The 55,893-nt window shown below is 72.9% G+C and carries 58 protein-coding genes and 1 pseudogene (1 of these 59 only partly in view); 42 read left to right on the top strand and 17 right to left on the bottom strand.

All coding sequences use genetic code 11. The features are described 5' to 3' along the window. Window positions 1-332, top strand: partial view of a DUF5134 domain-containing protein gene (locus F1721_RS31750; protein ID WP_150070525.1) — the 3' portion only. It extends 337 nt beyond the left edge of the window; the window shows 332 of its 669 coding nt (coding positions 338-669); its start codon lies off the left edge, out of view; the stop codon is at window positions 330-332. Window positions 333-356: 24 nt separating this feature from the next. Here F1721_RS31750 and F1721_RS31745 read toward each other — a convergent pair whose 3' ends face one another. After that, complete coding sequence (locus F1721_RS31745; RefSeq protein WP_150070524.1) at window positions 357-1,241, bottom strand: universal stress protein; 885 nt, start codon at window positions 1,239-1,241, stop codon at window positions 357-359. A gap of 161 nt (window positions 1,242-1,402) precedes the next feature. Between F1721_RS31745 and F1721_RS31740 the strand changes: the two genes are divergently transcribed. The 4 genes from F1721_RS31740 (at window position 1,403) to F1721_RS31725 (ending at window position 7,326) form a co-directional block, all read left to right on the top strand. After that, on the top strand, window positions 1,403-2,413 hold the full coding sequence (locus F1721_RS31740; protein WP_150070523.1) for an Acg family FMN-binding oxidoreductase: 1,011 nt from the start codon (window positions 1,403-1,405) through the stop codon (window positions 2,411-2,413). A 120-nt stretch (window positions 2,414-2,533) separates the two neighbouring features. Beyond that, window positions 2,534-4,345 (top strand): flavin-containing monooxygenase, encoded by a 1,812-nt coding sequence (locus F1721_RS31735; RefSeq protein WP_150070522.1) that lies wholly within the window; start codon window positions 2,534-2,536, stop codon window positions 4,343-4,345. After that, window positions 4,335-5,918 (top strand): SMP-30/gluconolactonase/LRE family protein, encoded by a 1,584-nt coding sequence (locus tag F1721_RS31730; protein ID WP_150070521.1) that lies wholly within the window; start codon window positions 4,335-4,337, stop codon window positions 5,916-5,918. The genes F1721_RS31735 and F1721_RS31730 overlap by 11 nt, the downstream gene beginning before the upstream one ends. Before the next feature lie 190 nt (window positions 5,919-6,108). After that, window positions 6,109-7,326: a phosphodiester glycosidase family protein gene (locus tag F1721_RS31725; protein ID WP_246155428.1), complete on the top strand. Its 1,218-nt coding sequence runs from the start codon at window positions 6,109-6,111 to the stop codon at window positions 7,324-7,326. A 4-nt stretch (window positions 7,327-7,330) separates the two neighbouring features. On the opposite strand, the gene F1721_RS31720 is transcribed toward F1721_RS31725, so the two are convergent. Next, window positions 7,331-8,131 carry a crotonase/enoyl-CoA hydratase family protein gene (locus F1721_RS31720; protein ID WP_150070520.1) on the bottom strand — a complete coding sequence of 267 codons (801 nt, stop codon included), beginning with the start codon at window positions 8,129-8,131 and terminating at the stop codon, window positions 7,331-7,333. 228 nt (window positions 8,132-8,359) lie between these two features. Here F1721_RS31720 and F1721_RS31715 point away from each other — a divergent pair, with 228 nt between their 5' ends. The 5 genes from F1721_RS31715 to ykgO all read left to right on the top strand — a co-directional run bounded on the left by F1721_RS31715 (window position 8,360) and on the right by ykgO (window position 12,687). Next, window positions 8,360-9,007 (top strand): FadR/GntR family transcriptional regulator, encoded by a 648-nt coding sequence (locus F1721_RS31715; protein ID WP_170301675.1) that lies wholly within the window; start codon window positions 8,360-8,362, stop codon window positions 9,005-9,007. Window positions 9,008-9,059: 52 nt separating this feature from the next. Then, complete coding sequence (locus F1721_RS31710) at window positions 9,060-10,025, top strand: asparaginase (RefSeq protein WP_150070518.1); 966 nt, start codon at window positions 9,060-9,062, stop codon at window positions 10,023-10,025. A gap of 117 nt (window positions 10,026-10,142) precedes the next feature. Beyond that, a complete protein-coding gene (locus F1721_RS31705; protein ID WP_150070517.1) occupies window positions 10,143-11,333 on the top strand; it encodes an RtcB family protein in 1,191 nt (396 codons plus the stop codon). A 112-nt stretch (window positions 11,334-11,445) separates the two neighbouring features. Next, window positions 11,446-12,486, top strand: a complete 1,041-nt coding sequence (locus F1721_RS31700) for a flavin-containing monooxygenase (RefSeq protein ID WP_150070516.1) — start codon at window positions 11,446-11,448, stop codon at window positions 12,484-12,486. A 78-nt stretch (window positions 12,487-12,564) separates the two neighbouring features. After that, window positions 12,565-12,687: a type B 50S ribosomal protein L36 gene (ykgO, locus tag F1721_RS31695; protein ID WP_150070515.1), complete on the top strand. Its 123-nt coding sequence runs from the start codon at window positions 12,565-12,567 to the stop codon at window positions 12,685-12,687. A gap of 31 nt (window positions 12,688-12,718) precedes the next feature. Here ykgO and F1721_RS31690 read toward each other — a convergent pair whose 3' ends face one another. From F1721_RS31690 to F1721_RS31675, 4 genes are all read right to left on the bottom strand, one after another. After that, window positions 12,719-13,720 (bottom strand): aldo/keto reductase family protein, encoded by a 1,002-nt coding sequence (locus F1721_RS31690; RefSeq protein ID WP_150070514.1) that lies wholly within the window; start codon window positions 13,718-13,720, stop codon window positions 12,719-12,721. After that, entirely contained in the window at window positions 13,684-14,601 is a 918-nt protein-coding gene (locus F1721_RS31685) for a lipase family protein (RefSeq protein ID WP_246155427.1), read from the bottom strand. Before F1721_RS31685 ends, F1721_RS31690 begins: the two co-directional genes overlap by 37 nt. A gap of 132 nt (window positions 14,602-14,733) precedes the next feature. After that, entirely contained in the window at window positions 14,734-15,687 is a 954-nt protein-coding gene (locus F1721_RS31680; RefSeq protein ID WP_150070513.1) for a nucleoside hydrolase, read from the bottom strand. 59 nt (window positions 15,688-15,746) lie between these two features. Further along, window positions 15,747-16,178, bottom strand: coding sequence for a protein-tyrosine phosphatase family protein (locus F1721_RS31675; RefSeq protein ID WP_150070512.1), 432 nt, complete (start codon window positions 16,176-16,178; stop codon window positions 15,747-15,749). 108 nt (window positions 16,179-16,286) lie between these two features. Between F1721_RS31675 and F1721_RS31670 the strand changes: the two genes are divergently transcribed. Continuing rightward, window positions 16,287-17,066 (top strand): SDR family NAD(P)-dependent oxidoreductase, encoded by a 780-nt coding sequence (locus F1721_RS31670; protein ID WP_150070511.1) that lies wholly within the window; start codon window positions 16,287-16,289, stop codon window positions 17,064-17,066. Between the two features lie 145 nt (window positions 17,067-17,211). After that, the gene (locus F1721_RS31665; protein WP_211840712.1) at window positions 17,212-17,691 is read left to right on the top strand and encodes a cupin domain-containing protein; all 480 of its coding nucleotides are present in this window, start codon (window positions 17,212-17,214) and stop codon (window positions 17,689-17,691) included. Between the two features lie 3 nt (window positions 17,692-17,694). On the opposite strand, the gene F1721_RS31660 is transcribed toward F1721_RS31665, so the two are convergent. Then, on the bottom strand, window positions 17,695-18,537 hold the full coding sequence (locus tag F1721_RS31660) for a PhzF family phenazine biosynthesis protein (protein WP_150070510.1): 843 nt from the start codon (window positions 18,535-18,537) through the stop codon (window positions 17,695-17,697). Between the two features lie 115 nt (window positions 18,538-18,652). On the opposite strand from F1721_RS31660, the gene F1721_RS31655 reads away from it, so the two are divergent. Next, window positions 18,653-19,546, top strand: a complete 894-nt coding sequence (locus F1721_RS31655) for a class I SAM-dependent methyltransferase (RefSeq protein ID WP_150070509.1) — start codon at window positions 18,653-18,655, stop codon at window positions 19,544-19,546. 60 nt (window positions 19,547-19,606) lie between these two features. Then, the gene (locus F1721_RS31650; protein ID WP_246155426.1) at window positions 19,607-20,701 is read left to right on the top strand and encodes an AI-2E family transporter; all 1,095 of its coding nucleotides are present in this window, start codon (window positions 19,607-19,609) and stop codon (window positions 20,699-20,701) included. Between the two features lie 10 nt (window positions 20,702-20,711). On the opposite strand, the gene F1721_RS31645 is transcribed toward F1721_RS31650, so the two are convergent. Beyond that, window positions 20,712-21,116, bottom strand: a complete 405-nt coding sequence (locus F1721_RS31645) for a DUF6292 family protein (protein ID WP_150070507.1) — start codon at window positions 21,114-21,116, stop codon at window positions 20,712-20,714. Window positions 21,117-21,351: 235 nt separating this feature from the next. On the opposite strand from F1721_RS31645, the gene F1721_RS31640 reads away from it, so the two are divergent. Both F1721_RS31640 and F1721_RS31635 read left to right on the top strand, forming a co-directional pair. Next, window positions 21,352-21,612 (top strand): GlsB/YeaQ/YmgE family stress response membrane protein, encoded by a 261-nt coding sequence (locus F1721_RS31640; RefSeq protein WP_150070506.1) that lies wholly within the window; start codon window positions 21,352-21,354, stop codon window positions 21,610-21,612. A gap of 197 nt (window positions 21,613-21,809) precedes the next feature. Beyond that, window positions 21,810-22,871, top strand: a complete 1,062-nt coding sequence (locus tag F1721_RS31635) for a hypothetical protein (RefSeq protein WP_150070505.1) — start codon at window positions 21,810-21,812, stop codon at window positions 22,869-22,871. Here F1721_RS31635 and F1721_RS35460 read toward each other — a convergent pair. The 3 genes and pseudogenes from F1721_RS35460 to F1721_RS31625 all read right to left on the bottom strand — a co-directional run bounded on the left by F1721_RS35460 (window position 22,864) and on the right by F1721_RS31625 (window position 24,883). Further along, the gene (locus tag F1721_RS35460; protein WP_281288833.1) at window positions 22,864-23,211 is read right to left on the bottom strand and encodes an aromatic amino acid lyase; all 348 of its coding nucleotides are present in this window, start codon (window positions 23,209-23,211) and stop codon (window positions 22,864-22,866) included. The genes F1721_RS31635 and F1721_RS35460 overlap by 8 nt on opposite strands. An 82-nt stretch (window positions 23,212-23,293) precedes the next feature. Next, window positions 23,294-24,292: pseudogene (locus tag F1721_RS31630) on the bottom strand (aromatic amino acid ammonia-lyase); the annotation flags it as partial. Window positions 24,293-24,310: 18 nt separating this feature from the next. Continuing rightward, entirely contained in the window at window positions 24,311-24,883 is a 573-nt protein-coding gene (locus tag F1721_RS31625) for a cysteine dioxygenase (protein WP_246155425.1), read from the bottom strand. A gap of 172 nt (window positions 24,884-25,055) precedes the next feature. On the opposite strand from F1721_RS31625, the gene F1721_RS31620 reads away from it, so the two are divergent. Continuing rightward, a complete protein-coding gene (locus tag F1721_RS31620; RefSeq protein WP_150070504.1) occupies window positions 25,056-26,075 on the top strand; it encodes a LacI family DNA-binding transcriptional regulator in 1,020 nt (339 codons plus the stop codon). Window positions 26,076-26,078: 3 nt separating this feature from the next. Here F1721_RS31620 and F1721_RS31615 read toward each other — a convergent pair whose 3' ends face one another. Then, on the bottom strand, window positions 26,079-26,513 hold the full coding sequence (locus F1721_RS31615) for a GNAT family N-acetyltransferase (RefSeq protein WP_150070503.1): 435 nt from the start codon (window positions 26,511-26,513) through the stop codon (window positions 26,079-26,081). 83 nt (window positions 26,514-26,596) lie between these two features. On the opposite strand from F1721_RS31615, the gene F1721_RS31610 reads away from it, so the two are divergent. The 12 genes from F1721_RS31610 (at window position 26,597) to F1721_RS31555 (ending at window position 40,649) form a co-directional block, all read left to right on the top strand. Beyond that, window positions 26,597-27,343 carry an alkaline phosphatase D family protein gene (locus F1721_RS31610; RefSeq protein WP_150070502.1) on the top strand — a complete coding sequence of 249 codons (747 nt, stop codon included), beginning with the start codon at window positions 26,597-26,599 and terminating at the stop codon, window positions 27,341-27,343. Window positions 27,344-27,549: 206 nt separating this feature from the next. Then, a complete protein-coding gene (locus F1721_RS31605; protein WP_246155424.1) occupies window positions 27,550-28,875 on the top strand; it encodes a pyroglutamyl peptidase in 1,326 nt (441 codons plus the stop codon). Between the two features lie 228 nt (window positions 28,876-29,103). Next, entirely contained in the window at window positions 29,104-29,982 is an 879-nt protein-coding gene (locus F1721_RS31600; protein ID WP_150070501.1) for a S1 family peptidase, read from the top strand. A 193-nt stretch (window positions 29,983-30,175) separates the two neighbouring features. Beyond that, the gene (locus tag F1721_RS31595; RefSeq protein WP_150070500.1) at window positions 30,176-32,698 is read left to right on the top strand and encodes a helix-turn-helix transcriptional regulator; all 2,523 of its coding nucleotides are present in this window, start codon (window positions 30,176-30,178) and stop codon (window positions 32,696-32,698) included. Window positions 32,699-33,010: 312 nt separating this feature from the next. Then, on the top strand, window positions 33,011-34,129 hold the full coding sequence (locus tag F1721_RS31590; protein WP_150070499.1) for a hypothetical protein: 1,119 nt from the start codon (window positions 33,011-33,013) through the stop codon (window positions 34,127-34,129). A 14-nt stretch (window positions 34,130-34,143) separates the two neighbouring features. Next, window positions 34,144-34,491, top strand: a complete 348-nt coding sequence (locus F1721_RS31585) for a hypothetical protein (RefSeq protein WP_150070498.1) — start codon at window positions 34,144-34,146, stop codon at window positions 34,489-34,491. After that, complete coding sequence (locus F1721_RS31580; RefSeq protein ID WP_150070497.1) at window positions 34,488-35,306, top strand: ESX secretion-associated protein EspG; 819 nt, start codon at window positions 34,488-34,490, stop codon at window positions 35,304-35,306. The genes F1721_RS31585 and F1721_RS31580 overlap by 4 nt, the downstream gene beginning before the upstream one ends. A 29-nt stretch (window positions 35,307-35,335) precedes the next feature. Then, window positions 35,336-35,752, top strand: coding sequence for a YbaB/EbfC family nucleoid-associated protein (locus F1721_RS31575; RefSeq protein ID WP_150070496.1), 417 nt, complete (start codon window positions 35,336-35,338; stop codon window positions 35,750-35,752). After that, the gene (locus F1721_RS31570) at window positions 35,752-36,054 is read left to right on the top strand and encodes a type VII secretion target (RefSeq protein WP_150070495.1); all 303 of its coding nucleotides are present in this window, start codon (window positions 35,752-35,754) and stop codon (window positions 36,052-36,054) included. The genes F1721_RS31575 and F1721_RS31570 overlap by 1 nt, the downstream gene beginning before the upstream one ends. Next, entirely contained in the window at window positions 36,051-37,085 is a 1,035-nt protein-coding gene (locus F1721_RS31565) for a hypothetical protein (protein ID WP_150070494.1), read from the top strand. Before F1721_RS31570 ends, F1721_RS31565 begins: the two co-directional genes overlap by 4 nt. A 126-nt stretch (window positions 37,086-37,211) precedes the next feature. Continuing rightward, entirely contained in the window at window positions 37,212-39,470 is a 2,259-nt protein-coding gene (locus F1721_RS31560) for a translocation/assembly module TamB domain-containing protein (RefSeq protein WP_150070493.1), read from the top strand. Window positions 39,471-39,596: 126 nt separating this feature from the next. Next, window positions 39,597-40,649 carry a glycerophosphodiester phosphodiesterase family protein gene (locus tag F1721_RS31555; RefSeq protein ID WP_150070492.1) on the top strand — a complete coding sequence of 351 codons (1,053 nt, stop codon included), beginning with the start codon at window positions 39,597-39,599 and terminating at the stop codon, window positions 40,647-40,649. Here the strand turns inward: F1721_RS31555 and F1721_RS31550 are convergent. From F1721_RS31550 to F1721_RS31540, 3 genes are all read right to left on the bottom strand, one after another. Beyond that, window positions 40,646-41,773 (bottom strand): MFS transporter, encoded by a 1,128-nt coding sequence (locus F1721_RS31550; RefSeq protein ID WP_150070491.1) that lies wholly within the window; start codon window positions 41,771-41,773, stop codon window positions 40,646-40,648. The genes F1721_RS31555 and F1721_RS31550 overlap by 4 nt on opposite strands. A 62-nt stretch (window positions 41,774-41,835) precedes the next feature. Beyond that, window positions 41,836-42,516, bottom strand: a complete 681-nt coding sequence (locus F1721_RS31545) for an HAD family hydrolase (RefSeq protein WP_170301669.1) — start codon at window positions 42,514-42,516, stop codon at window positions 41,836-41,838. Between the two features lie 91 nt (window positions 42,517-42,607). After that, window positions 42,608-43,390: an NPP1 family protein gene (locus F1721_RS31540; protein WP_150070489.1), complete on the bottom strand. Its 783-nt coding sequence runs from the start codon at window positions 43,388-43,390 to the stop codon at window positions 42,608-42,610. Between the two features lie 138 nt (window positions 43,391-43,528). Here F1721_RS31540 and F1721_RS31535 point away from each other — a divergent pair, with 138 nt between their 5' ends. The 13 genes from F1721_RS31535 to F1721_RS31475 all read left to right on the top strand — a co-directional run bounded on the left by F1721_RS31535 (window position 43,529) and on the right by F1721_RS31475 (window position 54,055). Next, window positions 43,529-44,110, top strand: a complete 582-nt coding sequence (locus F1721_RS31535) for a hypothetical protein (protein WP_150070488.1) — start codon at window positions 43,529-43,531, stop codon at window positions 44,108-44,110. 209 nt (window positions 44,111-44,319) lie between these two features. After that, on the top strand, window positions 44,320-44,430 hold the full coding sequence (gene pqqA / locus F1721_RS31530) for a pyrroloquinoline quinone precursor peptide PqqA (RefSeq protein WP_150070600.1): 111 nt from the start codon (window positions 44,320-44,322) through the stop codon (window positions 44,428-44,430). A gap of 67 nt (window positions 44,431-44,497) precedes the next feature. Continuing rightward, on the top strand, window positions 44,498-45,397 hold the full coding sequence (gene pqqB / locus F1721_RS31525) for a pyrroloquinoline quinone biosynthesis protein PqqB (RefSeq protein ID WP_150070487.1): 900 nt from the start codon (window positions 44,498-44,500) through the stop codon (window positions 45,395-45,397). After that, the gene (pqqC, locus tag F1721_RS31520) at window positions 45,394-46,083 is read left to right on the top strand and encodes a pyrroloquinoline-quinone synthase PqqC (RefSeq protein ID WP_150070486.1); all 690 of its coding nucleotides are present in this window, start codon (window positions 45,394-45,396) and stop codon (window positions 46,081-46,083) included. Before pqqB ends, pqqC begins: the two co-directional genes overlap by 4 nt. Continuing rightward, entirely contained in the window at window positions 46,083-46,352 is a 270-nt protein-coding gene (pqqD, locus tag F1721_RS31515) for a pyrroloquinoline quinone biosynthesis peptide chaperone PqqD (protein WP_150070485.1), read from the top strand. The genes pqqC and pqqD overlap by 1 nt, the downstream gene beginning before the upstream one ends. Then, window positions 46,345-47,448, top strand: a complete 1,104-nt coding sequence (pqqE, locus tag F1721_RS31510) for a pyrroloquinoline quinone biosynthesis protein PqqE (RefSeq protein ID WP_150070484.1) — start codon at window positions 46,345-46,347, stop codon at window positions 47,446-47,448. The genes pqqD and pqqE overlap by 8 nt, the downstream gene beginning before the upstream one ends. Before the next feature lie 134 nt (window positions 47,449-47,582). Beyond that, window positions 47,583-48,392, top strand: a complete 810-nt coding sequence (locus tag F1721_RS31505) for a serine protease (RefSeq protein ID WP_246155423.1) — start codon at window positions 47,583-47,585, stop codon at window positions 48,390-48,392. 100 nt (window positions 48,393-48,492) lie between these two features. Further along, a complete protein-coding gene (locus F1721_RS31500; protein ID WP_150070483.1) occupies window positions 48,493-49,674 on the top strand; it encodes an MFS transporter in 1,182 nt (393 codons plus the stop codon). A gap of 508 nt (window positions 49,675-50,182) precedes the next feature. Next, the gene (locus F1721_RS34640) at window positions 50,183-50,848 is read left to right on the top strand and encodes a hypothetical protein (protein WP_170301668.1); all 666 of its coding nucleotides are present in this window, start codon (window positions 50,183-50,185) and stop codon (window positions 50,846-50,848) included. A 90-nt stretch (window positions 50,849-50,938) separates the two neighbouring features. Continuing rightward, window positions 50,939-51,523, top strand: a complete 585-nt coding sequence (locus F1721_RS31490) for a class F sortase (protein ID WP_246155422.1) — start codon at window positions 50,939-50,941, stop codon at window positions 51,521-51,523. Between the two features lie 134 nt (window positions 51,524-51,657). Beyond that, the gene (locus F1721_RS31485) at window positions 51,658-52,830 is read left to right on the top strand and encodes a thiolase family protein (protein WP_150070482.1); all 1,173 of its coding nucleotides are present in this window, start codon (window positions 51,658-51,660) and stop codon (window positions 52,828-52,830) included. A 24-nt stretch (window positions 52,831-52,854) separates the two neighbouring features. Further along, the gene (locus tag F1721_RS31480) at window positions 52,855-53,250 is read left to right on the top strand and encodes a Zn-ribbon domain-containing OB-fold protein (RefSeq protein WP_150070481.1); all 396 of its coding nucleotides are present in this window, start codon (window positions 52,855-52,857) and stop codon (window positions 53,248-53,250) included. Between the two features lie 16 nt (window positions 53,251-53,266). After that, window positions 53,267-54,055 (top strand): TIGR03084 family metal-binding protein, encoded by a 789-nt coding sequence (locus F1721_RS31475; RefSeq protein WP_150070480.1) that lies wholly within the window; start codon window positions 53,267-53,269, stop codon window positions 54,053-54,055. Between the two features lie 61 nt (window positions 54,056-54,116). Here F1721_RS31475 and F1721_RS31470 read toward each other — a convergent pair whose 3' ends face one another. Together F1721_RS31470 and F1721_RS31465 are read right to left on the bottom strand one after the other, a co-directional pair. Next, window positions 54,117-55,157 carry a hemolysin family protein gene (locus F1721_RS31470; protein ID WP_150070479.1) on the bottom strand — a complete coding sequence of 347 codons (1,041 nt, stop codon included), beginning with the start codon at window positions 55,155-55,157 and terminating at the stop codon, window positions 54,117-54,119. After that, the coding region (locus F1721_RS31465) for a hemolysin family protein (RefSeq protein ID WP_150070478.1) at window positions 55,154-55,893 on the bottom strand (740 nt) is incomplete at its 5' end. The genes F1721_RS31470 and F1721_RS31465, both read right to left, overlap by 4 nt.

Raw genomic sequence — 55,893 nt, 5'->3', positions numbered from 1 at the left:
ACGCGGTGATGGCGGCGGGGATGTGCTGGATGCTGGCCGCGATGCCCGCCCTGATGTCGCACCAGCCGACCGGGTCCGACCACGTCCACCACCACTCGATGGGCGCCGGGGTCCTGGCCTCGGCACCGGGCACCGCCCCGGCGAGCGCAGTCGCCGTCGTGTGCCTGGCGCTCGGCGGCTACTTCGTGCTGACCTCGCTGCCGTGGCTGTCCGCGGCGGTGGACATCGGCAGGAACGCCCGGACCCGACCGCAGCGCGCGGCCGCCTACGAAGCGGCCTGCCACGCCGGGATGGCCGTCGGCATGGGGGCGATGCTGCTGGCCGTGGCGTGAGAACCCCACGTCCTCAGTGGACTGTCAAGCGGCGCGCAGGACCGCGACCGGGCAGGGCGCGCGGTTCACGGCCGCGTGGCTCACCGAACCGAGGAAGCTGCGCCGGAACCGCCCCCGGCCGTGGCTGCCCACGACCAGCAGGCTCGCCCGCTCCGCTTCCCGCAGCAGCGCCTGCGTGGGCTTCTCCGGCGTGACCACCCGCCGGACCGCCACGTCCGGGTACTGCTCGGCCCAGCCCGCCAGCGATTCCGCGAGCACCTCCTCGGCCGCCTCGCGGACCTCCGACCAGGGCAGCTCCCACTGCGACACCCGCTCGAACGGGTCCAGCGGCAGATCGCTCCAGGCGTGCGCGGCCACCAGGTCGCAGCGGTTGCGGGAGGCGAAGTCGAAGGCGAAGGCGATCGCGGCCCGGCTGGTCGCCGACCCGTCCACGCCCACCACCACCGGCGCCCCGTCCGGCTCCTCGCGGCCCCCGCGGACCACCACGACCGGGGCACCACCGCGCCTGGCCAGCAGCTCCGCCGAGGTCGCGCCCACCCCGACCGACGGTTCCAGCCGCGGCCCGCCGAGCACCAGCAGCTCGGCGTCGGCGGCCAGCCCGCCGAGCACCTGGACCGGATCGCCGAACGGCAGCTCGCTGCGCACCGGCAGGTCCGGATCGATCCGCTGGCACTCCTCGGCGAGGTCGGCGAGCTCGCGCCGCAACGCCTGCTGCAGGGGTTCGGACACGTCGCCCTCCCCCGGCACCCGGATCGCCGTGTGCTCCTCGAACGGCCAGGTCAGCACGTGCACCAGCAGCAGCGGCCGACCGCGACCGGCGGCTTCCCGCGCCGCCCACCGCACCGCGCGCCGGGACGCCTCCCCCAGGTCGAAGCCCACCACGACCTCCTTGCCGCCCGCCTCGGACATGCCGCCCCCTTCCGCCGAGCTCCGTTCCAGGCTGCGCCACCGCGGCACCGGGTGGTCAGAGCACTTCGTCACCGGCGGCCGGGGCAGTGACCATCGGCTCTACCTCCGCCCGCGATCGCGCCGACAGGCTGGAAGAGCAGCGCGGCGACGGAGGGGCCACGATGAACACGACCATCACGCCAGTGGGCGGCCTGACCGCCGCCGAGGTCCGGGACGCCCTCGTCGCGGCCACCGCCGCACCGTCGCTGCACAACTCCCAGCCCTGGCGGTTCCACTGCACGCCGAGCGCGATCGAGCTGCACGCCGACACCTCGCGGGCGATGGACGTCGCCGACCCCGATCACCGCGAGCTGGTGCTGGCCTGCGGCGCGGCCCTGCTGAACCTGCGCCTGGCCATCCGCGCCAGCGGAACCATCCCGGACGTCCGCCCGTTCCCCGAGCAGTCGCACCCCGACCTGCTGGCGTCCGTGCGCCCGTCGGCGCGGCGCCCCGCCACGCCGGTGGAGCGGGAGCTGGCCGCGGCGATCCCGCGGCGCCGGACCAACCGCAAGCCCTTCCACCACGACCCGGTGCCCACCGAGCTCCAAGCGCAGCTCCGGCAGGCGGCCGAGGTCGAGCGGGGCTGGCTGGCCGTCCTGGACCCGCCGCAGCGCCAGGTGTTGCGCGAGCTGAGCAGGCGAGCGCACCAGGTGCAGGTCGACGACCCGGACTTCGTGGCCGAGTGGCAGCGCTGGACCGGCCGCGCCGAGGGCATCCGCGAAGGTGTCCCGGCCCGCAGCAGCGGCCCGGCCCCGGAACCGCAGGACGAGTTCGTGCTGCGCGACTTCAGCGGCGGCACCGCGCGCACCCGCGTGGCGGGCAAGGACTTCGAACCCGAGCCGCTGATCTGCGTGCTCGGCTCCTTCCAGGACTCGCGGCACGCGCAGCTGCAGGCGGGGATGGCCATGCAGCGGGTCCTGCTGACCGCGACGGCGCACGGGCTGGCCAGCTCGTTCCTCTCGCAGGTGGTCGAGGTCCCGGCCACCCGCCGGGAGCTACGCGAGCTGATCGGCGGCGGCCTGTGGCCGCAGATCGTGCTGCGCATCGGCTACGGCTCCCCCGTGCCCGCCACCCCGCGGCACCCCCTGGAGGACGTCGTGACCGGCGAACTCGCGCCGAACCACAGCGGCTGAAGTCCTAAGTGGACGCCAACGCGCGGCACCTGCGTTGACGCCCCGCGGAGCATCGCTGGTACCGTTTTAAGTCAGTCACCTGATTTAATCGGGCCGATCGCCGCCGTGAGAAGGGCCAGCATGTCGACGCTCCCCCCGCCGCAACTCCCCGCCGAACTCGACTTCGACCCCGATGCCCTGCGCGAGCGCTACCGCGCGGAACGCCAGCGCCGGGTCCGCCCCGACGGCAGTCGGCAGTACCAGCGCGCCGAGGGCCGGTTCGGCTACTACGCCGAGGACCCCTACGTCGAACCGGGGTTCACCAGGGACCCGATCCGGGACCGGGTGGACGCCGTGGTGGTCGGCGGCGGCTTCGGCGGCCTGCTGGCCGGGGCGCGGCTGCGCCAGGCGGGGCTGGAGCGGATCCGGATCATCGAGAAGGGCGGTGACTTCGGCGGCACCTGGTACTGGAACCGCTACCCGGGCATCCACTGCGACATCGAGTCCTACGTCTACCTCCCGCTGCTGGAGGAGGTGGGCACCGTCCCGGAGTGGAAGTACTCGCCGGGCGAGGAGATCCGCCAGCACGCGATGGCCATCGGCCGCACCTTCGACCTCTACCGCGACGCCTGCTTCCAGACCGCGGTGCGCGAGCTGCGCTGGGACGACGACGAGTGGGTGGTGCGCACCGACCGCGACGACGAGGTGCGCGCGACGTACGTGGTCATCTCCAACGGGACCCTCGACCACCCCAAGCTGCCCGGCATCCCCGGCATCGAGACCTTCACCGGGCACACCTTCCACACCAGCCGCTGGGACTACCGCTACACCGGCGGCGGCCCGGACGGCGGCCTCACCGGCCTGGCCGACAAGCGGGTCGCGGTGATCGGCACCGGCGCCACGGCCGTCCAGATCGTCCCGCACGTGGGCCGCGACGCCGAGCACCTCTACGTCTTCCAGCGCACGCCGTCGTCGGTGGACGTGCGCGGCAACCGGCGCACCGACCCGGCCTGGGCGGCCTCGCTCGAACCCGGCTGGCACGCCCGGCGCCGGGAGAACTTCCAGGCCGCGGTCACCGGGCACGAGGTGGCCGAGGACCTGGTGTCCGACGCCTGGACGGCCAGCGGGCACGTGCTGGGCAAGATCATCGCCACCGACGCCCGCTCGCACCTCCCGCGCGACGAGTGGGAGCGCATCGAGGAGATCCTCGACTTCCAGAAGATGAACCAGCTGCGCGCCCGCGTCGACGAGATCGTCGAGGACCCGGCGACCGCGGAGCTGCTCAAGCCCTGGTACCGCTACGGCTGCAAGCGCCCGACCTTCAGCGACGAGTACCTGCAGACCTTCAACCGCCCCAACGTCACCCTCGTCGACACCGCCGACCACGGCGGCGTCGAGCGCATCACCGAACGCGCGATCGTGGTCGGCGGCGCGGAGTACGAGGTGGACTGCATCATCTTCGCCACCGGGTTCGAGGTCGGGAGGTCCGACGCGATGACCGGGCGGCTGCCCGTGCACGGCAGGGACGGGATCGGGCTCCTGCAGTCGTGGGCGACCGAGGGCGTGCGCACGCTGCACGGCTTCTGCAGCAACGGCTTCCCGAACCTGTTCCACCTGGGCCCGCTGCAGAACGCCCCGTCGGTGAACTTCGTGCACGTGCTGGACGAGCAGGCGATCCACGTCGGCGCGGTCGTCGCCGAGGCACGCAAGCGCGGGGTCAAGCACATCGAGCCGACCCGGGAGGCCGAGACCGCCTGGGTGGAGACGATCCGGGCCACCTCGCCGGACCAGGAGCGCTTCGCGGCCGAGTGCACTCCCGGCTACTACAACAACGAGGGCGCCGCGCGCGGCCCCCGCCAGACCTACGGACTCGGCCCGGCGGCCTTTCACCGGCTGCTGCGCGAATGGCGCGAGGGCGGGGGGATCAACGAGGTGCTCGGCGATGCGCGCTGAACCGGGGCGGTACGGAGCTGCCGGGCGGCCGAGCAGCGAGCGGTGGCGGATCGAGCGGCTCACCGGGGCCAATCCGCTGTGGGGTTCCAACGGCATCGCGTTCGGGCCGGACGGGCGGCTCTACGTCGCGCAGTACGTGGCCGGGCGCATCAGCGCCGTGGACCTCGGGTCCGGGGACGTCGAGGTGGTGGTGGACCTGGACGGCCCGGTCCAGTCGCCCGACGACCTCGCCTTCGGCGCCGACGGGTCGATGTACATCACCGACCTCACCCCCGGCCGGGTGTGGCGGCGCGCGCCGGACGGCGCGTTCACGCTGGTCACCGACGAGGTCGCGGTGCCGAACGGCATCGCGTGCGTCGGTGATCGCGTGTTCGTCAACGAGATGCGGCCGGGCGGTCGCGTGCTCGAGGTGACGCCCGGCGCCGAGCCGGTGGTGCTCGCCGACGGGCTGGCGATGGGCAACGCGATGCAGCTCGGCCCGGACGGCTGCCTGTACTACCCGCACATGCTCACCGGCGAGGTCCACCGCGTGCCGCTGGGCGGTGGCGAGCCGGAGCTGGTCGCCGAGGACGTGCACGCGCCGGTGGCGGTCCGGTTCGACCGGGGCGGGGTGCTCACCGTGCTGTCGCGCGGCGAGGAGGGCATCGTCACCCGGATCGACCTGTTCGGCACGGGCGACCGCGCGGTCGTGCCGGGCGAGGTGTCCGGAATGGACAACGCCGCGTTCGACGCCGAGAACCGCATGTTCGTGTCCAGCTTCGCGACGGGCGGGATCGCCGAGCTCGCGCCGGACGGCAGGGCGCGCGAGGTGGTGCCGACCGGGCTCGTCGGCCCGTTCGGGGTGGCGGTGCACCGCTCCGGCACCGTGTTCACCGGCGACAACTACCGGTTGGCCAGCCTGGACGACGGCGAGGTCAGCACGCGCGAGCTGCTCGTGTTCAGCCACGGCGTCGCCGCCGACGACCGCGGGCGGGTGCACGTCACCTCGCAGTTCGGCGAGGTGCGCAGCTACGAACCGGACGACCGGGAGCTCACGACGCGCGCCCGGGATCTGTCGCGGCCGACCGGTGTCGCCGCACGCGCGGACGGCAGTCTCGTGGTGGCCGAGACCGGCGCCGGGCGCGTGGTCGCCCTCTCCGAGGACGACGTCCTGACCGTCCTGGCCGAGGGCTTCGACTCCCCGGTCGACGTCGCCGTCGACGAGCAGGACCGCTGCTTCGTGACCGACGAGCGGCGCGGCACCGTCGCGCTGATCGGTGGCGGCGGAATCGCAGTCGTGGCCGAGGGTCTCGACGCGCCGCAGGGGATCGCCGCGCTCGGCGAGGAGTTGTTCGTCGTCGAAACCGGTCGGCGCAGGTTGCTCGCGATCGACCCGGCGACCGGCGAACAGCGCGTCGAGGCGCAGGACCTCGCCGTCGGCCTGCCGCCGGGCACGGCACGTCCGCAGCCCGAGCTGTTCAACTGCGGGCTGCCCGGCGTGCCGGTGCCGTTCGCGGGTGTGGCCGCCGGAGCCGACGGTTCGCTCTACGTCTCGGCCAACGGCGAGGGCAGCGTGCTGCGCCTTCGCCGCTGAGGTCGGCGAAACACCCGCTCTGGTCCGCCTTTCGGGGGATGCTGCGTCGTTCGGCCCAGTGCTGCTGCGACTTCCGCACCGATCGCCGCCTCGTCGGCAGGCACAGTTCGGATCTAGCACACCGGTCGTTCACCGCCGGATGATTCGGTGATCGAAACCGGGCGTGCCGGATTTCCGAGGAAGGCGGTCGATGATGCCCCTTGCCGAGCTTGGGCGCCGGAGGGCGCTGAGCACTGCGGTCGCGGTCGGAGCGCTGCTGCTGTCCGCACCGGCGGCCACGGCTGCCGAATCGCTGCGCACCGACACGCAGCTGGCGCCCGGGGTGACCTACCGGTCCTTCGAGATGTCCACAGCGCACGGTCCGGTGGTCGGTTACCTGCTCACCGCCGATCTGCGCGTGCCGAGCGTCGAGCTCGACCTGCTGCACCCCGGCGAGGTCGCCGCGCGCGACGAGATCCCGGACATGACCAACGCCCGGGGCGCGATCGCCGGGGTCAACGGGGACTTCTTCCACATCAGCGAGGAGCACGAGGGCGTCCCGGCCACCGGGTCCTCGGTGGGACCGGCGATCGCCGACGGCCACGACCTCAAGGCGGCGGTGCCCGACGGCCAGCGCTTCGGCCCCGCGCTGCCCGCCGGAACGTCCACCGAGGACGTCTTCGGCGTCGGCGTCGACCGGCGGGCGCGGGTGTCCAGCCTCGAACTCGACGGGATGCTCCGCAGCGGCGGCCGGACCGCCGAGATCTCCGGGCTGAACCAGTACGCGCTGCCGGTGGACGGCATCGGCGTCTACAACGCCGACTGGGGCGAGGTCTCGCGCGCGCGGGCGGTGTGCGGGACCGACGACGACCGCTCGGCGCCGTGCAGCGAGCAGACCGAGGAGGTCGTGGTCCGCGACGGCGTGGTGACCGCCGCGCAGGACCGCCCCGGCGCCGGGGACATCCCGACCGGGACCGTGGTGCTGGTGGGCCGCGAGGGCGGTGCGGCCGAGCTGGAGAAGCTCGAGGTCGGTGATCGCGTCGTGGTCGAGACCCACCTGTCGGCGGCGGACGGCCCGCTGGACTTCGCCGTCGGCGGCTTCCCGATCCTGCGCGACGGGCGCCCGCTGCCCGGGCTCGACACCGGCGAGCTGGCCCCGCGCACGGCGGCCGGGGTCAGCGCGGACGGCCGGACGGCGTACCTGCTGGTCGTGGACGGGCGGTCGGCGGCCAGCACCGGCCTGAGCGTGCGCGAGACGGCCGACCTCCTGCGCTCCTTCGGCGCGGTCGACGGGATGAACCTCGACGGCGGCGGCTCCTCGACCGTGGCGGTGCGCGAACCGGGCCAAGACCTGGCGACGGTGCGGAACGTGCCCTCCGACGGCGTCCTGCGGCCGGTCGCCAACGGAGTGGGCATCTTCTCCCGCTGATCGCCTAGCGGAACGTGCGGTTGACGTACTCGGCGGCCTTCTTGGCCCCGTTGGCCTTGCGAGCGATCTTGTGGTTGGCGCCGAGCAGGAGCCGGAGCTGGTAGGCGCTCTCCAGGCGGAACGCCTGCCACGGGGAGACGTGCCAGGCGCGCTGGAACAGGCGCTTGGTCGCGGCCACCGCGTCCGGGGAGCGGGTCGCGAGCTGCTCGGCGAGCTTCAGCGCCGCCGCGTGCGGATCGTCGTCGACCTCGGTGACCAGCCCGAGCTCGCCCGCCTTGGCCCCGTCGAAGACCTCCGCGGTCATGGCCAGGCGCTTGGCGACGTCCATCGGCAGCAGTTCGCGCAGCGTCGCGGTACCGCTCATGTCCGGCACCAGCCCCCACTTCGCCTCCATCACGGAGAACTGGGCGTCCGGCGCGGCGAACCGGAAGTCGGCACCCAGGGCGAGCTGGAGCGCCCCGCCGAAGCAGTGCCCGCGGATCACCGCCAGGACCGGGACCGGCAGCCGCCGCCAGGCCCAGCACGCCTCCTGGTAGAGGTTGGTGGAGCGCCACGGGGGCCGGAGGAAGTTGAGCATCATCTGGCCCTGCTTCTCGCCCACCGAGGCGAAGTCGAGCCCGGCCGAGAACGAGCGCCCGGCACCGCTGAGGACGACCGCGCGCACCGATCGGTCGGCGCGCACCTGCGCGGCGGCGTCGATGAGCCCGCGCAGCATGGCCAGGTCGAGCCCGTTGAGCCGGTCCTCCCTGGTCATGGTGACGTGGGCCAGCGGCCCGTCGATCTCGACCGACACGCGATCCGGCATCTGCGACTCCTCGGGTTCAGCGGGGGACCACCCGAATCCTACTGGTCGGTAACATCTCCGACCAGCGGCCCCGATCAACGACGCGCGGTCACCGCGACGTGTTCTGCGTCGCCCTTCCGCTGTAGCGCCGTCGCGGAGTTGACAACGGAACGTGTTCGATTCACGCTTCATGGCGTGAACCTGTCTGACAGCCGGACAGCTGGGCCCGGGGTCCAGCGGGTCAGCGCGATGGAAGCTGTGCTCGCCCACCTCCGCGACGCCATCGCGCGCGGTGAGTACGCGGTCGGCGCCAAGCTGCCCTCCGAAGCCGCCCTCGGCAAGGAGTTCGAGGTCAGCCGGTCGGTGGTGCGCGAGGCGCTGCGCGGCCTGCAGGCCCTCGGGCTCACCGTGTCGCGGACCGGCAAGGGCACCTTCGTCGTCGCCGACGAACCCGTCGACAACCCGCGGTTCGGCTCCTACTCGGCGCGGGACCTGCTCGAGGTGCGCCGCCACGTCGAGATCCCGGCCGCCGGGTACGCCGCGCTGCGGCACACCGCCGACGACCTCGGGCTGCTCACCGACCTGCTGGAGCGGATGGCCCGCGAGACCGACGACACCGCCTGGGTCGCGCTGGACTCGCTGTTCCACATCACCGTCGCCCAGGCCTCGGGCAACCCGGTGTTCGGCAAGGTCATCGAGGAGATCCGGGACGCCCTGGCCAGGCAGTCGGCGTTCCTGAACCAGCGCGGCGACCGCCGCGCGGAGTCCGACGCCGAGCACCGCAGGCTCGTCGACGCCATCGCCGGCGGGCAGCAGGACGCCGCGACCGAGGCGATGGCCCACCACCTGGCCAACGTCGAGCACGCGCTCAGCGACATCGTCGGACGCCCCCGCTGACCCGGGGCGCGAACAGAGTTCCGACCACGGTTTCCGAGGAGGATCCCGAGATATGAACCCCGCTCCCCCGGTCGGGGTGCCCGCGCACGCCCCGCTGGTGCACGTCCTGCGCGACGGCATGGTGGAGAGCGTGCACCACGGCTCGGTCGTGGTGCTGGGCCCGGACGGCTCGACGCTGTTCCAGGCCGGTGACGTCGACACCGCCTGCTACCCGCGCTCGGCGGCCAAGCCGATGCAGGCGGTGGCCATGACCCGGCTCGGCCTGTCGCTGCCGCCCGAACTGCTGGCGCTGACCGCCGCTAGCCACTCCGGCGAGCAGATCCACCTCGACGGGGCCCAGCGCGTGCTGGCCGCGAGCGGGTCCACCGAGGACGACCTCGGCAACCCGGCGGACCTGCCGTTCGACCCGGTCGAGCGGGACCGCTGGATCGCGGCGGGCCGACCGGCGCGCAAGCTGGCGCACAACTGCTCCGGCAAGCACGCGTCGATGCTGTGGACCGCGCGCGAGAACGGCTGGTCGACCGAGGACTACCTGGACCCGGCCCATCCGCTCCAGCGCGAGATCGCGGCGACCGTCGAGGAGCTCACCGGGCAGCGGATCGCCCGCGTGGCCGCGGACGGCTGCGGCGCACCGCTGTTCGCGGTCTCGCTGCGCGGCCTCGCCGCAGCGGCCGGGCGGATCGCCAGCGCGCCGCAGGGTTCGCCGGAAAGCGTTGTCGCGCAAGCGATCCGCACGCACCCGGAGATGGTCGCCGGAACCCGCCGCGACGCCACCGCGCTGATGAAGGCGGTGCCGGGGCTGATCGCCAAGGACGGCTTCGAAGCGGTGCAGATCGCCGCCCTGCCCGACGGGACCGCGATCGCCGCGAAGATCGCCGACGGCGCCGACCGCGCCCGGCTCCCGGTCGCGCTGGCAGCCCTGGCCCGCGCCGGAGTCGCGCCGGAAGCCCTCGAACCGTTCGCCGACCCGCGGCTCGCCGTGGCCGCCGAGCTGGCGCCCCGGCAGCGCGCCGCCTGACCCCGCAGTCCACATCGGACGGCCTGGCGCGTCGGCCGGTCATCGTTAATTCGGTGGCATCGCGCGGAGAAGCGCGCGATCATCGTCGGGTCGCAGGGCAACGAGGGAAGGAAGACCATGCACACGGCAGTCGACGGCGCCAGGGTGCCGATCCGGATGTGGGCGGATCCGCAGTCCGTTGAGGACGCCGCGATGCGCCAACTGCACAACGTCGCGAACCTGCCGTGGGTGCAGGGACTGGCCGTGATGCCCGACGTGCACTACGGCAAGGGTGCCACGGTCGGCAGCGTCATCGCGATGCGCGATGCGGTGTCCCCGGCCGCGGTGGGCGTGGACATCGGGTGCGGGATGAGCGCGGTGCGCACCTCGCTGACCGCGACCGACCTGCCGGACGACCTGGGCGTGCTGCGGCGGCGGATCGAGTCCGCCGTGCCGGTCGGCTTCGCCGTGCACCGCACCCCGGTCAACCCGGCCCGGGTGCCGGGCACCGGTGGCTGGCAGCAGTTCTGGTCCGGTTTCGGGGACCTGCACCCGGGGGTGCAGAACCTGCGGGACCGGGCGCGGGCGCAGCTGGGCACTCTCGGCGGCGGCAACCACTTCATCGAGGTCTGCCTGGAGCAGGGCGGCCCGGACGCCGACCGCGTGTGGCTGATGCTGCACTCCGGTTCCCGGGGCATCGGCAACGAGCTGGCCAAGCGGCACATCGACATCGCCCGGAAGCTGCCGCACAACGCCGACCTGCCGGACCCCGACCTCGCGGTGTTCGTGGCCGGAACGCCGGAGATGCAGGCCTACCGGCGCGACCTGTTCTGGGCGCAGGACTACGCGGCGCGCAACCGCGCGACGATGCTGTCCCTGGTCCAGCTGGCGCTGGCCGACACGGTGCCCGGAACCCGCTTCGACACGCCCATCAGCTGCCACCACAACTACGTGGCGGAGGAGGTCCACGACGGGGTCGAGGTGCTGGTGACCCGCAAGGGCGCGATCCGCGCCGGGTCGGGCGACCTGGGCATCATCCCGGGCAGCATGGGCACCGGCTCCTACGTCGTGCGCGGTCTGGGCAACCCCCGGTCCTTCGAATCGGCCTCGCACGGTGCGGGGCGGCGGATGTCGCGGACGAAGGCCCGCAAGACCTTCACCGAGGCGGACCTGGCGGCGCAGACCGCGGGCGTGGAGTGCCGCAAGGACGGCGGGGTCGTCGACGAGATCCCGGCGGCGTACAAGGACATCGAGTCGGTGATCGCGGCCCAGACCGACCTGGTCGAGGTCGTCACGCACCTGAAGCAGGTCATCTGCGTCAAGGGCTGATCACCGGTGGCGGCTGCGCCGTGGCCATCGGCCGCGGCGCAGCCGCGCGTCCGGGCACCTGCGGCGAGAATTCGTTTGCCCGATTGGTTCGGCTTGCCCAGAATTCCACGTCGTGCCGAGAGTGATCGTGATCGGCGGCGGGCAGTCCGGGATCGCCGCGGCCAAGGCCCTGCTGGAGCTCGGGGCGCGGCCGCTGGTGCTGGAGGCGGGTGCGGAGGCGACCGGCTCCTGGCCGCACTACTACGACAGCCTGAAGCTGTTCACCCCGGCCTGGTTCAACGCGCTGCCGGGCGCGGCTATGCCCGGCGACCCGAACCGCTACCCCACCCGCGCGGAGGTCGCCGACTACCTGCGCGGCTGCGCCGAGCGCCTGGACTGCGAGATCCGCACCGGCCACCGGGTCACCTCGGTCACCCGCGATGCGGGCGGTTTCCTGGTGCGCACCGAGCACGGCGCGGAGCTGACCGGCACGTCGGTCGTGGCGGCCACCGGCGTGTTCGCCAACCCGCACCGGCCGGAGCTTCCCGCGCTCGCGGGCTACACCGGTGCGGTTCGGCACGCCGCCGACTACCGCTCGCCGCAGCAGTTCGCCGGTCAGCGCGTCGTCGTGGTGGGGGCGGGCAACTCGGCGGTGCAGATCGCCGTGGAGCTGGCCGAGCGCGCCGAGGTCACGCTGGCCACCCGCAAGCCGATCCAGTACGCCACGAACCAGCCGATCCCCGGCGATTCCCGCTTCTGGTCGGCACTCTCAGCCGCGGCGCGACTCCCGCTCGGGCCGCTGCTCGGCCACGGGGCGATCCCGGTGGTCGACATCGCGGGCTACAAGGAGGCGATCGACGCGGGCGAACCGGACCGCCGGGACATGTTCACCGCCGCGGACGGCACCTCGCTGCGCTGGCCCGACGGCACGACCGAGCACGTCGACACCGTCGTCCTGGCGACCGGGTACCGACCGGCGCTGGACTACCTGCGCCCGCTGGGCGCCCTGGACGAGGCGGGCAGGCCCAGGCAGCGCAACGGGATCTCCCGCACCCACCCGGGTTTGACCTTCGTCGGCCTGGAGCACCAGCGGACCATCCTGTCCGGCACCATGCACGGCGCGGGCCGCGACGCCCGCCACGTCGCGCGCAGGCTCACCGCTCGACGCCGGTGACCCTAATTGATAATGATTATCGTTCCCGTCTATGCTCGGTCCCGGGCCCACCGCCATCGGGCCCGGGAAGGAACGCACGTGAAGGTCCGAGCATCGATCAAGTCCCTGAAGAACAAGGAGGGCTCCCAGGTGGTCCGCCGCAGGGGCAAGATCTACGTCGTGAACAAGCGGAACCCGCGCTGGAAGGCCCGCCAGGGCTGAGCCGTGCGGCGGCGCCGGGTGCGCCGCCGCACTACTTCCGGGCCTTCGGCGCGTTGGCCTTGGTCAGCGCCGGGTCCCGGACGACGACCGGGTCCAGCACCTCGTCGATCGCGGCCAGCAGGTCGGCGTCGAGCCGCGCCCCGGCCGCCTTGGCGTTCTCCACGACCTGCTCCGGGCGGGAAGCGCCCATGATGGCCGCGGAGACGCCGGGGTTCTGCAGCACCCACGCCACCGCCAGCTGCGCGGGCGAGAGCCCCGCCTGCTCGGCCAGCGGCCGGAGCTGCTCGACGCGGGCCAGGACGTCCTCGCGCAGCCAGCGGGCGACGAAGTTCGCGCCGGTCTCGTCGGTGGCCCTGCTGCCCGCGGGCGGCGGCGTTCCCGGCCGGTACTTCCCGGTGAGCACGCCTTGCGCGATCGGGGACCACACGATCTGCCCGATCCCGAGCTCCGCGCTGGTGGGCACCACCTCGTCCTCGATGACCCGCCAGAGCATCGAGTACTGCGGCTGGTTCGACACCAGCGGGATCCGCAGCTCGCGGGCGAGCCCGTGCGCGGCGCGGATCTGCTCGGCGGTCCACTCCGACACCCCGATGTAGAGCGCCTTGCCCGCCCGGACCACGTCGGCGAACGCCGTCATGGTCTCCTCCAGCGGCGTCTCCGGGTCGTAGCGGTGCGCCTGGTAGAGGTCGATGTAGTCGGTCTGCAGCCGCCGCAAGGAGCCGTCGATGGATTCGGCGATGTGCTTGCGGGAGAGCCCGCGGTCGTTGCGCCCCGGCCCGACCGGGAAGTAGACCTTGGTGCAGATCTCCAGCCCCGCCCGGCGCTCGCCCCGCAGCGCCCGCCCGAGGACCTCCTCGGCCCGCCCCTCGGCGTAGACGTCGGCGGTGTCGAACGTGGTGATCCCGGCGTCCAGCGCGGCGCGGATGCACGCCGCCGCGGCCTCCTCCTCGACCTGGGAACCGTGGGTCAACCAGTTCCCGTATGCGATCTCGCTGATCACCAGCCCGCTGCGGCCCAGGTGGCGGAATTCCATGGCTGCTCCCGGCTCCTCGACGAACTCCAGGTGGAGTATGGCCCGCGGGGGAGGTCTGCGCGGCTCAGGAGATGCTCTTCTCCATCAGCTGGACGTAGCGGTCCACCGCGTGGTCGCGGATGCCGTCGGCGGCGGGGGCGAACGGGTCGCTGGTGAACCCCTTGACGCGGTCGGCGGCGCCGCCGAGGACGGTCATCTTCTCCCGCAGGTTCCCGTCGGCGTCGAAGTAGCGGATGTCCTCCACGTGGTGGAACGGTTCGGGCGGGAGCTGGGGCGACCACGTCGTTGTTGTTGACGAACCGGAACACCTTGGCGGTGAACGCCTCGTTGTACGGCTCGGCCAGGAACCGGTCGCAGGTGCGCGGCTGGCCGAAGGTGTACACGCCGTCGGGCAGCAGCTCGGGGTCCTCGAAGTACATCCGCGCGGAGGCGAGCATGGCCAGCGCTCCGCCGAGGCTGTGGCCGGTGAACCACAGCGTCTGCTCGCGGCCCCGGAACCGCTCCACCGCCTCGCGCACCTGCGGGTAGACCGAGTCGAGCGCCCGGCTGAACCCCTGGTGCACCAAGCCCTTTCCGGCCGGTCCCGGGGCGATCAGCGCGTTGGCGTCGGACAGCCAGTCCTTGATCTTCGCCGGTTCGGTGCCGCGGAAGGCCACCACGATCATCCGGTCGCTGCCCGCCGCGAACCCCTGGGTGTCCTCGATGGGGAACGAGGCGTCGAGCTCGGCGTGGAAGTACTCGAACTGGTCGAAGCCCCAGTCCTCGGCGGTCTTGCGGATCGTCGGTTCGTCGGAGTAGGCGAGCTTGGCCGCCCTGGCCAGCCAGTACGCGTGCGGCAGCTGGTAGTCGGTCACGGTGTGGTCGAACGCGGACACCGGCATCGTGGGCCCTCCCGAGCAGGTCGTGGGATCAGCGCCCCAGCGCCGGGGCGCCTTTCGCGACTATGGCAAGGAGAACCGCTCGACGTCCGGCCGGTCACCGGAAGGAATGTCGCGGACCACCCGTCCGCGAGGTCAGGAGGCGGCTTCGCGGGCGAAGGTGGCGAGCAGGAGATCGTTGAGCAGCTGCGCGTCCGCGTCGAGGGCGACGTGCGCGTTGGGTTCGGCCTTCGCGTGCGGCCGCGTGTCGATGACGGTGCGCCCCACCGTGAGCGGGCTCGCGGTCTCGACCACGACGGGCAGGTGCTGGGTGGAGATCACCTCGGGTGCGACGAGGTAGGCGGTGCACACCACGTCGTGCACCGGTGCGGCGCCGACCGCGGTCTGCTCGTAGGCCCCGATCCGGCGCGCGATGAACCGCGCCGCGGCCGTCCCCGCCGGGGTGCCGAGCGCGTCGAGCGCATCGCAGGTCCGCTGCGGGACCAACGCCCGGTGGGTCGCGTCGAGCGTCACGAGCGTGCGGCGGGTGAAGTCGGCGGACAGCACGACGTTCGCCGCTTCCGGGTCGGCCCAGATGTTGAACTCGGCGGATGCGGTCACGTTGGTGACGGTGTGGCCGCCGCCCATCACGACCAGCTCGTCCACCGCCCCGGCGACGGTCGGGTCGACCGCGAGCGCGGTCGCGATGTTGCTCAGCGGTCCGACCGGCACCAGGGTGATCGGCTCGGTGGTCGCGCGCAGGGTTTCCACCAGGTACTCGACCGCTCCGGTGTCGCGCGCCGCGGTGCGCGGGGCCGGGATCGGCAGCGCGGTGCCGTGCGGGTCGTGCTCGTCGTCGGTGTCGAAGTGCCTGCCCCCGGGGAAGCCGAACAAGGCGATCGGGTGCGGCACGCCCGGGTGCACCGGGACGTCCGGGCAGCCGATCCAGTCCAGCACGCGCAGCGTGTTGTCCGTGGTGTTCTCCAGCGGGACGTTGCCGTTGACCGTGGTCACGCCGAGGAGGTCCAGCTCGGGGTGCAGGGCGGCGAACATGATCGCCACCGCGTCATCGGTTCCGGTGTCTACGTCGAGGATGACCTTGCGACCCATGCCGGGCTTCCTTTCCGCTCGCCTGGCGAGCTCCGCGATGTCGTCGGGGACACCTGCGGTCACGGGGTGAACTTGGCGACGTAGCGCTTCTGCCAAGGGGTTTCGACCGCGCGGCGGTCGTAGTGGGCGCGGACGTAGGCGACCGCGTCGGCCGCGGGGACTCCGTCGAGGACGGCCAGGCAGGCCAGCGCGGTGCCGGTCCGGCCGCGGCCCCCGGCGCAGGCGATCTCGACCCGCTCGTGCTCGGCGCGCTCCCAGGCTTCGCGGAACGCCCGGCGCGCGTCGGCGCGGTCGGCGGGCAGCCGGAAGTCCGGCCAGCGCAACCACCGGCTCGCCCACTCGGTCTGCGGAGGCTGCTTGCCGAGCAGGTACAGGGCGAAGTCCGGGCGCGGTCCCTCCGGCAGCGGGTTGCGCAACCCTCGTCCGCGAACAGTTCGACCGGAGGGGAGCTGCAGCACTCCGGTCGCACCCGCGTCCCACAACTCGATCATGACGCCAGCCTACGCGCGGACGGGTTCCCGCCCAACCCGGTTGAGCGGCGGGCAGTGGCGGTGCGGCACCCTGGATCCGGACGATCCGGCGACGAAGGGATGGCGGGCATGGACCAGGTGCCGGGCGCGGACGGTCTGGCGGGCAAGGTCGCGCTGGTGACCGGCGCGAGCGGCGGTATCGGCAGCGGCATCGCGCGCCGGTTCGCGCAGGCCGGAGCCCGGGTGGTGGTCCAGTACCACCGCGACGAGGCCGGTGCGGCCGAGGTCGTGCGCGACATCGAGTCGACCGGCGGCAGCGCGGTGGCCGTGCAGGCCGACCTCCGCTCCCCCGACGACGCCGACCGCGTCGTGCGAACAGCGCTGGAGACCTTCGGCCAGCTCGACGCCGCGGTGCTCAACGCCGGGATCCAGCCCCTGCAACCGCTGGCCGAGATGTCCCTGGCCGACTTCCGCGCGGTCCAGGAATCCAATGTGGACGCTACGTTCCTCGCCCTGCAGGCAACCCACCGAGCGATGTCCGAACAGGACAGCGGCGGCGCCGTGGTCGCCATCGGCTCGATCGTCGGCACCCAACCCAAACCGGGATCGGCCCACTACGCGGTGTCCAAAGCAGCGGTCGGCATGCTGGTGCGCGCGGCGGCCCTGGAGTACGCCCGCGACGGTATCCGGGTCAACCTGGTCTCCCCCGGCCTGATGGACCGCCCCACGATCCGCACGGACTGGCCGGAGGGCGTGGAGGCATGGCAGCAGGGCAACCCCATCAACCGACTCGGCCAACCAACCGACGTCGCAGACGCGTGCCTGTTCCTCTGCGGCCCGGCCACCAGCTGGATAACCGGCCAAGAGCTGGTAGTAGACGGCGGAGCCTCGGTCCGCCCCACCTGGTAACCAGCAACAAACCCGCTGACCAGCAAAGACCCCCTGCCCAACCGCACCTCGGGGGACCGTGACGCAACCCAGCCACAAGAAACCACGAAAACGCAAGATCACACCACAACGCAACCACCACTGAAAATCGCGGAGAGGCGGAACAGTGCAACTCGGTGTTCCCGGTGGGGACGATCCGGCGGTCGGGCGGGCCCTGGTCGAGCGGCTCGGGCTGGAACCGCTCGAGGGCGAGGGCGGTCACGTGCGGCGGATGTACGCCGACGGCAACATGTCCTCGGCGATCTACCTGATGATCGCGCCGGACTTCTCCGCCCTGCACCGGCTGGACACCCCCGAGGTCTACCACTGGCAGGGCGGCGCACCGGCCCGGATGCTGGTGCTGGAGGCCGACGGCTCCAGCCGCCGGGTGGTGCTGGGGCCCGACCTCGACGCCGGTCAGGTGCTACAGACCGTGGTCCCGGCCGGTGCTTGGCAGGGGTCTCGCCCGGACGGCGCGTGGTCGCTGGTGGGCCTGACCCTCGCACCGCCGTTCCGGTTCGACGGTTTCGCCCTCGGCGACCGCGCCGAGCTCCGGCGCGGCTGGCCGGATGCCGCCGCCGAGATCGACGAGCTCACCCGCGGCTGACCGTCACAGGCGGACCTCGCCCTGGATGCGGGTGACCGCCGCACCGCCGACCCAGATTGCGCCGTGCTCGTCGCGGTCGACCGAGACCCGGCCGTCCGCGCCGACCGCGGTGCCCTGCCTCGCCACGTAGTGCTCGGGTGCCGCGCCGGTGCCGATGAGCCACTGCGCGATGCCCGCGTTGAGGCTGCCGGTGACCGGGTCCTCGATCATCTGGCCGCCGCCGGGGAAGAACGCCCGGACCTCGAACTGGTGCGCCGAGCCCGGCGGGTGCGGGCCCACCACGCCCAGCGGCGGGAGCGTCGCGGGCGGGGTGGGCACCTGCAGCACGGTGTCCGCGCTGTCGACCAGCACCGCCACCCAGCCCGGCCCGTTGTCCACCCAGTGGGCATCGCGCAGCTGCCCCGGTGCCAGTCCGAGCCCGCTCGCCAGCTCAGCGCGCAGCTGGTCGTCCACCGGCCCCTGGCGGGTCAGCGGCGGCGCGGCGAAGGCGTACCGGCCGCTGTCCGCGCGCAGCTCGACGAGACCGGCCGCGCACTCCTGGACGATCCGCGCGCCGACCTGGTTCGGCTGCTGGGACAGCCAGGCGTGGCAGCTGCCGAGCGTGGGGTGCCCGGCGAAGGGCAGCTCGCCGGACCCGGTGAAGATCCGCACCCGGTAGTCGGCCTCCGGCCGGGTCGGCGGCAGCAGGAACGTGGTCTCGGAGAGGTTGGTCCACCGCGCGAACCGCTGCATCGACTCGTCGGACAGCCCTTCGGCGTCCAGCACCACGGCGAGCGCGTTGCCGCTGCAGGGGCCCGATCCGAACACGTCGACCTGGGCGAAGCGGCGGGGAGCAGATGTCGTCACCGCTCCATGCTCGCAAGCGCCCCCGGTCGGCGGGCAAGGTCCAATCGCGACCGGATGGCAGCGGTGCGGAAAAACCGGTGGCCCGGCCGCAGCGTCGCCCACTAGCCTCCGGCCGGTGATCTACGAGCACCCGTTGGCCTACCTGCTCGGGCTCGAGGGCGTGGCGCTGCTGCGCAGCTTCACCGGGGAGCACGACCGGGAATTCGTGACCGCGCGGATCGCCGAGGTCCGCCGCCTGCTCGACGACGAGTCGCTGGCCGACGCCGCGGTGGAGGTCGAGCGGGTCGACCCGGTGACCGGCTACCGGGCCTGGTCGCGGACCTACGACGACGGCCGCAACTCGGCGTTCGACTTCGACGAACCGGTGGTCGGCGAGATCCTCGACGGGCTGCCGACCGGGGTGGCGGTGGACGCCGCGTGCGGGACCGGGCGGTTCGCCGAGATCCTGGCCGGGCGCGGCCACCGGGTGATCGGCGTGGACAGCTCGCCGGAGATGCTCGCGCGGGCGCGCGAGCGCGTGCCCGCGGGTGAGTTCGCGGTCGGCGAGCTCACCGGGATGCCGGTCGGCGACGCCGCGGCGGACCTGGTGGTCTGCGCGCTGGCGCTGACGCACGTGCCGTCGTTGGAGCCGGTTTTCGCCGAGTTCGCCCGGGTGCTGCGCCCCGGCGGGCACCTGGTCATCTCCGACATGCATCCCGGGCGGGTGATGTTCGGTTCGATCCCGCCGGTGCGCGACGCGGACGGCCGACCGGGTCGGCTGGTCAGCCACCGCCACGAGCTCGGCGACTACCTGCGCACCGCGCTGCCGCTGGGCCTGCAGCTGCGCCACTACGACGAGCCGCCCCTGCCCGCGAACCCCGTCCCGCCCGGCCCGGCTCCGGCCGAACCGGGGCCGTGGGACTGCTGGCCGTGGTCGCTGGCCGCGATGGTCCCCGAGGCGACCGCCGCGGCCAGCGCGGGGATGCCCGCGACGATGATCTGGCACTTCCAGCTGCCCGGGCGGAGCTGACCGGACCGGCCACAGTGGACCCCGCGTTTGGTGATCAGCGCTGCGGGCCAACCACCAGCTGTGGGTGCTTCCGGCGCTGACGGGGTTCCCCGCGGTCTGCGCGTCGCGGCCGCGGTGGGCTGGCGGCTGCTCGTGCTGGTCGCCGTGCTGTGGGTCGCGTGGCAGGTCTTCGACGCGCTCTACGGCGAGGTCATGGCGGTCGCGGTGGCCGCCCTGCTCGCCGCGCTGATGACCCCGGCGGTGAACTGGCTGGTGCGCAGAGGGGTGCACCGCACGCTGGCCGCCGCGCTCGTGCTCGTCGGCGGGCTCTGCGCGCTCGGCGCGGTGCTGACGGTCGTGATCAACACGCTGGTGGCCGGGCTGTCCGGGCTCACCGAGCAGCTCCTCGCCAGCTTCGAGCAGATCCGCAGCTGGCTCCTCCGCGGCCCGCTGCGGCTGGACCAGCACCAGCTCAACGAGGTGTTCCGGCAGCTCACGCAGGCGCTGCGGATCGACCAGACCGGGCTGCCGACGACCGCGCTGGCCACCACCGGCACGCTGCTGCGGTTCCTGGCCGGGGTGCTGCTCGGGTTGTTCACGCTGTTCTTCTTCCTCCGCGACGGCGGCCGGATCTGGTCGTTCGTGGTCCGCGTGACGGTGCCGGGAGCTGCGCGCGACCGCGTGCACGTCGCCGGCAAGCGCGGCTTCGCGACGCTGGTGGCCTACGTGCGGGCGACGGCGGCGGTGGCGTTCACCGATGCGGCGCTGATCGGCATCGGGGCCGTCGCGCTCGGCGTTCCGCTGCCGTTCGTGCTGGCCGTGGTGATCTTCCTCGGCGCCTTCGTGCCCTACGTCGGCGCGGTGGTCACCGGCGGGCTGGCGGTGCTGGTGGCGCTGGCCGCCAACGGGTTCGTCACGGCGCTGATCCTGCTGGCCGTGGTGGTGTGCGTGATGCAGCTGGAGGGCCACGTGCTGCAGCCGCTGCTGCTCGGGCACGCCGTGCGGCTGCACCCGCTCGCCGTGGTGCTCAGCGTGGCTTCGGGCTTCACCGCCGCCGGGGTGGGCGGAGCCGTCCTGGCCGTGCCGCTGGTGGCCACGGCGAACACCGTCGTGCGGTCGCTGGTGGCCGATTCGCGCCCCCCGCCGGGCAGCAGCCCGAACGGGCAGCACCCGTGACGGCCGCGGGTCAGGCCCGGAACTGCGCCAGCCGGTGCTCCAGCTCGTCGCCGGCGTTCGGCATGCGGAACGCCGGGGGCAGCATCAGGCCCGGGCTGCCGCCGCGGACCGCCTCGCCCAGGAAGTCCCGCACCACCTCCGCGCCAGGCAGGATGTCGCCGCCCAGGAACTGCAGCGCGGTGGTGTCGCCGGTGCCGTCGGTCTCCACCCGCAGCGCCCAGCCGCTGACCTCGTCCCAGGTCAGCAGCAGCGGGAGCTCCAGCAGCGTCGGCACGTGCGAGCGCACCAGGATGATCGCGGTGGCCAGCCCGTCGTCGAAGTCGACGTCCACCTCCGCCACGTCGTCCCCCAGCGCGTCCGCCACGGAGCGGATGTAGTCGACCAGGCCGCTGGCCGCCGGGCTCCTCGTGTCCATCGCCGTCCCCCCTCGGTCTTCGGACATCGCACCCCACGGGTATCCACGCCGCACGCGGCGCAGACGTCCCGATGGCGTGAACCGTCCGCTGTGGACCTGCCGGTGCCGTCGGCACCTCAGCAGCAACAGCAGCACCGCCGGGCCCCACCCGCAACCGCCGCACCCGGCCGGGGAATGCGCCGGCGGAACCACGGGTAGCCACGGGGTCACCGATCGGACGGAAGGGAGTACCACCATGGGGATCCTCAGCTGGATACTCTTCGGGCTGATCGCCGGTGCGATCGCCAAGTTCATCCTCCCCGGCCGCGATCCGGGCGGGATCATCGTGACAATCCTGCTGGGCATCGTCGGCGGGTTCCTCGGCGGCTGGATCGGCTCGCAGGTCACCGGCGGCGGGGTCACCGGCTTCAACCTGATGAGCTTCGTGTGGGCCGTCGTCGGCTCGGTGATCCTGCTGGCGATCTACCGGCTGATCTTCCACCGCAGCCACGCCTGATCGGCGCCCACCGGGCGAACACCATCAGCCGAACGGGCAAGTCGCTCCTTCGCGGGAGGTGAAAACCTGCACCGCTGAGCGGGATCTGCCAGAGTTTGGGCAACCGCGATCAGTCCTCCGGTCGCGATCCGACCGAGCAACGCGCGATGCCCCGTCCGTGCCGACCCCGTCCGGCCCCACGCTTCCCGGAGGTCCTCATGGCATCCCCGTTCCCCCGCTCCGAGACCCGCCGAGTGCACCTGGTCGGTTCGCTGCCGCGCAGCGTCGCCCCCGACGTCGCGTCGGGCATGCGCTGGGTGCTCGACCACGTCGGATCCGCCCAGGTCGGGGCGCTGCCCTGCGACGTGGACCCGAACTGGATCATCGACTACCTGCTGTCGCGCGCCGAGGTCCCGGCGTTCGAGGTCGCCAGGCCCGGCGACGGCAGCTGCTACGCGGAGATGCCGGTCTACCGGGTCCGCACCGGGCACCGGCTGACCGTCGACGACGTCGCGCTGGGGCGCCCGCGCGAGATCGCCGCGGCGGTCCGGGCGCGGCGCGAGCTGGGCGCCGCCCCGCCCGTGCAGGTCAGCGTTCCGTCCTCTTTGGACCTCTCGGTCTTCACCGTGGGATTGGCGCAGATGCCGCGCGTGCACGCCGTTTTCGAGCAGATGATCGTCGGCGAGGTCACCCGGATCGCGCAGCGCCACGGCGCCGAGGTGACCTTCCAGCTGGAATCACCTGCGGTCCTCTACGCGCTGCAGCGGGTGCCGCCCGCGGCGCGCCCGGCGACCGCGCGGCTGCTCGCGCACCAGCTGGCCCGGATCATCACCGCCACGCCGCGGTCCGCGCAGTGGACGCTGCACCCGTGCTACGGCGATCTCGGGCACCGCGCGCTGTTCCGGCCAGCGGGGCTGCGGCACGCGGTGCTGGTGATCAACTCGCTGGCGGCGCGGCTGCGGACCGTCGGGCACCCCGTTCCGGCCGTGCACATCCCGATGGCCCACGGCGACCAACCGCCGCCCTCGGCCGCCTCGGCCTACGTGCCGCTGCGCGATCTCGCCCGGGGTGTCGAGGTGATCGCGGGCTGCGTCGACGAGCGCCACCCGGAGCTGTCCGCGCGAGCCCTCCGGTACACCGAAGCCGCGCTCGGGCAGCCGGTCGCCGGTGTCGCCGCCGCGTGCGGGCACGGCCGCCGGACCGCGGACGAGGCCCGGCTCAACCTCGAGCTCTCCGAGCAGCTCGCGCAGACGAGCCGACTCCCGGCCGGTGTCAGGTGAGCTCGTCGAGCAGGGCCGCGGCGCTCGCGACGTCCCCGGACAGCGGGCGGTCCCGCAGGTCCGGGTCGAGCCGGTGGCGCGCCCGCTCGTAGAACTCCCGGATCGGCGGGGCCAGCTCGGTGCCGAGCATCCGGTGCGCGCGCACCGCGGCCACCAGTTCGCAGGCCAGCACGAGGCGGTAGGCGTCGGTGGCCCGCTTGGTCTGCCGCGCTGCTTGGGGGGCGAAGCCCGCGTGGTCCTCGACGCCCCTGGACAGGACCGCGTGACCCAACGTCACGGGGAACGCGGCGGCGCGCAGCTCGGCCAGCGCCGAGCTTGCGTCGTACTCCAGCAGCATCATCCCCAAGCAGCATCATCCCCGAACTCCCCGGCGGGCCCGCGGCGAGGAAGGGGCGGAGCCCCGTGCGGTCCGGATCGGCGAGCAGGGCGAGCCTGGCCGCGGACAGCTGCGCGGTGGCCAGCACGGCGAGGCGCAGCCGGTCCAGGGCGAGGGCGAGCTGGGCGGTGTGGAAACCGCCGTGGTGGAGCGCCCGGTCCGGGGTGATCAGCGGGTTCTCGGCGGCGGAGTTCATCTCCGCGGCCAGCACCGCCTCGGCGTCGGCCGCCGCTTCCAGCGCCGGTCCGTGCACCTGGGGGAAGCAGCGCAACCCGAACGGGTCCTGGATGCACCGTCCCGGGGCCACCTCGCCGCCCAGCAACGCGAGCACGTCGGCGGCCACCCGCATCGATCCGGCGTGCGGGCGGTTGCGGTGCACTTCCGGCGCGAACGGTTCGGTCGACCCGCCCACCGCGCTCAGCGTCAGAGCGGCAACGCGCACTGAGCCGTTCAGGAGCGTGCAGGTCGCGGCCACGGCCAGGGCGGCTTGGCCGATCGTGAGCGCGTTGCTGCTGATCAGCGCCAGGGCGTCGCCGGGGTGGAAGGCGACCGGGGTCGGCGGCGGTCCGCTCCACCGGCCCTCCCCGGCCATGGCGAGGCCGAGCTCGGCCAGCGGCCCGAGGTCTCCGGTGCCGACCGAACCGTGCTCGTGCACCTGCGGGTGGGCGGCGGTGTTCAGCGCAGTCACCATCGCCTCGGCGATGGCGGGTTGCAGGCCTGAGCCGCCGCGCAGCACCTGGTTCAACCGCACCGCCAGCATCGCGCGCACCTCCCGTTCGGGGACCGGATCCCCGATCGCCCCGGCATGGCTGCGCAGCAGCCGCATCCCGTGCTCGGCGGAGTCCGGCACCGGCTCGCCGCAGTTGCTCCCGACACCGGTGGTGCGGCCGTACACCGGCTGCGCCAGTTCCCGGGCCGCCAGCCAACCGCGCCGCAGGCGTTCGGTGCCGCCGAGCGCGACCTGCGCCGTGCCGTCGGCGATGCGCCGGAGGTCCGCAGTGGACAGCGCGGTGTCGCCGAGGACCACCGTCCGGGCGGCGTCCATCGCTCCTCCCGAACCGGATCAGTGCGAGGAGTTCGCGAAATCGCCGACCGGCCGCAGCTCGTCGGCGTAGGAGACGGAGATGCGCCGGAGCACGCCGTCGACCATCGCGTACTGCCCCATCCGCCACAGCGGTGGCGAGTAGGCGTGGATCGACACGCTCTCGGACGCTCTGCCGGTCAGCCGGTGGATGTGCTCGGGGCCGGAGCCGTACACGTGACCGGCCGGGACCTCCGTCCGCACGCTGCGCCCGGCGGCGGTCGGGTTGTGCTCGGTCAGCGCGCCCCGGGCCACCGCGACCGCGAACGAGGAGACGTCGTGGTCGTGCCACCCGGTGTCGTTCACCGGGGTCCAGCACAGCAACCACACGTCGACGTGGTCGTCGCGGTGCAACGAGGCGTAGTGCCGCTTCTCGTCGCGGAACGCGACGTGCTGCTCCCACCGCTCCGGCCGCAGCGCCAGGTCCGAGACCACACCGCGCAGCTCGTCGGGGGTGAGGATGCGGCCGGGGAGCGCGTCGATCGTCCACTCGCCGAGAGATCGGGCCACCGGGAGCATTCGCCGCGCGGGCACCGCGATCGGTTCGCTGAACACGGTTGCCTCCTCCCGGAGCGGCGCCCGGTCCGGGCACGCCGCGCCGACCGGCGCCGCCATCTCGTGAAGCGTTTCAGTGAACGGCTTCAGTGAACCGCATCACCGATGCCCCGGTCAAGCCGGTCCGGTGCTGTGCAGAACGAGCCCGGAACCAATCCTTTAGGCTTTTCGGGTGCCACGCCGCAAGCGCCCCACCATCAAGGACATCGCCGCGGAAACGGGGCTCTCCCCCGCTGCGGTGTCCTACGCGCTGCGCGGCCTGCAGGTGCCCCCGGAGACCCAGCAGCGCGTGCGGGAGGCCGCCGACCGGCTCGGTTACGAGGCCAACCCCGTCGCCCGCGCGCTGGCCAGCGGCCGCACCGGCATGATCGGCGTGCTGTGCAGCTCGCTGGAGGACCTGTGGCAGCAGAAGTTCGCCACCACGCTGGGCCGCAGCTTCCTCGCCGCGGACCGCAACGCGCTGTTCATGGACTCCGCCGCCGATCCGGAGCGGGAAGTCCTGCTGACCAAGAACCTGCTGGACCAGCGGGTCGACGCGCTGGTCACGATCCCGGTCGACCCGACGTCCCGGCACTGGGCGCACGCCACCGAGCACACCATGCTCGTGGCCATCGGCGACCCGTTGCCGGGCGCCCCCACCGCAGCCGAAGTCGTCTTCGACAACGCCCTGGGCGTCACCCACGCGCTGAACACCCTCGCCGACGCTGGTCACCGCGACGTGCTGGTGCTCACGCCGGGTCCTCGGCTGCTGCGGCAGCGCCCCGCCGAGAAGATCGTCGAGGACGTCGCGCGCGACCTCGGCATGGACCTGCGCGTGGTGGCGTGCCCGAACGACCTCACCGAGGCGGCCGAGACGGCGCGCGGGGCGCTGGCCGAACCACCCCGGCCGACCGCGGTGTTCTGCCTGACCGACTCGATGGCCTACGGCGTCTACGAAGCCGCGCGCGACCTCGGTCTGGCCATCCCCGCCGACCTGTCGGTGCTCGGCTACGACGACCACCCGGTGTCCCGCCTGCTGACCCCGGCGCTGTCCACCTACCGCTGGGACGTGCAGGCGGTGGTGGACGCGGTGGTGCAGCGCGTGCTCAAGGCGGTCGACGAGAACCGCCGCAGCCGCCGCAAGCTGATCGCCCCCGAGCCGAAGGTCCGGGGCTCGGTCGCCGCACCGCGCCGCCGCCCCCGTCGGCGGTGAGCGCTAGCGGCGCAGGCTGATCATGGTGTGGCCGGTCTCCTCGTCCGGTCGCCGCCCCTGCTCGGTGAAGCCGACCAGCTCGTAGAAGCGCCGAGCCCGCAGGTTCTGCTCGTAGACCTCCAACGTGACCTCGCCGTGCAGGCTCACCGCGTGTTCCACGAGCGCCCGGCCGACGCCGCGGCCCTGCGCCTCCGGCGCGACGAAGAGGCCGCCGATCTCGGCGCCGAGCAGGCCGAGCAGCCCGACGACCCGCCCCGAGGCCTCCGCCACCCAGTTGTCCGCTTCGACCAGGTAGACCTCGCGCATCTTGCGAGCCCGCTCGCCCTCGCCCTCCCCCTCGATGAACGGGTGCGCGATCTTGACGGCGCGCGACCACAGGTCGACCACCGCTTCCTCGTCAGCCGGCCGGTACCGCCGGATGATCACCTTCTGCTCCACGGCGTCAACCGTAGGAACAACGTGCCCGGGTACCAACCGATTTTTCGGCCACCGGCTACGGCGCGGACCGGTCGCGCTGCAGCATCTCCCCGGCGCACTTCCGGCACCGCCGCGCGGCCGCCTACCGGGCCTTCTACGAGCACCTGCCGCTGTCGCTGGACGCGCTGCCGGAAGGCCCGGACGGCCGGGTGCACCGGCGCTTCGACGTCGGATCGCTGGCGCGGTTCAACGTCCTGGACACCCGGCAGCACCGCGACCCGGTTCCCGCCGACCCCGCCGAGCAGCACGCCGAGGCGCGCACGATGCTCGGCCGCGAGCAGGAGGAGTGGCTCTACGGCGGGATGTCCGGTTCCCCGGCGACGTGGAACTTCGTGGCCAACGGCGTCGCGGTCGCCGCGATCACCGAAGATCGCGTTGGCCAGTGGGACGGCTACCCGGCCGCGCGGCGGCGGCTCATCGAGGCGATGCAGCGCACCAGCAACCCGGTGGTGCTCACCGGGGACATCCACAAGCACGTCGCCGCCGAGCTCAAGGCCGACTTCGCCGACCCGGCCTCGCGCACCGTCGGGGTCGAGCTGATCTGCACCTCGATCGCCTCCGACGGCGACGGCGCGCCGACCGACGACTACACCGAGGACTGGTTGCAGCACCCGTGCGTCAAGCTCTACGACGGCCGCCGCGGCTACGTGCGCTGCGCGCTCACCCCGGACGAGCTGGTGTCCGACTTCAAGGTCGTGCCGTGGATCCAGGCGGACGCGGACGCCCCGGCCCGGACCGCCGCCCGCTTCAGCACCCCGGCCGGGGACCCCGGTCTGCACAGGAAGGCCTGATCCCGCCATGCACACCGCTCTCCCGCCCGCTGCCACCGGTGTGCGCGGGCCGGGGCGAACTCGCCCGCATCGTCCTCGACTGGGAACCGGTACGGCTTCGATCCGCTGTCCGGTGTGGACTGACGAATTGCGGTCAAGCGCTGGCCCGGAGCAGGTCCGGTGCGGTCGAATGTGGTCCTCGCACCACCGCACCAAGGAGGACTCACGTGCGTCCACCGGTCCGCCGCAGCATCGCCTGCGCGATCGCCTCGGCAAGCCTCGCGCTGCTCGCCCCAGTCCCGGCGCAGGCAGCTCCCGATTGCGCCGATCCGACCCGCCCGCTGACCGTCGAGGAGCAACGGCTCCCCGGGCCCGTGCCGCAGGAACTGCTGGCCAGGGGCGGGTTCGCCGACGTCGCCCCGGCGTTCGCGGCGGCGCTGTGCGAGGTCGGCGACCTGGCCGCCGCCGAGCGGCTGATCAGCTCCAGCGGCGACCAGCTCTGGGACCGCGCGGTGGCCCGCGCCCAGGGGCGCGGCACCGGTGACCTGCCGACCTTCGACGACCGCCCGCTGTACTGGGCGAGGTTGGGCATGACCACGGCGCTGCGCCGGTGGACGCCGTCGTTCGAGCTCTCCGACGAGCAGCGCGACCAGCTGCTGTGGAGCTTGGAGCGCCACTCGCGCGGGCAGACCTCCGTGCGCTTCCCCCGCGGCGACGGCATCAAGCGCGTGCTGGTCAGCGGTTTCGACCCGTTCCAGCTGGACGGCGACATCCGCCGCAGCAACCCCTCCGGCGCGTCCGCGCTCGCCCTCGACGGCGCGGTGCTCAACACCGGGTCCGGGCCGGTCCAGGTCGAGGCGGCGATGTTCCCGGTGCTGTGGAAGCCCTTCGAGCGGGGCATGGTCGAGCAGACCTTCCTGCCGCACCTGCGGCCCGGGCCCGACCAGGTCGACGTGTTCGCCACCGTCAGCCAGGGCCGCCCGGAGCAGTTCGACGTCGAGCACTGGAACGGCCGCTGGCACACCGGGGTGGACAACAACGGCGAGCAGCGCGACGGCGTCACCGAAATCCCGCCGGGCGTCCCGACCGTCGAACCGCCGCCGGAGTTCGTGCCGACGACCCAGGCCTACGCGGCCATCGTGCGCGCCGAGACCGGCCGCTACCCGGTGTTCCACAACACCGAGGTGACCGAGATCCCGGCCGGGCAGACCGAGCCCGTGGTGCGCCCGGACGGCCCGACCCCGGGCTCGGCGGCGCGCGCGGGCGGTGGCGGCAGCTACCTGTCCAACGAGATCGCCTACCGCACGACCCTGCTGCGCGACGCGGTCGGCGCGGACCTGCGCGGCGGGCACGTGCACACCCCGGTGCTCGCCTTCGCCCCGGACAACGGCGACGCGGTCGTGGACCCGGTCTTCACCCGCGACCTGCAGGACATCGTCACCCAGGTCAGGGCGATCGTGGCGGTCGCGGCCACGGCGGAGGACGACCCCACCGGCCCCGTGGCGAGGACCCCGCGCGACCGCACCGGCCGCGTCCCCGCACCGTCGATGTGATCCCCCGGGGCGGGGTGGTGATCCCGGCCCGCCACCCCGCCCCGGAATCCGCCGAACAGCCGCCGGAACGGTGGTCCGTTCAGCCGAAATCGCGTTCCTCCCCACCAAACCCGTTGTCGCTTCGCGGCTTTCACCGGGTCGGCGAGCTCTCCGAATGTCGGAGGTCTCGGCTACCTTGATCAACAATGCCCGTGATCTTCGGGCAGGTGACGATGGAGGACACCAGCAATGGTCGAGAAATTACGGGTGCCGCGGTCGCGCAAGCGGACCGCGGCGTTGGCGGCGGTGGCCGCGGTCGGCGCATTCGCCAGCTTCGGCACGGCGCACGCCGATCAGCCCGAGGGCGGTGTGACGCCCTACATCATCGGCGGTTCCCCCGCCGACCAGACCTACTCGTTCATGACCTCGCTGCAGTACGAGCGCGACGGGAACCCGGACTCCCACCGCTGCGGCGGCGCGCTGATCAGCCCCGAGTGGGTCGTGACCGCGGCGCACTGCGTCACGCAGGAAAGCCCGGACGGCAAGCCGGTCGTGCTGGACCCGGCGATGTTCCACGTGCGGATCGGTTCCACCGACCGCACCACCGGCGGCAGCGTGGCCAAGATCCGGGAGATCGTGGTGCACCCGGACTACCAGGCGCTGCCGGATCGCTCCGAGGGCGACGACGTCGCGCTGATGCGCCTGGACGCGCCGAGCGACCAGGCACCCGCGCCGATGGCCGACGAGCTCACCGAGCCGGGCACCGCGGTCCGCCAGATCGGTTGGGGCTACATCTCCAACGACGACAAGGGCGACCCGAACAAGCTCCCGACCCAGCTCCAGCAGCTGGACACCGCGATCATCCCGCCCAGCACGCCGAAGTGCGCGGCCGACGCGGGCGACGACTCGTGGGGCATCCGCGACGGCGACGTCTGCACCGACAACCCGGAGGGCGTCCGCGGCCCGTGCGGCGGCGACTCGGGTTCGCCGCTGCTGGCCCGGGAGGGCGACGGCTGGCAGGTCGTCGGCGTGGACAGCCGCGGCGTCGGCTCGGTCTGCGGCGAGTCCCCCGACATCTACACCAGCGTCGGGCACTTCCGCGGCTGGATCGACAGCGTGATCGGCTGATCCACCTCCGGTCCCCGTCCGCGCGCGGGCGGGGACCGGTCGACCTGCGGGTTTCCCCGCACCCGCGACCAGACCAATCCTCTGTGGACACCTCGTGCCCTGCTGCGATCTCGGAACCAGTTCCACCAATCCGCCGAAGCGGACCGGCCGGTTGCTCTAAGCTCGCCCCGGTCTCAAGATTTGGGGGCTCGCGGTGGGCATTCACGGTCGGGACGAGTCGCTGCGGCTGCTCGCCAACGCTGCGGCCGCCGCGCAGGACGGGTGCGGCCGCCTCGTCGTGGTGCGCGCCGATCCCGGCCTCGGCCTGTCCACCCTGCTGGACGCCCACCTGGCGCAGATGCGGGCCGCCGGGCTGCCGACGAAGCGGATCGCCGTGCTGCCACCGCACGGCCGCACAGCGCTGTCCGTCGGGACGCCGGAGTGGCCGGAGGCCGGTGTGGTCGTCATCGACGACCTGCACCTGGCCGACGACGCGACGGTGCTGGCGCTGCACGACCTCGCCGACGAGCTGGACGGCCGGTCCTTGCTGGTCGTCGCCGGACGACATCCCGGCGCAGTGCCAGCGCGATTCGCCCGCCTCGACCGGCTCGCCACCACGCACGACCTGCCGCCGCTGGACGGCAGCGCGGTCGACGCCGTGCTCGCCGAGCTGGCGGGCGGGCCCCCACCGGAGTCGTTGCGGCAGCTCGCCGCGGGCGCGGGCGGCAATCCGCGGCTCCTGTCGCTGCTCGCCGCGGACGACCGCGCCTCAGCGGTGACCGCGTGGGTGACCGAGCTGGCCGGGGAGGACGCCGCGCTGCTGCGCTTCGCCGCTGTTCTCGGCGATCCCGCTTCGGTGGAGGAACTGGCCGCCGCGGCCGGATCAGACCCGGTGGACGTGCTGACCGGTGTCGAGCGGCTGGCCGCGCTCGGACTCGCTGCGGAGGAGCACGGGCTGGTGAGCCTTCGGCACGCAGTGGTGCGCCAAGCGCTGGCAGCGAAATCGGCGGGACTTCGCGGCTCCGCGGCCCGCGCGCTGATCGACCGGGGCGCGCCTCCGGAAGTCGTTGCCGAACAGCTCGTGCACACGCCGGTGGAGCCGTGGACCGCCGCGTGGCTCTGCGAACACGCCGAGCAGCTGTCCGGCAAGCCGACGCCCGCCGTGGTGGACCTGCTGGAGCGCGCGGTTTCCCGGCCCTCGCCCGGCGATCCGAGCCTGCACCCGCTGCGCGCCGCGCTCGCCGAAGCGCAGCTGTGGTCGGGACAGCTCGACGCCGCGCAGCGCACCGCCACCGGCGGTCTGATCGCAGACCCGGAACCACCGGTCCGGCACCGGTTCCGGGCGGTGCTCACCCTGATCCGCATCGGCGAGATGGACCTCACCGGAGCGGCCGCGATCCTGGACGCCGAGCGCGAGCACGGTGAGCTGCCCCCGCGACTGGCGGTGCTCGCCGCCACCGCCTGCCTGCTCTCCGGCGACCTGGCCGGGGCGGAGAGCGCGGTCCAGGCGGTCGACCCGGACGGCGCCACCCACCCCGTCGTGGCGCAGTGCCTGCTCAACATCGACGCCACCCGCCGAATGGTGCTGCGGGACCTCACCGGCGCGCTGGAGCAGCTGGACCGGGTCGACGCGCTGCTGGAGACCGAGTTCGCCGAGAACGGCCAGTGGATCATGTCGCGCATGCTGCGCGCGGTCGTCCAGGACCTGCGCCACGATCCGGCCGCGCTGGACACCGTCGAGCAGGCCCGGCCGCTCGCCCGCGAGCTGGGGGTGGGCATCGTGGTCTGGTTGCACACCATCGCGGCGCTGGCCCTGTTCAACAACGGGCGCTGGGACGAGGCCCTCGGCGAAATCGAGGCCGCCACCGAGCTGCCCGACCTGCACAGCTTCGAGGGCCCGCTGCACGGCATCGCGGCCACGATCCTGGTGCACCGCGGCGACCTGCCCGCCGCCCGCGCGCACATCGAGCTCGCCGAAGGCGTGGCACCTCGCGGGATCGCCCTGTTCTACGAGCAGATCACCGCGCTGGCGCAAGCGTTCCTCGCCGATGCCGAGGGCGATTCGCAGCGCTCCCTGGAGATCGTGCGCAAGCTCGCCAACGGTGAGGTGGGCGTGCACCACTCGCACGCGGTCGCCACCGTCGGCACCCGGCTGGTGCGCATCGCGATGGCCGGTGGCGACCGGGAGCTCGCCGAACGGCTGGTGGCGCAGATGCGGGAGCTCAGCGCCGGGGACTCGCTCGGCGAACGCGGCGCCCTCATGTACTGCCAGGGCCTGATCGACAGCGACGTCGACGTGCTGCTGGCCGCGGCCCAGGAGTTCGCCGAGGACGGTCTCCGGATCATCGCCGCCAGGGCGGCGGAGGACGCGGCGAAGGTGCTCGCCGCTTCCGGCAGGTCGGCCGACGCCCGAGCCGCCTACCGGACCGCGATCGAGCGCTATACGGCGCTGACCGCCACCGGCGAGATCCAGCGCGCCGACGCCGAGCTGCGCGCCTTCGGCGTCCGCCGCGGAGCGACCGGACCACGCCGCAGGCCCAAGCACGGCTGGGACAGCCTCACCGCGGCCGAGCACCGCGTCGCCGAACTGGTCGCGCAGGGCCTGACCAACCGGGAGGTCGCCGAGCGGCTGATCGTGTCGGTCCGCACGGTCGACTCCCACGTGTCGAAGATCCTCGCCAAGCTCGGCTACGCCTCCCGCGTCGAGATCGTCCTCGGCTTCGACCGCCGCACCTGAGCGGGCTCCGACAGCGGCCCGTCATACGTAGGGCGATGACCTCGCCACTCGATCAGCCGTCCGCAAGGGCGGCGTTTCGCCCGTTTCATCCCGTCGCCGATTTCGATCTTCGCAGGTCAGCGCGGTTTCACCGAAACATCAGCAATGTTGCGGATGATTCGCGACCGCTGTTCTGGTGATCTTGGGCGGGTGTCCGCTCCTGGGGGAAGCGGGCACCTGCCGGGCCCTCCGGCCCGCAGCACCGCGCCCCCGCACAACTCGTTGGTCGGCGCATCTCGGGGGTGCGCCGCTCTGGGAGGCAGAAAACCGCAGATGAGCGACGAAGCGAACCTGATCGACACGGCATCGGCCGGGGTGCAGGACCTGGCCGCTGCCGCCACCTCCGCGCTGGCGCAGGCCGGTCCCGCCGGAGCGCTGATGGTGCCGGTCGTGGACGCCCTGCGCAACGTCTGGGAGGGCTACTTCGGATCGCCGATCCCGCCCGACGGCACCAACTGGAACGCCTACTCGCACGAAGAGCTCTACCAGATGCTGTGGCAGCACGCCGACGTCGGCGAGGTCAGCTCGATGGCCGCCGAGTGGGGGCAGCACAGCACCGAGCTGGCCGACCACGCGGAATCCATGCGGCAGCAGCGCACCGCCATGCAGGCGAACTGGAGCAGCGAGTCCGCCGGGCTGGCCTCGACCCAGCTCGGCGAGCTCGGCGAGCGCACCTCCGGGATCAGCGACCGCGCGAGCACCGTGCAGGGCGCGACCCAGGAGGCGGGCGACGCGCTCGCGGTGGCGCGCAACACGATGCCCCCGCCGCCGGGCGACCCGACCGGGGCGGCGCTGTCCAGCGCGGTCGCCGGAGCCGGAGCCGGTGCGGTCATCGGCGGGATCGTCGGTGCGGGTGCCGGTGGTGTCGGCGCTGGCCCCGGTGCCGCGATGGGCGCCGCCATCGGCGCGGTGGCCGCGGGCGGCGGCAGCCTGTTCCTGTCCAACGTCGCCGCCGCGCAGAAGAAGGCCGAGGCGGTGCACGTCATGCAGCAGTACGAGGCGAGCCTGCGCAACAGCAGCCAGGCGATCGCGCCTCCCGGCTCCACCGAAGCCGCCGCGTTCAACTCGCCCGCGTCGACCGTCGCCGCCGGTTTCGGCGGAGGTGCGGGCGGCAGCGGCAGCGGTGGCGTGCCCTGGGGCCGCTTGGTCGGCGCGGACCAGCTGGGGGCCGGACCGCGCAGCGGCGTCGGCGCGCTGGACGCGGCTCTGGCGCGCTCCGGTGGCCTCGGCGCACTTGCCGGACGCGGCGCGGGCAGCGGCGGCATGATGCCCGGGGCCGGGGCGCGGCGCGGCCAGGAGGACGACGAGCAGGTGCACGAGAACCGCCTGCCCACCATCGACCAGAAACTCTTCGACGACGACCGACCGGCCAGCGCCCCGGTCATCGGCTGACACAGGAGCGAACGTTGACTTCCGAAGCAGCGGCGGGGCACGGCTACCAGGTCGCCCCGCAGGGACTTTCCGCGCAGGTCGAAGCGCTCTCCGGGCTCCGCGAGCGCACCACCGGGCTGGCCGGTTCGGCCGGTCGGCTGGCCGAGCGGCTGCCGCAGCTGGGCACCGCGCCACCGGCGATCCACCTGGCGATGCGGCTGCGCGAGGCCGGGGGCCGGTCCGGGCTCAGCGGCGAGATCAGCGCGGCCGACACCGAGCTGAACAACTTCCGCACCGCGCTGGGCGAAACCGTCACCGGCTACCTGGCCACCGACGACGACGCCGCGCAGGCGTTGCGCAACACCGGCGGGGACCGGGCATGACCGCGGCGGCGGCGCGGCGCACCCCCGCGCCCATCCACTTCGGACAGGTCGAGCTGGACCTGCTGGCCACGCACGCCGGGGTGCCGATGCCGTTCCCGCTGCGCGTGCCGTCCTTCGGCCGCATCGCCGGGGAGCGCGAGGTGCTGCTGGCCACTGCCGGGCACACGCTCCGGCTGCGCGGGTTCGCCGACGAGGACGGACCGGCCGGGGCCGCCGCGGAGCTGGTCACCGCCCTGCGCCAGCACCGCGGGACGGTCGACCTGGTGCTGGTCGGCGAATCGGGGGCGACGGCGGTGGTGGCCGTCGTCTACCGGTCGTGGGCGCTGATCTGCGTGCAGCCGCTGGACGGCGATCCGGCGCAGCCGGTGCGGATCCACCGGGTCCCGGCGGACTCGCTCACCGACGAGCTGCTCGCCCTGGTGCCCGACGTGCCACCGGCCCGGACGATGCCGATCACGCTGCCCGAGCGCGCGGTGGCCACCGCTGCCCAGCTGGTCGGCGAGATCGAGGACGACCGGGAGAAGGAGCAGCGGCTGCGCGAGCTGGTCCGCGACTGCGGCGGCGACCCGGGCGCGCTGGACCAGCTCGCCGGGCTGCTGCCGGTGCTGACCGGGCGCGGGCAGGTCGGGGCGACCCGGCGCGACGGAGGCGGGAGCACCCGGGCCGGGACCGAGCTGTCCTGGTTGGACGGTCCGCGCGGGCGGGTGCGGGTGGTCCCGGCCAAGCACGGCTGGGTGAGCATCAACCCGATGCGGCAGAACGACGTGCGGTTCGCGGTCGAGGACCTGGCCAGGATCGCCCGCGAGCCGCGGTGAGCGGCGCGGACACTTCGGAGGATTATCAGGTGGAATCAGCAGCGCAGTGGCTGGCCGGGTACGACGAGCGGCTCGCGCGGGCCGCGGCGGACGCCAAGGCCGCGACCGAGAGCCTGCGCCAGATGAGCGGGACGGCGACCTCGCCGCGCGGGGAGATCACCGTCCAGGTCGGACCCAGCGGCGCGATGGAGGACATCCGGCTCACGCCCGCGGCCCGGGCGATGGAGGCCGAGCAGCTGGCGCAGCTCATCCTGGCGACCGCGCAGGAAGCGCAGCGCACCGTCGGGGCGCAGGTCGTGGAGATCATGACCGAGTACGTCGGCGACGGCCCGGCGCTGGACTTCGTCAAGGAGAACATGCCGCCCGCCGCCGGGGTCGCGACCGGTCCCCGCCGGGCCGACGACGATGACGACGACTACTTCGCCAACCCGGTGGTGATCGTCTGATGGACCTGCAGGTCGATCCCGCCCAGATCCGGGCGCACGCCAGCACCGTCGGCGGACTCGCCAGCGGGCTCTCCGACGCGGCCGGTGCGGTGCCGGAGGGCCCGGCGGAGAACTCGCTCGGCACGTTCCTGCAGTTCCTCACCGCCGGGCTCGGCTCGGCCATGGCCCAGACCGGGCAGGCCATCGCCCAGGCCTCGTCCGCGGTGGAGGCGGTCAGCTCGGCGCTGGTGCAAACCGCCGAGGACTACGAGCGCACCGACGACGACAACGCGGTGCGGCTGCTCCGGGAGGACTCGCGATGACGGTGCAGATCACGATCGGCGCGACGCGACCGGAGGAGCTCGAACAGCTGAAGTCGACGATCGCGGCGGTCCGCGACCGCGGCTGGCTGGCTGGCGGCCTCAGCGGCGGCAACCCCGGGGCGGCCTCCCCCGGCGAGCCGAGCAGCCCGCTGTCGGCGCTGTCGGACTCCGGGTTCGGCTTCATCACCGCGTCGGTGTCGTTCCTCGACGAACCGCTGCAGCAGCTGGCGGGCGACCCCAGCACGATCTCCGCCGGTTCGCAGGGCTTCCAGGACACCGGGCGCAACGTCTCCGCGATCGCCGACTCCTACCAGCGGTCGGTCGGCCCGGAGACCAGCGGGTGGTCCGGCGAGGCCGCGGCCGGGTACCTCAAGACCGGGGCGGAGCTGGTGGACGGCATCGCCGGGCTCGGCGACGCGAGCGTGGCGCTGGCCGAAGCGGCGACCGGCGCGGGCGAAGCAGCCGCGAAGGCGCTGCAGGAGGTCACGGCGCTGGTCTCCGAAGCCACCGGCAAGATCATCATGATCCTCAACCAGGCGATGGCCGCCGCGGCGGCGACCTTCGGCGCCAGCGTGGCGGCTGCGATCCCGCAGGCGGTGCAGGTCGCGGCCGAGTACGGCGGGCGGATCGTGGCGGTCATGCAGCAGCTGCTCTCCAGCGCCCAGAACCTGATGCAGCACGTGGCGACGACGACGAAGGCGGTCAGCGCCCTCACCGACTCGATCTCCGCGATCAGCGAGCTGGTGCAGCAGTCGACCGGAACGTCGAGCACCGGGCCGACCTCGGGCACCACGCCGACGTCGGGCTCGCTGCCCACCTCGGGCAGCACAGCAACATCGAGCACGTTCCCCGCCTCGGGAAGGACACCGGCGTCGAGCGCGCTGCCGACGGCTGGCAACACCTCGATGTCCGGCAGCATCCCGGTGTCCGGCGAGGACAGCACCCCGTCGGCGCCGGGCATCACGTTCACGGCGACCATCACGCCGCCGTCCTGGTCCGACGAGCCGGCGGATCCGCCCGGCCGCGCCTGATCCCGCAACGACGTGCCACCGCCCCGGCGGCGGCACGTCGTTGCGCGTGCCGGGTGAAACGCGCCTCCGCCGGGTCGCCGGTCCACTACGGTGGGTGCGGTGGGTTCGTGGTCGACGGGACGAACATTGACTGGCTGGGCGAGGAACACCGCAGAACCGCTGACCGACGCCGAGCGCCGGTTCGACGAGCTGCTGGCGCAGGGCAGGACGGCGGAGTCGACCGCCGACCAGGTGCAGCCCGCGGGCGTTCCCGGTGCCGAGCAGGAGATCCGCGGCGAGTACCTCGCGTCCCGGCTGATCGAGTCGCTGGAGGAGGGCGGGCGGCTGTTCGCCCGGCGCGGCGCGCAGCCGCTGGTGATCGTCGTGGAGCACGCCTCGATCACCGGGCAGCTGGACCTGCGCAACGTGGATCTCCCCCACCTGCTGGAGTTCGTCGGCTGCCGCTTCGAGAACGCGCCCGACCTGCGGCAGGCCAGGCTGGCCGGGCTGGTGCTGTGGAGCTGCCGGTTCCCGGGCCTGCACGCGCGCAACCTCGCGGTCGGCAACGACGTGGTGCTGCGCGACTGCGCCAGCGTCGGCGGCATCCTCGACCTGGCCGACGCCGACCTCGGCGGCTCGCTGCTGCTCAACGACAGCGAACTGCGCAATCCCGGGCAGCGCTGCGTCTACGCCGACCGCCTGGCGGTCTCCGGCGCGCTGCTCGGGATCCGGTTGCGGACCGCCGGTGAGATCCGCATCCCCGGCGCCAAGATCGGCGGCAACCTGACGCTGTCCGGCGGTGCGCTGCGCAACCGCGGCCGGAACGCGATCAACGCCACCGGCATCCGCATCGGCGGCTCGCTGCGGCTGGACGTCGACCCGGCGACCGGCCGGGCGTTCACCGCCGCTGGCACGCTGCGCCTGCCCAGCGCGCAGATCTCCGGCGACCTGCGATTGCGGGACGCCGTGCTGGAACCCGGTGCCCGACCGCCGCGGCGCGGCGACTCCGACCACGACGACCCCACCGCGTCGCTGATCGCCGACCGCTGCGAGATCCGCGGGGACGTGCAGCTCGACCAGGACTTCCGCAGCGGCGGCACGCTGCGCCTGGTCAGCGCCGTCGTGGGCGGAAACCTGCGGATGGCCGGGGCCGCCGTGGACGTGGGCTGGCTGCGCTCCCCCGCCGAGTCGGTGCTGCAGCCGGTGCGCGCGGTGAACCTGGACGGGGCGCGGGTGTCCGGCAACCTCGACGCGGGGGCCGTCGCGGTGCGCGGGCAGTGGCGGATGACCGACGTCCAGGTCGGCGGCAGCATCCAGCTCACCCGGGCGCAGCTGACCGGGCCGCGCACCGACGTCCTGGTGGGCAGCAGGCTCTCGGTGGGCAGCAACCTGGAGCTCCGGGCCGCCGAGGTCGTCGGCTCGCTGCAGCTGCCGGGCGCGCAGATCGGCGCGAACATCGACCTGCGCGGCGCGCAGCTGACCAAGCCCGCCTGGCACCACCACCGCAACACCTACAAGCCGTCGCTGGACCTGCGCGCGGCGCGCATCGAGCGCGACCTGATCTGCGCGGAGGGCGAGCAGGCGTTCCTCGCCGAGGGGACCGTGCAGCTTCGGTGGTCGCAGATCGGGCGGCACGTCAACTTCTCGGGCTGCGAGCTCGGCGATGGTGCGTCGCGGACCGCGTTCAACGCCTCCGGGGTGCAGACCCAGGAGCTCACTCTGCTGCCGCGGACCCCGCCGCGCGGCCGGGTCACGTTGCGGCAGGCGCAGTGCGAGCTGCTCGCCGACAACTCGGCGGTGTGGGAGTCCAGCCGCGGGGTGGACTGCGAGGACTTCTCCTACCAGAACTTCGCGGAGCCCTTCGAGCTCGACGACCAGCAGCGGGTGCGCCAGCGCCTGGGCTGGCTGCGCGCCACCGCCGACGGCGCCTACCAGCCGGGCCCCTACGACCAGCTCGCCGAGGTCTTCCGCAGCAACGGGCTGGAGGAGCACGCGGTCTCGGTGCTGATCGAGAAGCAGCGGCACCGCTACGCGGCGATCGCCCGCACCGCGCGCCCCGGGCTGCGCTGGCCGGTCCAGCTGTGGAGCTGGCTGCAGCGGGCCACCGTCGGCTACGGGTACCGGCCGATGCGGGCGGTGGGGTGGCTGGTCGCGTTCGCGGTGGTGGGCACCGCCTGGTTCAGCTTCCACCCGCTGATCCCGGTCAACGAGCAGGACCGCCCGGTGTGGAACCCGCTGCTGTACACGTTGGACCAGATGCTGCCGGTGGTGAGCCTCGGCCACGACGACATGTGGCAGGCCCGCGGCGTCTCCCAGTGGGTCACGGTGGCCCTGGTGGCCGCGGGCTGGACCCTCGCCACCACGGTCGCCGCGGGCATCAGCCGCGCCCTCCACCGCGAACGCTGACCGGCGATCCGGGTTCGCGGTCGTCACGGTCCGCTAGCCCGGGCGCAGCGTGGGCGACAGGTTCTCGAAAGGTCGGCCCGCTAGCGTCTGCGCACCCGCAGTTGCCCGCTTGCGCGAAGGAGCCCCATGTCGCTGCGACGCATCGTGGTCGCGTTGGTGACCACGTGCTGCACCACGGCGTTGACCGTCCCAACCGCGTTCGCCGATCCGGGCGACCACTACGGCCCTGGTGGTTTCGACCTGCAGGCCCACCGGGGCGGGCTCGGGCTGGTCGTGGAGAGCACGCTCGACTCGTTCTCCAACGGGCTCGCGGTAGGGGTGAGCACGCTGGAGCTCGACGTCCAGATCACCGAGGACCACCACGCCGTGGTCACCCACGACCGGAAGATCTCGGGCGCGAAGTGCCTCGACACCGCACCGGCCTTCCCCGGGGACCCGGAGTTCCCCTACGTCGGCAAGTACGTCGTCGACCTGACCCTGGCGCAGGTGCGCACCCTCGACTGCGGATCCCAGACCCTGCCGCAGCACCCGGCGCAGCGCCCCAGCCCGGGTGCCCGCATGCCGCTGCTGACCGAGGTGTTCGACCTGGTCGAGGAGCGTGACGCCGACGACGTGCGGCTCAACGTCGAGACGAAGGTCGAGGCCGCAGCGCCCCAGGAAACCGCTCCCCGCGAGGAGTTCGTGCAGATCGTGGCCCGCCAGGTGCGCGAATCGGGCCTCGCCGACCGCGTCTCGATCCAGAGCTTCGACTGGGGCGCGCTGATGCGCATGCGGGAAGTCGCCCCGGAGCTGCCCATCGTCGCGCTGACCAACGGCGACCAGTTCCTGCAGCCGGGCCGCCCCGGCGCCTCTCCGTGGCTGGGCGGCATCGACATCGACGACTTCGGCGGTGACCTCGTCGCCGCCGTCGCCTCCTTCGGCGCCGACGGCCTCTCCCCGGTGCACGGAGACCCCCAGGACGGCGAGGTCACGGATCCGGACTACCGGCCGTACACGACCAAGCAGCTGGTCAAGCGCGCGCACCGGGCGTGGATCGCGGTCATCCCCTGGACCGTCGACGACGAAGCGACCATGCACAAGCTGATCGACGACGGCGTCGACGGGATCATCACCGACTACCCCGACCGGCTCCGCGAGGTCATGCGCCAGCGCGGGTTCGAGCTGCCCGAGCAGTACTAGGTGAGCAGTCTGCGGAGGGCGAGGGCCGTGCTGGCGCAGGCCGCCGCCGTGGCCAGGCTGAACGCCGCGGCGGGCGAGACCAGATCCAGCAGCGTGCCCGCCGCAGCGGATCCCAGGGCGTTGCCGACGCCGAACGAGGTGATCATCCAGGCGTGCGCTTCGGTCAGCGTGCCTTCCGGGGCCATGCGCGCGATCAGGGCGAAGGCCGACGCCAGCACCGCGGGCAGCGCGCAGCCGCTCAGGAGCGCGAACACCGCCATCACCGGGATGTTCAGCACCAGCACCAGCGGCAGGTACCCGAGCGCGAGCAGGGCCAGCAGCAACAGCAGTCGGCGGTCCTCGCGGTGCGCGACGGGGACCGCGGTGTAGGCGAGCCCGCCGACCAGCGCACCGGCCGCGTTGAGCGCGATCAGCCAGCCAGCCGCTGACGGATTCCCCGCCACCTCGGCGTATCCCGTGATGCCCACGGTGAAAGCGCCGATGGTGGCGCCGACACACACCAGCGCGGCGAACAACCGGAGAACACCCGCACCGCGCAGCGGTCCCGCCCAGTGCCGCTCCACGCGCGTACCTCGCCAGGCCCGCGCCGGGCGGGCGGTGGCGAACCACACCGCGCCGAGCAGTCCCACCGCGGCCGCCGCGATCAGGCCCGCGGACGGCCCGCCGAAGGCGGTCGCACCGAGGACCACCAGCGGCCCGCACACGAAGATCAGCTCTTGCGTGGCCGCGTCCAGCGAGAACGCCGCACGGACGTGGTGCTCGCCCACCACGACGTGCTCCCAGAGCACCCGCAGGCACGGTTCCAGCTGCGGAGTCGCCGCGCCCGCGACCACGGCGGCGACCGCCCCGACCGCCACCGAGCGCACCGGGTCGACCAGGCCCAGCACCAGGAACGCCGCGGTCGAGGTCGCCGCGCTGGCCAGCAGCACCGGGGCCTGGCGGGTCCGGTCGATCAGCCGCCCCAGCACCGGTCCGCACACCGCGGCGCTCCCGGCGTACAGGGCGGCGAGCAGACCGGCCAAGCGGTAGTCGCCGCCGTGCTCGCGGACGGTCAGCAGGATCGCCAGCGGCGCCATGCCGGTCGGCAACCGACCGATCAGCGAGGCCGACAGGAGCCTTGGCACGTAACGGGATCGCAGGACCGCCACGACCGAGCCCTGGCTCGCGCTCACCTCCGCGCCCGCGCTCACCGGCTCTCCCCCGTCGCGTGCTCGATCGCCGCGCGCAAGGACGTGACGACCGGGACGCCCTGCTCCGCCAGGACTTCGGTCGCGTGCAGACCGCTGGCGTAGAGCACGCACCGCGTTCCGACTTCCTTGGCCGCGACCGCATCGTCGACGCTGTCGCCGATCAGCAGCACGACGTCACCCGCCAGTCGCAGCTGCGACAGGTGCTCGGCCAGGTGCGCGCGCTTGAAACCGCGGTCCGGGCCGCGCTGGCCGTCGATGCGCGCGAAGTGCCCGGTGATGCCGAATCCGTCGACCAGCGAGGTCAAGCGGTCGTGCGGGTGCATCGACAGCAGCGACTGCGACAGCCCCCGCGCGGCGATCGCGCCCAGCACCTCGCGGGCTTCCGCCGCCAGCGACAACGTCGGCCTGCGCCGCGAGTAGGCCTCGTGGAACGCCGCGTGCAGCGCGCTCCGCAGGTCCGGGGGCACCGGGGCGCCGAAGAGCCGGTCGTAGAACAGGTCGATCGGTTGGGTGTGCTGCCTGCGGTACTGCTCGACGGTGACCGGTGGCAGCCCGGTCACCTCGAACGCCTCGATGGTGGACTGGATCAGCGCGTCGGCGTCGTCGAACAACGTCCCGTTCCAGTCCCACACGACGTGCGCGACCTCCGCCCGCACCCCGGCCTCGCTGACCGCCACGGTCTCCCTCCTCGGTGTCCGGCTGCTCCGCAGTCAACCGGACGGCCGCGCGGGAGGACCAGGGCAACAACCGGGCATCCGCCGGGCGGGGTCAGCTGTGCGGGTCGAACGGGATGCCCTCCGGCTTGGCCTTGGCCAGGTTGTCCGCGAAGGCGCCGTCGGAGATCGCCAGGCTGGCCTTTCCGAAGTCGGCCGAGGTCAGCTTGTCCCGGATGCCCGCCGGGTAGTTCTCCCAGCCCACGAGCGTCGGGTACTGCCAGGTCCCGCGGTGGTTCTCCGGCTGCTCGTCGGGGTTGGCGAAGCGGAAGGCGTGCGTGCTGGCCCCGTCCTTGTGGTAGACGATCTTCGGGTGGGTGCCCTCCCAGGACACCTCGTCGGCGGGGCGGGTCGAGTAGTCGCCGTGCGCGGAGGTGGAGACGTACTCCGCCCGGTCCTGGTGCACCCACACCACGACGTGCTCGATGTCGTGCCGGTGCCCGAAGATGTCGTCCACCCCGTCGAGCGCCTGGTCCTTCTCGAAGTACAGGTCGTAGAGGTAGGCGCACCAGCCGCTCGGATCGCACTCGGCGCGGGAGTAGGAGTTGGTGTTGTCCAGGTCGGACTCGTCGTGGCAGTCGCCGCTGAGCGAGCCGGACGGCTTGAGCCCTTCGGCCACCGCGCCGTCCGGTCCGATCGCCGGGGTCGGGTAGCAGCCGTCCCCGTCGTAGTCGAACGCGGGCTGCCACTTGAGGTCGGCCTCCGGGGCGGAGCCCGGCAGCGCCTCCGGCGGTTCGGCCAACGCCGATCCCGGTGGCAGCGCGAACACCAGCACCGATGCGCCGACCAGCGCCCGCGCGGCGAATCCGCTGGTCGATTTCCGCCGCGCAGCAGCCATGTCGACAGCACCTCCCGGTCGGCGCGCGAAGATCAGCCCGACCCTACGCACACCGCCGGAAATGCCGGAACACCGCTGGCGACTTCTCGCCGACGGCGCGCAGCGGGCCGGATCTGCGCGGTGGCAGAATCACCCAAGATGGACTCCGCAGACCCGCTGGCGCGCCAGCGCGAACTCCAGACCGAGGCCGACCTCGTGCACACCGATCTCCGGCTCGGCGAACTGCTGGGCGCGCTGGGCGAACCGGTGCGGGTGGGCAGCGCCGCGCTGGGGCTGATGGTGCGCCGGGACCTGGACATCACGGTGATCTGCCCGCGGCTGGACCCGGCCGCGAAGTCGGCCGTGGCCGGGGTCGGCGCCGAACTCGCCGTCCACGACCGGGTTCGCCAGGTCCGCTTCCGCGACGACACCGGGTGCTGGAACACCGATCCGCGCTATCCCGACGGCCTCTACCTCGGCGTCGAGTACCGCTGCCCGAGCGGGCAGGAGTGGACGCTGGACATCTGGTTCGTCGACGAGCCGGACCGCCAGCCCGACCTCGAGCACCTGCGCACCCTGCCCCCGCGGCTCACCGACGACCACCGCCGCGCGATCCTGCGCATCAAGTCCGCGCTGCCCGGGGTTCCCGGCTACGAGGTGTACCGGGCCGTGCTGGACCGCGGCATCACCACCGCGGAGCAGTTCGAGCGGCAGGCCCAATCATCCACAATGGACAACTAACTGCGGTGACGTGCTGAGAACCGCGTTCACCGGCGGCAGGGACCGTTCCGGGCGCGCGTCGGCCCGCTGAGCCAGTCGGGTGGGGAATCTGGGGCGGGGGCCGCTCGCCCGTTATGGTCGGTACACCCCGCGGGGACGCCCTGTTCACCTTCGCACGTCCGGACCGAGGTCGCTCGGCCGGAATTCGGCAGAGAGAAAGGGGTCTGATGATGGAATCCGCTGCTGCGCGCCCGGAGCTCGTCGCCTGGGAGACACCGGACTTCGAAGACGTCGGCTGCGCCGCCGAAGTGACGATGTACGTGGCGCAGATGGAGGACTAGCGACTGCACCGCGGGTGCCGGCTGCGCGGTCCGGTGCCCGCCCGGACTTCCAGCGAGGAGCGTCGGAATGTGGTTGCGGGTGCTCGGTTCGGCGGCCGGTGGCGGTTTTCCGCAGTGGAACTGCGGCTGCCCGAACTGCCGCGCGGTGCGCACGGGTGCTCGCCCCGCGCTGCCCCGCACCCAGTCGTCGATCGCGGTGAGCGCTGACCGCCAGCGGTGGTTCCTGTTCAACGCCTCGCCGGACATCCGCACCCAGGTCGAGTCCTTCCCCGCGCTGCGCCCGGGTGCGGGGCGGGCCACGCCGCTGCAGGCGGTGCTGCTCACCGATGCCGAGCTGGACCACACCCTCGGCCTGCTGCTGCTCCGCGAGGCGAAGTCCGTCGAGCTGCACGCCACCGCCGCGGTGCGGGAAACCCTCTGCCGCGCAACGGCGATCCTGTGCACCCTGGAGGCCTACTGCGCGGTGACCTGGCGGGAGGTCGTGCCCGGCGCGGACACACCGCTGGGCGGCGGGTTGTCCTACCGGGCCTTCGACGTGCCGACCAGCAAGCGCAACCGGTTCGGCCCCGGCCGGGAGCACGGCCGGGTGGTCGGCTACCGGTTGACCGACGAGACCACCGGCCGCACCGCGGTGTACCTGCCCGGCGTGCAGGAGCTCACCCCGGCGGTGCTGGCCGAGCTGGCGGACGGCGACTGCCTGCTGGTCGACGGGACCTGCTGGCACGACGACGAGATGATCCGGCTCGGGCTGGCCGGGAAGACCTCGCGGGACATGGGCCACCTGCCCATCTCCGGTCCGGACGGCAGCCTGCGGCGGCTGGCCGCGCTGCCCGCCGAGCGCAAGATCTACGTTCACATCAACAACACCAACCCGGTCCTGCTCGACGACTCGCCCGAGCGGCGCACCGTCGAGCAGCACGGCGTCGAAGTGGCGAACGACGGATTGGAGGTGCGGTTGACATCGTGACCGCGCTCACCGACAGCTTCACCGCGGCGTTGCGGGCCCAGTCGCAGCGATACCACCACCAGCACCCGTTCCACGTGCGGATGAACGAGGGGCGGCTCGACCCGCGGCAGATCCGGGGCTGGGTGGCCAACCGCTTCTACTACCAGGAGAACATCCCCCGCAAGGACGCCGCGATCCTGGCCAACTGCCCGGACCGGGAGGTCCGCCGGAGGTGGGTCCAGCGCATCCTCGACCACGACGGCGCGGCGGGCGAGGACGGCGGCATCGAGGCCTGGCTGCGGCTGTCCGAGGCGGTCGGGCTGACCCGCGCCGAGGTGCTCGACGAGCGGCACGTGGTGCCCGGGGTCCGCTTCGCCGTCGACGCCTACGTGAACTTCGCCCGCACCCGTCCGTGGGTCGAGGCGGTGGCCTCGTCGCTGACCGAGCTGTTCGCCCCGGACCTGATGGCCGAGCGCCTGGCGGCCTTCGAGCGCCACTACCCGTGGATCGACCGCGACGGTCTGGCCTACTTCCGGGCTCGCCTCACCCAGGCCCCGCGCGACGCCGAGCACGCGATGGAAGTGGTGACCGAGCACTGCCGCACCGCCGAGGAGCAGGCTCGCGCGGTGGACGCGCTGTCGTTCAAGTGCGACGTGCTCTGGAGCGTCCTCGACGCCATCGACCAGGCCTATCCAGAGCAGGTGTGATGGACGAGTCCAGCCGCCCGGAGCTGACCCCGCACGTGCGCGTGACCTTCGACCGCGTGCGCGAGCAGCACCTGCTGCTGGCACCGGAAGCGGTGTCGGTGCTCAACCCGACCGGCGCGGCGGTCCTCGAACTGTGCGACGGGCGGCGCAGCGTCGCCGAGATCGTCGAGGAGCTGCGCGGGCGCTACGAGCACGTGCCGCCCGACGAGGTGGCGCAGTTCCTCGCCCGCCTGGTCGGAAAGCGGTACCTGGAGGTCCGGGATGCCTAGTCCGTTCGGCCTGCTCGCCGAGCTCACCTACGCCTGCCCGCTGCACTGCCCGTACTGCTCCAACCCGCTCGACATGGCCGCCTACCGGGACGAGCTGGACACCGGGCAGTGGCAGCGGGTGCTGGCCGAGGCCCGCGAGCTGGGCGTGCTGCAGCTGCACCTGTCCGGTGGCGAACCGCTGCAGCGCCGCGACGTGGTGGACATCGTGCGCAGCGCCCACGACCTCGGCATGTACACCAACCTCATCACCAGCGCCCTGGGCCTGTCCGCGCAGCGGGCCGAGCAGCTGCGGGCCGCCGGGCTCGACCACGTCCAGATCAGCCTCCAGGCCCACGAAGCGGGTGCCTCGGACCGCATCGCGGGCACCACGTCCTTCCAGCGCAAGATCGCGGGCGCGCACCTGGTGAAGGAACTGGGCTGGCCGTTGACGCTGAACGTGGTGCTGCACCGGCTGAACATCGACGGCATCGCCGACGTCCTCGCCCTGGCCGAACGCCTCGGTGCCGACCGCATCGAGCTGGCCAACACCCAGTACTACGGCTGGGCGCGGCGCAACCGCGACGCCCTGCTGCCCAGCCGGGAGCAGCTGGACCGGGCGGAGGTGGTGGTGCGCGCCGCGCGCGAGCGGCTGGCCGGGCGGATGGAGATCATCTACGTCCTGCCCGACTACTACGGCCAGCCCCCCAAGCCCTGCATGGGCGGCTGGGGCCACCGGCAGCTCACGGTCGCGCCGAACGGCGACGTGCTCCCCTGCCCCGCCGCGCAGGAACTGCCGCTGCCGCGCGCCAACGTGCAGGAGCACCCGCTGTCCTGGATCTGGTCGGAATCCCCGGTGTTCCAGCGCTTCCGCGGCACCGACTGGATGGGCGAACCGTGCCGCAGCTGCGCCCGCCGGGACGTGGACTTCGGCGGCTGCCGCTGCCAGGCGTTCCTGCTCACCGGCGACGCGAGCCGCACCGACCCGGTCTGCACCCTGTCCCCCGACCACGAGCTGGTCGCCGAGGCGGTCCGGGCCGCCAACTCCGACCAGCCCGTCGAAGCGGTCCTGACCCCGCGCCCGCACCCGCGCGACACCGCGTCCCGGGCGGACGACTAGCTCGCGCACCACACCAGCCCCTCCCGGAACCGCAGCTCAGATCCGCATCGCCGCGGGGTGAGGGGTGTGCTACCAGTCGGGTCACGTCGCCCCCGGGCCGCGCAGCCCGGACCGATCTGCTCCGGGAGGACGCCGTGATCGCGAAGACGCTGGTGACACCGCTGCTCGGCGTGCTCGTCCTGACCGCCGGGACCGCCTCCGCCGGACCGGAGTGGGCGGCCGCGTCCACCGCGGCGGTGCACCCGGGGGTGCGGACCGCGACCGGCTCCGCCCAGTGCACCTCGAACTTCGTCTTCGAGAGCGGGTCGAAGGTCTACCTCGGGCAGGCCGCGCACTGCGCGACCACCGGCACCGAGGGGCAGACCAACGGCTGCACCACCCCGTCGATGCCCGTCGGCACCAAGGTCCGCGTGACCGGGGCGAGCCGGGAGGGCGTGCTGGCCTACAGCTCGTGGCTGGCCATGCAGGCCGCCGGGGAGACCGACGCCAACGCCTGCGCGCACAACGACTTCGCGCTGGTCGAGCTGGATCGGGCGGACGTCGCGAAGGTCAACCCGAGCCTGCCGAGCTGGGGCGGGCCGACCGGGCTGAACACCGCGGGCCTCCAGGAGGGCGACGAGGTCGTGACCTACGGCAGCGCGCAGCTGCGCACCGGTCCCGCCGACCTCAACGCCAAGCGGGGCCGATCGCTCGGCGACAGCGGCGGGGGCTGGAACCACACCATCCGCACCTCGATGCCGGGCGTCCCCGGCGATTCCGGCAGCGCGGTGCTCGACTCCGCAGGACGCGCGGTCGGCGTCCTGGCCACGCTGAACGTCTCGCCGGACTTCGGCAGCAACGGCGCGGGCGACCTCGCGCGCGAGCTGGAGTACCTGCGCACCCACTCGTCGCTGCGCGACGTCCGCCTGGTGACCGGGACCCAGGGCTTCCGGGCCCAGCAGTAGCCCGCGTGGCCAGCGCCACCTGGACCGCGGCCGGATCGCGCGGGTAGTTTCTCCCGGCGCCGACCTGGCGCGACGGGCACGAGGAGCAACTGGGACGTCCATGACGAGCAGCAACCGGTACGTCCAGCTCGGGCTCATCGCCGCGATGCAGGTGCTGGCGATGGCGATGTGGTTCTCCGCCTCCGCGGTCGTGCCCGGCCTGCGCGCGGCCTGGCACATCAGCGATCTGCAGGCCGTCTGGCTCACCGCGTCGGTGCAGGTGGGCTTCGTGCTGGGGGCGGTCACCTCGGCCGCGCTCAACCTGCCCGACCGGTTCCCGCCGCAGCGCGTCGCCGCGCTCTCCGCGCTCGGCGCGGCCGCCGCGACCGCAGCGGTCCCGCTGCTCGCCGACGGGTTCTGGCCCGCGGTGCTGTGCCGGTTGTGCACCGGGTTCTTCCTGGCCGGGGTCTACCCGGTGGGGATGAAGCTGATGGCCTCCTGGTTCGGTTCGACCGGCCGCGGGCTCGCGCTCGGCGTCCTCATCGGCGCGCTCACCGCCGGGTCCGCGCTGCCGCACCTGATCAACGGGCTCGGCACGCTCGCCTGGCAGGGCGTGCTCCTCACCGCGGCGGCCATCGGCGTCGCGGCCGCGGTGCTGGCGGCAGCCCTGGTCCGGCCGGGACCGCACCTGTCGGGCGGTGCCGCGCACCACCGGCCCAGGTACGCGCTGGAGATGTTCCGCGAGCGCGGGCCGCGGCTGGCCAACCTCGGCTACTTCGGGCACATGTGGGAGCTCTACGCCCTGTGGACCTGGCTCCCGGCGTTCGTCGGCGCCAGCACCGGCAGCGCCCAAAGCACCGTCGGGCTCCTGTCCTTCGCCGCCATCGGCATCGCCGGGGTGGTCGGCTGCCTGCTCGCCGGGTGGGGTGCCGACCGCTTCGGCCGCGCGCCCGCCGCCGGGGCGGCCCTCGTGGTCAGCGGCGCGTGCTGCGTGCTGTCGCCGCTGGTCTTCGGCGCGTCCTGGCCGCTCCTGGTCGGCTTGCTCCTGGTCTGGGGCGCGGCGGTGATCGCGGATTCCGGGGTGTTCTCCACCGCGCTCAGCGAGGTCGCCGACGCCCGCTACATCGGCACCGCGCTGACCGCGCAGACCGCGATCGGCTTCCTGATCACGGTGGTCACGATCAACCTGGTGCCGGTGATCGCCGGGCTCACCGGCTGGCGCTACGCCTTCCTGGTGCTGGCCCCGGGTCCGCTGCTCGGCGCGCTCGCGATGCGCGCGCTGGGCTCCCGGCGCGCCCGCTGAACCGTCCACAGTGCGCGATCAACACAGCCGCCGGAAAATTGATCGATCGACGATTGTCGAGATCGGTAAATAATGGACCGATCATTTTCCCGGGGCCTTGATCGCAATTCCCGGGGATCTGGATCAGCGCACGCCTGATCGAATTCGAACCCCCGGTGACCACAAAGGGGGATTGCCGCACAATTCGATCTACCGGACCGCGCGAACAACCACCCCCACTCGAGACTCGATGTGACGATCCGTAACTATGTCACCCGATTCAGATCGACAAATGTCGACAACTCGCCTCGCGATCGTCTCGTTTTCGACCTTGTGTTCACGATCAGTGATGTTCAATCCCGATTGGACACATCAACTACTCCCCGATCGTATGATCATGTATTCCTGCGGCTGCCGATCGCGAAATGGGTGCTTACCGTACGAACAGCCTCCTTTCAAATCTCGCGAGGCGATCTGGAAATGATTTTGAGCGAGGAATTCCCACTCAACTGATCAAAAGGAGGTTCAGGTGTCCGCAAAGCTTGTACGCATCGGCGGCATCGCCGCCTTTGTGCTGGGCGCGTCGTTCAGCCTGACCCCACTGGCCGCCGGTGCGGCACCTGGCCAGGCACCGTCACCGGTGCTCGCCGTGGACCAGGACCAGGACCAGGGTCAAGACCAGACGCAGGACCAGGACCAGGACCAGAAGCCGGACCACGGCCAGTGCTCACCGGGGGACCACAACTGCACGCCTCCGCCGAACTGCAAGCCGGAGGAATGCCCGCCGCCACCGCCCTGCAAGCCGGGTGAGTGCGAGGAGGTGGCGCCGCCACCGGCCGTCGCGCCTCCGCCCGAGGTCGCGCCGCCGCCGGTCGCGCCGCCGCCGGTCGCACCACCGCCTCAGCAGCAGCAACCGCAGCAGCAGCGGCCCGAGCAGCGGCCGACGGTGAGCCCGACGCAGGCCCGGCCGACCCAGGTTCCGACGGCCAAACCGCAGGCCCCGATGCCGACCCAGCGGCCGCAGGTCGAGCAGAAGCCGGTGGGCGGCGTCCAAGCGGGCGGCGGGGCCATGGCGCAGGAGCAGAAGACCGACGGCTCCGGCCCGCTGCTGGCCGCGGGCGGGCTGGCGCTCACCGCGCTGGCCGCCGGTGGTGCCTACCTGCACCGCCGTCGCCACGCCGAGCAGCGCAACTGATTCCGAACGGGGTCGGTGGTGCGCGCCCCAGAGGTGCGCACCACCAACCCGTTCCGGCCGTCGACGAGGTGAACGGGCTGGAGGTGCGCCGTGCGAACCGCGATCCTGCTGGTGTGGTCGGTCGTGCTGATGACCGTCGCGGTCGCCGCCGACCCCCACCCCGTCGACGCCCGCTCCGCACCCCCGCCAGCGCCCGCCAGCGCCGAGGCCACCGGCCCGGTCCCGGGTGATCCGCGCCCGCTGGCCATCAGCATCCCCGGCATCCGCGTCCAGTCGACACTGGTGCCGCTCGGGCTCAACCCCGACGGCTCCGCCGAGGTTCCCCCGATCGAGAAGCCCGAGCAGGCGGGCTGGTTCCGGCTCGGCCCCGGGGCGGGCGAGGTCGGCCCCTTCGTCGTGCTGGGCCACGTCGACTCCTACACCGCGGCGGGCGTCTTCTACCGGCTGCGCGACCTCCGCCCCGGCGATCCGGTCACCGTGGAGCGCGCGGACGGCTCTCGGGTGACCTACGTGGTCGACCGCGTGGAGACCGCGCCGAAGGACCGGTTCCCCACCCAGGCCGTCTACGGCGACGTGCCGCGCCCCGAGATCCGCCTGATCACCTGCGGCGGATCCTTCGACGAGGCGCAGCGCAGCTACGAGGACAACGTGATCGTCTACGGCCACCTCCGCTGACTCCCCGCTCCGATGTGGACGCCGGTCCGCGATCCGCCGGGCGACCCCTTGCGATTCCGGTGTTCCGGACGTCAGGATGGCAGGACGAATTGCGGACCGAACGGGGTCCGGAAATCGGACCGCGGGGAGGCAGGATGACCGGCTCGGCGGCCCGCCGCCCGGTGATCGCCGGGCTGGGCATCACCGAGATGGGCAAGGTCTACGGTCGCAGCGCGGCCCGGTTCGCCGCCGACGCGGTGCGGCTCGCGGTGGCCGACGCCGGGCTCGATCTGTCCGATGTGGACGGCCTGCTCACCAATTCCGGCACCACCGGCGAGGTCGGCGTCGACCTGCAGTCCCAGCTGCAGCTCCAGGACCTGCGCCTGCTGTCGGAGATCCAGGCCTTCGGCGCCTCGGCCGGTGCGATGGTCTCCCACGCGTCGCTGGCGATCCAGGCCGGGATGGCCGACGTGGTGGTGTGCGTGTTCGCCGACGCACCGCTGCGCGAGGGCGAGGGCAGCGCGGCCGCCTACTCCGGCCGACGGCCGCCGACCGGCTTCACCGGGATGATCCCGGCGGCCGGGTTGACCAGCGTCAACGCCATGTACGCGCTGGCCGCCCGGCGGCACATGGAGACCTACGGCACCACCTCCGAGCAGCTCGGCGCGATCGCGGTCGCGCAGCGGGCCTGGGCCGCGATGAACCCGCTGGCGCAGCTGCGCGAGCCGATCACCATCGCCGACCACCAGGCGTCCCGCTGGATCGCCGAACCGCTGCACCTGCTGGACTGCTGCCTGGTCAGCAACGGCGGGATCGCCGTGGTGGTCACCTCCGCGGACCGCGCCGCCCAGCTGCGCCAGCCCCCGGTGCACGTGCTCGGCTTCGCGCAGGCCCACGTGGGCTACCCGAACGCCCGAGACGGCCGGTTCGGCCTGGTCAGCGGTGCGGCCCAAGCCGGTCCCGCGGCGCTGAAGATGGCCGGGCTGGACATCTCCGACGTGGACGTGGCCGAGCTGTACGACTGCTACACCTACACCGCGCTGCTGACCCTGGAGGACTACGGGTTCTGCGCCAAGGGGGAAGGTGGTCCGTTCGCGGCCAGCGGTGCGCTGGCCCCCGGTGGTTCGCTCGCGGTCAACACCGGTGGCGGTCAGCTGTCGTCCTACTACATGTGGGGCATGACGCCGCTGTCCGAAGCGATCATCCAGGCGCGCGGGCACGGCGGGCCGCGGCAGGCGCCGCGCAACGACGTCGTGCTGGTCAGCGGGAACGGCGGTCTGCTGTCCCACCACGCCACGCTCGTCCTCAGCCCCCACCCGCACAGCTGACCCCGCGAACGAGAGGAACGCCGAGTGCCGATCGTCCCGGTCGCCCGCGACGCCGAGTCCGCCCCCTTCTACGACGGCACCGCCCGCGGCGAGCTGCTGCTGCGGCGCTGCGAGGACTGCTCGTCGGTCAGCGCCCCGAACGCCGAGAGCTGCTCGGCCTGCAGTTGCGCCCGGCTCGCCTGGGTTCCCGCGCTCGGCACCGCGAAGCTGGTCACCTGGACCGTGGTGCACGGCCGCTCCCCCGCCGACGGCGAGCCCGTGCGCATCGTCGCCGGGCTGGTCGAGGTGACCGAGGGGCCGTGGCTGTACGCCAGGATCGTCGACATCGCCCCCGAGGACGTGACCTCGGGCCTCGCGCTCGTGGTCGGCTTCGACCACGCCGAGGGCAGTGAGACCGTGCCCGTCTTCCGCCCGGCCTGAACCACCAGGAGCACGCATGCCCGACAACCCCGTCCTGGCCGATCTGCGCGCCGAGAGCGCGGAGCTCGACGCGCTCGTGGCGGGCCTCGACGCCGAGCAGTGGGCCGTGCCGACACCCGCCGAGGGGTGGACGATCGCGCACCAGATCGCCCACCTGGCGTGGACGGATGCCAAAGCGCACCGCGCGGTGACCGATCCCGGCGGATTCCGCGAGGAACTCCGCACTGCCGAGGTCCCGCTCGGCGAGGCGGTCGACGAAGGTGCTGCCGAAGGCGCCCGGCTGGCCCCGCAGGAGCTGCTGGAGCGCTGGCGGGCCGGGCGGGCGGACTTGGAGCGCGCCCTGGTCGCGGCGCCGGAGGACCTCCGCGTGCCGTGGTTCGGCCCGCCCATGAAGGTCCCGTCCATGGCGACCGCGCGGATCATGGAGACCTGGGCGCACGGCCAGGACGTGGTCGACGCGCTCGGCCTGCACCGCGAGCCCACCGCCCGGCTGCGGCACGTCGCCCACCTCGGGGTCCGCACGCTGGGGTTCGCGTTCGCGCTGCGCGGTCTGCCCGTCCCGGCCGAACCGGTGCGGGTGGAGCTGACCGCGCCGGACGGCGAGCTGTGGACCTGGGGGCCGCCGGAGGCCCCGGACCGGGTCACCGGGCCCGCCCTGGACTTCTGCCTGCTCGTCACCCAGCGCCGCCACCGCGACGACCTGTCGGTCACCGCCACCGGGCGCACCGCTGAGCGGTGGCTGCCCATCGCCCAGGCCTTCGCGGGCGATCCCGGTCCGGGCCGCCAGCCCAGCCGGACGAGTTGAGAGCAGCCGGGGCGCTGCCCACCGCAGGTGCGGCGGGCAGCGCCCCGAACGAAACTCCGCGTCAGCGCACGTGCGTCGTGTCGCGGACGGTGCCGACGTATTCCTCGACGAGGTCTTCCATCGCGACGACGCCGACGGGGGTGCCGGTGGTGTCGACGGCGGTGGCGAGGTGGCTGCCCGAGCGCCGCAAGGACGCGAGGGCCTCGTCCAGCCGAGCATCCGCCGGAACCGTGGGCAACCGCCGGATGCAGGCGGGAGCCACCGGTGTCGAGTTCTCGTGCCCGATCTGGTCGAGGACGTCCTTGATGTGCAGGTAGCCGCGCAGTCGGCCGTCGTCGCCCCGGACCGGGAACCTGGAGAACCCGGTCTCGCCGACCACGCGTTCCACGTCGCCCAGCGTGGGGCGGGCGGGCAGCGTGGTGAGCTCGGTCATCGGCACGAGGACGTCGGTGACGGTGTGTTGGAGGGAGTTGAGGGTTTGGGTGAGTCGGCGGTGTTCGGAGTGGTCGATGAGTCCTTCGCGGCGGGATTCGACGAGGAGTTCGGCGAGTTCGGCGGAGGTGTAGGCGGTGTCGAGTTCGTCCTTGGGTTCCACGCGCATCAGGCGCAGGACGGTGTTGGCCATCATGTTGAACAGGGCGATGAGCGGGCGGGCGAGTTTGACGAACCCGACCAGCGGCGGCACCAGCCACAGGGCGACTTTCTCCGGTTCGGCCAGGGCCAGGTTCTTGGGGACCATTTCGCCGATGAGCACGTGCAGCACGACCACCAGTGCCAGCGCGATGGCGAAGGCCACCGCGTGGGTCACCGGCTCGGGGATCCCCAGCGCGCTGAAGGGGACTTGGAGCTGGTGGGCCACGGCGGGCTCGCCCAGGCGTCCGAGGCCCAGGGAGCACAGGGTGATGCCCAGCTGGGCGGAGGCGAGCATGAGCGAGCCCTGCTGGCTGGCGTTGATCACCAGCCGGGCGCGGGTTTTGCCTTGTGCGGCCAGGGCTTCCAGCCGGTCGCGCCGGGAGGACAGCAGCGAGAACTCCGCCCCCACGAAGAACGCGTTCAGCAACAGCAGCACAACACCCAGCAGAATCGCGAAACCATCACTCATCGCGCTTCCTCCTCGGCGTCGGCCGGTCGGCCGCTGAGGCGGAGCTCGGCGATGCGGTTGCGGTCCATCTTGGACACCGTCAATTCCCAGCCGTCACCGGTGATCTCATCACCCACGGTGGGAATCCGACCCAGCTCGCTCAGCACGTACCCGGCGACGGTCTCGTAATCCCCGTCGGGCATGGCGAGACCGGTGGCCTCGGTCAGCTCGTCCGGTCGCAGCAACCCGGAGACCAGCCACGTGCGGTCGCCGATCCGCCGCACCGTGGGAAGTTCGCCCCGGTCGTGCTCGTCGCGGACGTCGCCGATGATCTCCTCGACCACGTCCTCCAGGGTCACGATGCCCGCAGACCCGCCGTACTCGTCGACCACGACGGCCAGCTGCAGACCCGATCCGCGCAGGGTCTCCAGCAGAGCATCACCGTCCAATGTCTCCGGCACCGTGGGAACGGGCTGGGTGAGCGAACCGACGAGAACGCGTTCGCGTTCCTCGGCTGGCAGCCCGAAAGCCTTCTTGACGTGGACGACGCCGTGGATGTCGTCGAGGTCGCCGCCGTGGACGGGGAATCGGGAGAAGCCCGTGCGGCGGGCCAGCTCCAGCAGGTCCAGAACACTGTCACCGACCTGCAGCGACTCCACCCGCACCCGCGGCGTCATGAGCTCCTCAGCGGTGCGCTCACCGAACCGCAACGACCGGTCCATCAACTCCGCCGTGGACTCATCCAACGTCCCGTGCT

Origin of the sequence: Saccharopolyspora hirsuta, assembly GCF_008630535.1 — a bacterium.
GTDB classification, from domain to species: Bacteria; Actinomycetota; Actinomycetes; order Mycobacteriales; family Pseudonocardiaceae; genus Saccharopolyspora; species Saccharopolyspora hirsuta.
This window is presented reverse-complemented; position numbering and strand designations above follow the sequence as displayed.

Bases quoted from the DNA above. Each gene is read 5' to 3' on its own strand.
- F1721_RS31745 (WP_150070524.1), bottom strand. From the start codon at position 1,241: ATGTCCGAGGCGGGCGGCAAGGAGGTCGTGGTGGGCTTCGACCTGGGG.
- F1721_RS31740 (WP_150070523.1), top strand. From the start codon at position 1,403: ATGAACACGACCATCACGCCAGTGGGCGGCCTGACCGCCGCCGAGGTC.
- F1721_RS31735 (WP_150070522.1), top strand. From the start codon at position 2,534: ATGTCGACGCTCCCCCCGCCGCAACTCCCCGCCGAACTCGACTTCGAC.
- F1721_RS31730 (WP_150070521.1), top strand. From the start codon at position 4,335: ATGCGCGCTGAACCGGGGCGGTACGGAGCTGCCGGGCGGCCGAGCAGC.
- F1721_RS31725 (WP_246155428.1), top strand. From the start codon at position 6,109: ATGATGCCCCTTGCCGAGCTTGGGCGCCGGAGGGCGCTGAGCACTGCG.
- F1721_RS31720 (WP_150070520.1), bottom strand. From the start codon at position 8,131: ATGCCGGATCGCGTGTCGGTCGAGATCGACGGGCCGCTGGCCCACGTC.
- F1721_RS31715 (WP_170301675.1), top strand. From the start codon at position 8,360: ATGGAAGCTGTGCTCGCCCACCTCCGCGACGCCATCGCGCGCGGTGAG.
- F1721_RS31710 (WP_150070518.1), top strand. From the start codon at position 9,060: ATGAACCCCGCTCCCCCGGTCGGGGTGCCCGCGCACGCCCCGCTGGTG.
- F1721_RS31705 (WP_150070517.1), top strand. From the start codon at position 10,143: ATGCACACGGCAGTCGACGGCGCCAGGGTGCCGATCCGGATGTGGGCG.
- F1721_RS31690 (WP_150070514.1), bottom strand. From the start codon at position 13,720: ATGGAATTCCGCCACCTGGGCCGCAGCGGGCTGGTGATCAGCGAGATC.
- F1721_RS31685 (WP_246155427.1), bottom strand. From the start codon at position 14,601: ATGCCGGTGTCCGCGTTCGACCACACCGTGACCGACTACCAGCTGCCG.
- F1721_RS31680 (WP_150070513.1), bottom strand. From the start codon at position 15,687: ATGGGTCGCAAGGTCATCCTCGACGTAGACACCGGAACCGATGACGCG.
- F1721_RS31675 (WP_150070512.1), bottom strand. From the start codon at position 16,178: ATGATCGAGTTGTGGGACGCGGGTGCGACCGGAGTGCTGCAGCTCCCC.
- F1721_RS31670 (WP_150070511.1), top strand. From the start codon at position 16,287: ATGGACCAGGTGCCGGGCGCGGACGGTCTGGCGGGCAAGGTCGCGCTG.
- F1721_RS31645 (WP_150070507.1), bottom strand. From the start codon at position 21,116: ATGGACACGAGGAGCCCGGCGGCCAGCGGCCTGGTCGACTACATCCGC.
- F1721_RS31640 (WP_150070506.1), top strand. From the start codon at position 21,352: ATGGGGATCCTCAGCTGGATACTCTTCGGGCTGATCGCCGGTGCGATC.
- F1721_RS31635 (WP_150070505.1), top strand. From the start codon at position 21,810: ATGGCATCCCCGTTCCCCCGCTCCGAGACCCGCCGAGTGCACCTGGTC.
- F1721_RS35460 (WP_281288833.1), bottom strand. From the start codon at position 23,211: ATGATGCTGCTGGAGTACGACGCAAGCTCGGCGCTGGCCGAGCTGCGC.
- F1721_RS31600 (WP_150070501.1), top strand. From the start codon at position 29,104: ATGGTCGAGAAATTACGGGTGCCGCGGTCGCGCAAGCGGACCGCGGCG.
- F1721_RS31590 (WP_150070499.1), top strand. From the start codon at position 33,011: ATGAGCGACGAAGCGAACCTGATCGACACGGCATCGGCCGGGGTGCAG.
- F1721_RS31580 (WP_150070497.1), top strand. From the start codon at position 34,488: ATGACCGCGGCGGCGGCGCGGCGCACCCCCGCGCCCATCCACTTCGGA.
- F1721_RS31570 (WP_150070495.1), top strand. From the start codon at position 35,752: ATGGACCTGCAGGTCGATCCCGCCCAGATCCGGGCGCACGCCAGCACC.
- F1721_RS31565 (WP_150070494.1), top strand. From the start codon at position 36,051: ATGACGGTGCAGATCACGATCGGCGCGACGCGACCGGAGGAGCTCGAA.
- F1721_RS31555 (WP_150070492.1), top strand. From the start codon at position 39,597: ATGTCGCTGCGACGCATCGTGGTCGCGTTGGTGACCACGTGCTGCACC.
- F1721_RS31540 (WP_150070489.1), bottom strand. From the start codon at position 43,390: ATGGCTGCTGCGCGGCGGAAATCGACCAGCGGATTCGCCGCGCGGGCG.
- F1721_RS31535 (WP_150070488.1), top strand. From the start codon at position 43,529: ATGGACTCCGCAGACCCGCTGGCGCGCCAGCGCGAACTCCAGACCGAG.
- pqqA (WP_150070600.1), top strand. From the start codon at position 44,320: ATGGAATCCGCTGCTGCGCGCCCGGAGCTCGTCGCCTGGGAGACACCG.
- pqqB (WP_150070487.1), top strand. From the start codon at position 44,498: ATGTGGTTGCGGGTGCTCGGTTCGGCGGCCGGTGGCGGTTTTCCGCAG.
- pqqD (WP_150070485.1), top strand. From the start codon at position 46,083: ATGGACGAGTCCAGCCGCCCGGAGCTGACCCCGCACGTGCGCGTGACC.
- pqqE (WP_150070484.1), top strand. From the start codon at position 46,345: ATGCCTAGTCCGTTCGGCCTGCTCGCCGAGCTCACCTACGCCTGCCCG.
- F1721_RS31500 (WP_150070483.1), top strand. From the start codon at position 48,493: ATGACGAGCAGCAACCGGTACGTCCAGCTCGGGCTCATCGCCGCGATG.
- F1721_RS31485 (WP_150070482.1), top strand. From the start codon at position 51,658: ATGACCGGCTCGGCGGCCCGCCGCCCGGTGATCGCCGGGCTGGGCATC.
- F1721_RS31475 (WP_150070480.1), top strand. From the start codon at position 53,267: ATGCCCGACAACCCCGTCCTGGCCGATCTGCGCGCCGAGAGCGCGGAG.
- F1721_RS31470 (WP_150070479.1), bottom strand. From the start codon at position 55,157: ATGAGTGATGGTTTCGCGATTCTGCTGGGTGTTGTGCTGCTGTTGCTG.